A 47,083-nucleotide genomic window follows, 5' to 3' on the forward strand; every position below is an offset into this window, starting at 1 on the left:
GCCGAGGAAGACGAACTTGGCGTCCACCTCACGGCTGTTGCCGCTGTTGACGTCCTTGATGCTCACGGTCCAGCCGGCGCCGTTGCGCTTGAGGCCGGTCACGCGCTTGCTGTACTTGACCTGGGCGTCGGGCGAGCTGGTCAGGTGGTTGAGCAACTGGTTGGTCAAGGCGCCGAAGTTGACGTCGGTGCCGTTCATGACGCGGGTGGCCGCAATTTTTTCGTCGAGCGGGCGGCCCGGCATCATCAGCGGCATCCACTCGGCCATCTCGCTGCGGTCTTCGGTGTAATGCATGTCCGAGAACGCATGGTGCTGGCTGAGGGTTTCAAAGCGCTTCTTGAGGAACGACACGCCTTTTTCGCCCTGCACGAAGCTCAGGTGCGGCACCGGGCTGATGAAGGATTTGGACGAGCCAAAGGTGCCTTTTTGGGTCAGGTACGCCCAAAACTGCTTCGACACCTCGAACTGGGTGTTGATGTGCACGGCTTTCTTGATGTCGATGGAGCCATCACCCGCCTGCGGGGTGTAGTTCAGCTCACACAGCCCGGCGTGGCCGGTACCGGCGTTGTTCCACGGGTTGGAGCTCTCCGCGGCACCCGAATCCATCAGCTCAACAACTTCCAGCGTCAGGCCGGGGTCGAGCTCTTTGAGCAGTACGGCCAGGGTGGCACTCATGATGCCGGCCCCTACCAGTACTACGTCGACTGCTTCGTTATGCGCCATTTAACGCGTCTCCAAAATCTGCAGCACCAAATTGACGGCATGGCTGCCAGGAGTGACGGGGCGGTTCACGTGTTGCCCCAGATTACCCATGGCCAGGATCGCCATGTCCGATTCTTCGCAATTTTTTGCAACGTCAGCGCACGCTTCCTGCCGGGCCAATGTGCCTATGAACGCATTCATGGGCGCCTGTGGCAATTCGACTTATGGTCAAAGCGTGCAATTCGTGCAACCAAATCCGTAGCGGACAGGCTTCAAGCTCCGTTTTTTGAGGAGTACTCGGTCCTGTGTGGTTGGGCTGTTCCAGACGCTGATGGTGCTTGTACAAACGCAAAACTATTCATTTGCTCGCCACACTCTTGTGAAGTTGTGAAAACCCGTTTTTTCACGCTCTTTTGAAGACGTGAACCTCAAAAAAGGGCTGCCCCAGCCTGGCACCTGGCCCGCAAAACCTCACCGACACGCGGCAAAACGGGCAAACAACACAAGTGGCCGAGCGCAATGGCAGCTCTGGCAGATTCGGTAAAGAGGGAGGTTTGCAAAGAAAACAGCAAGCGCGCCAGCTTCACTCGATCTGTGTGGGCGGCTCTCTGTGGGCGATTCTTGAAGTTATTGCCGAGGCATTAACGATGCTGCGAGGCCCGATCAGGAGACGTCCTTATAATCGGGGGGAGATTGTAGCGAAGAACGCCAAGGAAATGGGCGTGTTTTATGACTTTTATTAGTGCTTCGGTCAGGAGGCCAACGCGTGCCGCGAATGCGCGTGTGAAACCTTGGGGCTGAGCCGGGCGCTGGCCGGTAGCGGGCGGTGCATCCAGCCCAGATTTACCTCGGCAACTTCCACCCAACCATCACCGACGGGCGGCAGGCTGCATCGCTTGAACGCCAAGCAATAGCCGCGGTTATCGAGCAGGGCGTAGTGGCGATGACGAGCATTTGTCATGAACAACGATTTGAGAAGGCGCATGGCTTTGTACCGGTTGCGTTACATGCTTGAAGATTGCCAGTGTGCCATGACACTGAAGTGACGAAATTATGTGAAATTGTAATTTGAGCCTGGCTTCAGCTGCGGTTCAGGATTACTGGTGAGAGGCGCGCATGCACCGTTATACTGGCCGCCTGTTTGCACCCAGTCCTGGAGAAATGAGTATGTTGCAACGCCTGTTGTTCGGTTTGATCACTGTGACCAGTTTGACCTTGGTTGGCTGCGCCAACAGCCCGCAACAACTCAGCCCGCAACCTAAAGTTACCGCGCAGCTGGCGCCGGTAGGTCATGGTCAGCCGGTGTCGGTGCGTGTGGTCGATGGTCGTCCATCGCCAACCCTGGGTTCGCGCGGTGGCCTCTACCCGGAGACCGCGCTGATTTCGGTAACGGGCCAGGACGTGCTGCCCAAGCTGCAAGCCCAGGCCGAGGCCGCCGTGCGCCTGCTGGGCTTCACCCCGGCCAACTCGCCGGGCGCACCTCAGTTGACCATCACTCTGGCTGAGCTTAAGTATCAGTCGCCTAAAAAAGGCCTGTACGTGACCGAAGCCTCGATCGGCGCGACGTTCAAGTCCGACGTGAGTGCCGGCACCCGTCGCTACAGCGGTCGCTACGCTGCCTCGCTGGACCAGCGCTTCGGCATGTCGCCGAACGAGGAAACCAACACCAAGCTGGTCAGCGATGTGTTGAGTGATGCCCTGACTCGCCTGTTCAAAGACCCAAGCATCGGCCAACTGCTCAGTTCGCAGTAACCTTCGCTCACAAAAAACCGGGCTCAGCGATGAGCCCGGTTTTTTTGTGCCTGGAGCGTTCACGCAGCCGTTTCGACATAAAAGTCCAGCACACTCACACCGGTGAGAAAGTCCATTTCCGGCAGGTCGGCATGCTGGTGCCCACCAAGGGCGCAATACACCAGCCAGTGACGATCCTGGACATTGAATGCCAGGGCACCGACCAGCGCCTCTTGCTCATCGTTTTGGGCGATCAGATACAACCGATCCTGGTTTTGTGCATGCAGCATGACAAGCTCCCGGGCGTTCGAAGGGCAACAGAGTGGCTTGTTAAGGTGACGTTCAGGTGACGCTGTAAATTACTGGATACATTAAGTGCACATGGGGGACGGAGCTTTTTCGGCGCAGGACGCGACTATTGTTCAGGTTTGTATCTGAATCGATACCAAGGCACTGATCGACCGAGGTTTGCGATGGCGCTGCCCGCACTGCTCATTAATGTTGTGGCTCTACTGGTGGCCTGCCCGGGTGCAGCGCTGCTGTTCATTACTCGCTTGCGCGAGCAACGCGCGATGGCCGACCTGACCGCACAAAGCGAAGATCGCGCGATCGACCAACCGATGTTGTTTCTGGATGTGCGCACCGAACGGGCGCATCGTTTTGCTTATCGCGTCGGGTTCGCCTGCCTGATGCTGGCACTGGCCGTCTCCTGGCTCAGCACCCATCTCTAAGAACAACCCAAAACAAATGTGGGAGCGGGCTCGCCCGCGATGAGGGAGTGTCAGCACCGGATTTGCCGACTGACACACCGCAATCGCGGGCAAGCCCGCTCCCACATTTTTTGCCTGTGTGTTACAGAGGAATCCCGGCCTTCACCCGGTATTGATTGCGCACGGGCGTCGCATACTGCACCACCAAAAACGGCCGATGCTCCGCCGGGCACTCATTCAATCGCCGCTCCCACTCTGCTTTGGCTTTGGCCAACTCATCCGCCGGAAACACTTCGGCTGCCGTCGGCACCTGCAATTGCGGGTCGGCGTCGCTCCACTGCGCATACGCCAGGTAATGCACCGGGAATAAGCGATAACCGCCGAGAATTTGCCGGTCCATCTCCACCGCCAGCAGTTTGGTGTCTTCGAAACGCTCGGTAATCGGCGGTGCAAAGTTCACGTGCACCCGGCCCTTGTAGCCGGTGATGCCCAGCGCAATGCTCACGTCATCTTCGCCTGGTGCCTTACTGTAGGTGCCGGTGGTGGCGCGGATGTAGAGCTCGCGCGCCTTGGCCGAATCGCATGGGTCGTACTCGTAGCTGATCGACACCGGTGTCAGGTTCAGCGACTGAATCACCTCGGCAAACGGCTCGTCCTTGCGGCTGACATGGAACATCTTGAGGATCGCCGACTCGGTACGGTCATCCCCATCCTTGGCCCGGCCTTCGGCCTGGGCGATCCAGATCGACTGGCAGTCGTTGCGGATCGAATGGTTGATGTAGGCCGACAGCAGGTTGAACGCCGCCATCTTTTCCTTTCGCCCGGTGATCGAGCGGTGCACGATAAAGCTCTTGTTCAAACGCATCAGGTCGCTGACGAACGGCTTTTGCAGCAGGTTGTCGCCGATGGCGATGCGCGGCGTCGGCAGGCCGGCGTGGTACACGGCATAGTTGACGAAGGCCGGGTCCATCACGATATCGCGGTGGTTGGCCAGAAACAGGTAAGCGGTGCCAGACTTGAGCTGCTCGACGCCGGTGTAGGTTACGCCGTCAGTCGCTCGGTCAATGGTGTGGTCGACGTAATACTCGACCTTGTCCTGTAGTGTGGCCACGGTGGTGACGCCGGCGAACTCACGGCGTAACTTGCGGGCGATCATCGGCTTGAGCAGCCAGCCGAATGCGCCGGCAAAGCGCGGGAAGCGGAAGTGGGTCAGGATGTCCAGAAAGGCCTTGTCACTGAACAGACGTGCCAGCACTGCCGGGACTTCGCTGTCGTTGTAAGGTCGGATGGTATCGAATTCGCCCATCATGCTCTCTTGTTAGAAACGGCTAGGGTAAGTAAAGGAAATAGCAGGGTGCGGCCGCAGTATTGGCGTTGCCGAGAATAGCCCTGTAAATAGACCGGCGATTATACGCACAAGTCACCTGGGAGACCGCGATGGAAGAGGAGTCATACGAATGCCCTTATTGTGGCGAGGTGGTCACGGCGTTGCTGGACCTGTCAGGGGGCGATCAGGAATATATCGAAGACTGCCCGGTGTGCTGCCGGCCGATCACTTTTGAGCTGCAGGTGCACGGCAGCGAATGGATGCTGAACGTTCGCAGCGAAAACGAATAACGGGGTCGCCCATGCAGCGAATCTACGAACCGGAAAACCTGATGGAAGGCGAGCTGCTGCAACACATGCTCGCCAGCGAGGGCATCGACGCGCATCTGGTGGGCCGGCATTTGCTCGGCGGCACCGGTGAACTGCCGATTTTCGGGTTGCTGGGGCTGGAAGTGGATAACGACCGGGCGGCCTACGCCCGCGAGCTGATTTTGGCCTACATCGGCGCGCAGCCGCTGCCCGGCGATGAACCCGACAGCTTGCCCGACGTGTTGGTCTGTTAGGCTGTCGGTCGGTTTACCCAAGAGTCGTGTTACCCCATGTGTGGACGTTATGCCCTGTTTCGCTGGAACCCTGCCTTTGCGGCCTTACCCGGCTTCCCGGCTGATCAGCAGGCCCAATGGAATATCTCCCCCAATGATTCCGTGCTGATCCAGCGCCTGAGCGAAGGCCAGCGCACCCTGGCCCGCGCCCGCTGGGGGCTGACACCGCCCTGGCTGACCGACCTTTCCCGCACCCCGGCCCACGCCCGCGCTGAAACCCTGGCCGAGCAGCCGATGTTTCGCGAAGCTTTCCGTCAGCGTCGTTGCCTGCTGCCCGCCAATGGGTTTTACGAATGGCGCGGCACCCAGCGCAAACGCCCTTATTGGCTGACGCCGGGGGAGGGCTCCACGCTGTTTTTTGCGGCGATCTGGGAAGCGTATCCGGTGCAAGAGCAGGTGTGGCTGAGCACTGCAGTGGTGACACAGGCCGCGCAAAGCCAGCGCCGGCCGTTGATTCTGGATGCGGCGGGGCAAGAGGCCTGGTTGAACCCTGAAACGCCATTGCATCAATTGCAGGCGCTGCTGGCCGGCGAGCCTGTGGCGTTGCGCGAGCGGGTGCTGGCCAATATGGTCAATGATCCCAAGCTTAATGGGCCTGAATGCCTGACCCCGGGTTGAGTCAGTGAGTGTGCGGTTGGAGTGACGGCCCCCATCGCAGGCAAGCCAGCTCCCACACTTGGAAATGTGAATTCAGTTTATGTGGGATGTATCTGAAACTAAGCGGTTACACGTCTGTTGTATCTGGCGCAGATACAAACGACCGCCTACGATACGCGCCATGTTTTCACGGCGTGTATTCAGGGAGAGCTTCATGAAGAAGTCATTGGCGGTAAGTGGCTTGGTTGCAGCGATGCTGCTGGCGGGCTGCCAGTCGGTTAACACCACCAGCGGCGGCGCCGTTGGGGTCGAGCGCAAGCAGTACATGTTCAGCATGCTGTCGAGCCAGGAAGTCGACCAGATGTATGCGCAGTCCTACCAGCAGACGCTGGGTGAGGCGAGCGGCAAAGGCATGCTGGACAAGAACAGCGCCAACGCCAAGCGTGTGCAGGCGATTGCCAACCGCCTGATCGCCCAGGCCCCGACTTTCCGCCCGGATGCGGCGCAGTGGAAGTGGGAAGTGAATCTGATCAAAAGCGATGAGATGAACGCCAACTGTGGGCCTGGCGGCAAAATCTTTGTTTACAGCGGGTTGATCGACAAGCTCAAGCTCACCGATGACGAGCTGGCGGCGGTGATGGGCCATGAAATCGCCCACGCCCTGCGCGAGCATGGCCGTGAAGCGATGTCCAAGGCTTACGGGATTGAAATGGCCAAGCAGGGCGCGGGTGCCATTTTCGGTCTGGGTCAGGACAGCCTGGCGCTGGCCGACACCGTGGCCAACTACGGCATGACCTTGCCCAACAGCCGCGCCAACGAAAACGAAGCGGACCTGATCGGCCTGGAGCTGTCGGCCCGCGCCGGTTACAACCCGAATGCCGCCATCACGTTGTGGAACAAGATGGCCAAAGCGTCGGAAGGCTCGCCGCCGGAGTTCATGAGTACGCACCCGGCCTCCGACAGCCGAATTGCTTCGTTGCAGGCGGCGATTCCCAAGGTAATGCCGCTGTACCAGCAAGCGAAAAAATCCTGATATTCCAGATTCGCTGATGCTCCAAATGTGGGAGCGGGCTTGTGTGGGAGCTGGCTTGCCTGCGATGCAGACACTTCGGTATCTCAGGCAGACCCGGTTGATGCTATCGCAGGCAAGCCAGCTCCCACATGGGTTTGGGTTTACAGGTTTAGATCCACCCGCTGCTCTGCATGGCCTTGTACACCGCCACCACCGCCAGCACAAAAAACGCCGTGGCCGCCAGTCGGCGAATCAGGGTCAGTGGCAGTTTGTCCGCCGCAAAATTCCCCGCCAATACCACCGGCACGTTGGCAATCAGCATGCCCAGCGTGGTGCCGATAATCACCAGCCACAATTCCGGGTATTGCGCCGCCAGCATCACCGTGGCGATCTGCGTCTTGTCACCGATTTCCGCGAGGAAGAACGCAATCAGCGTGGTCAGGAACGGCCCGAACTTGCGCGAGGTACTGGCTTCGTCATCGTCGAGTTTGTCTGGCACCAGGGTCCACAGCGCCGTGGCGCAGAAGCTCGCCGCGAGAATCCAGTGCAACACCGCATCCGAGAAGAAACTTCCGAACCAGGCCCCCACAGCACCGGCAGCCGCATGGTTGGCGAGGGTCGCGGCAACGATGCCGGCGATGATTGGCCAGGGTTTGCGAAAGCGTGCGGCAAGGATGAGCGCGAGCAGTTGCGTCTTGTCGCCGATTTCGGCCAAGGCAACGATTGCGGTAGGAACGAGTAATGAATCCAGCATCAGGTAGGTTTCCAGGGGCGGGTCGACACGGCTATGACACGTACAGCCTTCCCGCCCCGGGTAAGGTGTTCGTGTCATAGGTCTTGTCAAACCCCGGTCCGTCTGTGCGGACTCCTGGGTCGCATACGCCATGGTCTGTTGACCAAGTATGTTGACGTATGCCGGACGAGCGTGGCGCTCGTGGGAGACTACTCCCCTAGGACGGAGCGGATTCTGCCTAGGCAAAATCCATTCGGCAAGCCTTCTTTTTCAAACGCGCTTCAGCTGCGCTTGGCACGGTAAATGCGGAAACCATTGCCTTCAGCCTTGATTGCACACACGCCCAGATGCTCTTCGATCAACGGCTGATACTTAAGGAAGCTGTTGGCAACCAAACGAAGTTCTCCACCTTTTGCCAAGTGTTTCGCCGCTTTTCGCAACAAGTTCTCGGTAGCGAAGTAGTCGGTGTGCACCCCGACATGGAACGGCGGGTTGCTCAAAATCGCGTTCAAACCCATCGGCGCAGCATCAATACCATCACCGGTCAGCACCTCGGCTTCCAGGCCGTTGGCAGCCAGGGTCAGGCGACTGCTGGCGGCGGCAAACGCGTCCACATCGAGCATTGTCACCGTGTTGTGCGGGTAGCGACGTTTCACCGCCGCACCCAGCACGCCCGCGCCGCAACCGAAGTCCAGCAGATGGCCGCTGGGCAACTTGTCCAAATTCTCTAGCAATAACTCGGTACCGCGATCCAGGCGACCATGGCTGAACACGCCCGGCAAACTCACCACCTTCAGTGGCCCTTCTGCCAGCGGCACGTCGAAGACCTGCGCCAGGCTTTCCAGCTCAACCGCCTGCGGGGCGTTGGCCACGGTGATTTGCCACAGCTGGCAGTGGCGCGCGTTATCGAGCTTGCGCGGTTTGCCATAGGGCAGCATCTGTTTGGCAGCGCTTTCGATGCCGCCTTTTTTCTCGCCGACCAAAAACAGCTCGGCGCCTGGCAGGCGGGCGGCCACCGCGTTGAGCAGGTAATCGGTGAGGTCCTTGGACTTGGGCAGGAAGATCACCGCCGCATCGAACCCACGCTCCGGCACCTTTACGCCGAACTGGCTGCGCTCGGGGAAGCGCGCATCCAGCGCGGCCTGGTCGCCGGCATGCCAGCACCAGCCGTGAGCGTTGGGCAGGCGGCCAAGCAAATCATCGGCGGGCAGGCCGACCAACAGCACGTTGCCCTGAAAAAGTTCGGCCTGACGAAGCAGTACTTCACTGCGCGGATCCATGGTCTGCTCCTTGAAAAGGGGCGCAGTTTATCAACTGACGACGCGCAGCGGGGCGCCGCTGAAAAAGCCTCGGGCGTTTTCCGCCAGTTGGCCGACGATGCGCTGCCGCGCTTCGCGGCTGCCCCAGGCATTGTGGGGCGTGACGATCAGGCGCGGAATGTCGCCCGCCAGCAGTGGATTGCCATTCACCGGCGGTTCCACACTCAGCACGTCGGTCGCCGCGCCGCCCAAATGGCCGCTGCGCAAGGCATCCGCCAGGGCCTGTTCGTTGATCAAACCGCCGCGCGCCGTGTTGACGATGAACGCACCGGGCTTGAGCAGCGCCAGTTCGCGCGCGCCGATAAAGTCGCGGGTGTGTTCATTGAGCGGGCAGTGCAGGGTCAGTGCATCCACCTGCGCGAGCAATTCATCCAGCGGCACGCGGTCGGCGCGAGCAGGGCGCCCAGGAATCGCACCGAGCAACACGCGCATGCCGAAGGCTTCGGCCAGGCGCGCCACGGCGCTGCCCAGTTCGCCATGGCCGAGCAGGCCGAGGGTTTTGCCTTCCAGTTCGACAATCGGGTGGTCCAGCAGGCAAAACTGCTTGGCCTGTTGCCATTTGCCGGCGCTGACGTCCCTTTGATAGTCCTGCAAGCGCGTCGCCAGGTTGAGCAACAGCATGAGCGTGTGCTGCGCCACCGACGGCGTGCCGTAGCCCTGGCAGTTGCTCACGGTAATGCCGTGGGCGCGGGCGGCGGCGAGGTCGACGTTGTTGGTCCCGGTGGCCGACACCAGAATCAGTTTGAGTTCGGGGCACGCCGCGAGAGTGTCGGTGTTCAGCGCGATTTTGTTACTGATCGCCACCTGCGCACCTTGCAGGCGCTCGATCACATTCTGCTGAGTGGTGTGCTCAAACAGCTGCAGTTCGCTGAAGGTATTTCGCAGCTCGCTGAGGTCGAGGTCCCCCAGGTCCAGGGACGGGTGATCAAGGAAGACGGCGCGGCGGTTGTTCTTCATCAACTGTACCTTTTGCGACTGAGGGTGAAGGCGTAATCTGCGGAGCCTATCAGATGAAATAATCAGTTACTTAATGGAGTGAGCATGTACGCCGCCGAGTTTTTGACCGTAGCTTTGATTCACTTGTTGGCGGTGGCCAGCCCTGGCCCGGATTTCGCCGTGGTTGTGCGCGAAAGCGTCACCCACGGCCGACGCGCCGGGACCTGGACCGCGCTGGGCGTCGGCTCGGCGATTTTCCTGCACGTGGGTTATTCGTTGCTGGGCATTGGCTTGATCGTGTCCCAGTCCATCGTGCTGTTCAACGCATTGAAATGGGCGGCGGCGGCTTACCTGCTGTACATCGGCTTCAAGGCCCTGCGCGCGCAGCCGGCCAAGCCTGCCAGCGAAGAAGACCTGCACCGCGAAGTCGGCGAGCGCACGGCGCGCGGCGCCTTTACGTCGGGCTTCGTGACCAATGGTTTGAACCCCAAGGCCACGCTGTTTTTCCTGTCGCTGTTCACCGTGGTGATCAACCCGCACACGCCGCTGGCGATCCAGGCCGGTTACGGCGTGTACCTGGCGGTTGCGACGGCGTTGTGGTTCTGCCTGGTGGCGATGTTGTTCAGCCAGCAGCGAGTGCGCGCCGGTTTTGCGCGCATGGGGCACTGGTTTGATCGGACCATGGGCGCGGTGTTGATTGCGATTGGTGTGAAACTCGCCTTCACCAGCATGAAATAAGGCTGCTGAGGAAGCACCATTCATGGGTAGGCCCGATCTCTGTGGGAGCCGGGCTTGCCCGCGATGCAGGCACCTCGGTGTTTCCTTTGTACTGAGGCGATGCCATCGCAGGCAAGCCAGCTCCCACAGAGATATCCGCAGGCTTCCAATGCTGGCCCAAAGCTAGCATTCATTGGGCGCTGCAAATCATTCCTTTGGCTGATTTGACTGACACATAAGGTCTCTAAAGTGCAGGTCTTCAAGCCAAGACCGTGCAGTCAGATAAGGGATTCGTATGTTGCAGACCCGTATTATCCCGCCCGCCGAAGGCGCGTACCGATACCCGCTGTTGATCAAACGCCTGCTGATGTCCGGGGCCCGTTACGAGAAAACCCGGGAAATCGTCTACCGCGACAAACTGCGTTACACCTACCCGACCCTGATGGAACGCGTCGCGCGCCTGGCCAATGTGTTGACCGAAGCCGGGGTCAAGGCCGGTGACACGGTTGCCGTGATGGACTGGGACAGTCACCGTTACCTGGAATGCATGTTTGCCATTCCGATGATCGGCGCGGTCATCCACACCATCAACGTGCGGCTGTCGCCGGAACAAATCCTCTACACCATGAACCACGCCGAGGACCGCTTCGTGCTGGTCAACAGCGAGTTCGTGGGCCTTTATCAGGCCATCGCCGAGCACCTGACCACCGTCGACAAAACCCTGCTGCTGACCGACGGCGAGTCCAAAACTGCCGAGCTGCCGGATCTGGTCGGTGAGTACGAAACCTTGCTGGCAGCCGCGAGCCCTGCGTACGACTTCCAGGACTTCGACGAAAACTCTGTCGCCACCACGTTCTACACCACCGGCACCACCGGCAACCCCAAGGGCGTGTACTTCACCCATCGCCAACTGGTGCTGCACACCATCGGCGTGGCGACCATCATGGGCAGCGTCGACAGCGTGCGCCTGCTGGGCACCAACGACGTGTACATGCCGATCACGCCGATGTTCCACGTTCACGCCTGGGGCCTGCCGTATGTGGCGACCATGCTTGGCTTGAAACAGGTCTACCCCGGCCGTTACGACCCGGAATACCTGGTGGAGCTGTGGCGCAAAGAGAAGGTCACGTTCTCCCACTGCGTGCCGACCATCCTGCAAATGGTGCTCAACGCCAAGGCCGCTCAGGGCGTGGATTTTGCCGGCTGGAAAATCGTCATCGGCGGCAGCGCGCTCAACCGCACGCTGTATGAATCGTCCAAGGCGCGTGGGATTCAGCTGACCGCTGCGTACGGCATGTCCGAGACCGGGCCGTTGGTGTCCTGCGCCCACCTCAATGAAGAGTTGATGGCCGGCAGCGAAGACGAGCGCACCACTTACCGCATCAAGGCCGGTGTGCCCGGGCCGTTGGTGGAAGCGGCGATTGTGGACGGTGACGGCAACTTCCTGCCCGCCGACGGCGAGTCCCAGGGCGAACTGGTGCTGCGTGCGCCGTGGCTGACCGAGGGCTATTACAACGAACCCCAGAAGGGCGCCGAGCTGTGGGCTGGCGGCTGGATGCACACCGGCGACGTGGCGACCCTGGATGCCTTCGGCGTGATCGATATCCGCGACCGCATCAAGGACGTGATCAAGACCGGCGGCGAGTGGATCTCGTCCCTGGCGCTGGAAGATTTGGTCAGCCGTCACCCGGCGGTACGCGAAGTAGCGGTGGTGGGCATCGCCGACCCGCAGTGGGGCGAGCGCCCATTTGCGTTGCTGGTGGTCCATGATGGCCATGTGATAGGTGCCCGCGAGCTCAAGGAGCACCTTAAACCCTTCGTCGAATTGGGCCACTTGAGCAAGTGGGCCATTCCAAGCCAGATCGCCGTTGTTACTGAAATTCCCAAGACCAGTGTCGGCAAACTCGACAAAAAACGTATCCGCGTTGACATCATTGAATGGCAGGCCAACAACAGCACGTTCCTGTCCACCCTCTGAAACCTCAAAGCGTGCCCTCTGGGGCACGCAATGCTCTATCTCGTGCCTTCACTTGTGATTTCCGGATTTTCAGCCATCCTTTGCGCGTCGACTGTCGTCGACGTGGCGAAAGGACTGTGGCAGACGGGTTGGTGATGCAAATCACACTTTAGAGGGATCAAGCGGTACCCCCTGCTGGCTATAGTCCCACTCAGAGTTTTTCAAGGATGTACCGCTTCGGGCCATGGAGGCTCGGTTGCCAGGCGGCATTGGAATCGTTGTATTCCGGCCGTTACATGCATCCAGGAAGAAAGAACTCACTGCCATAACAATAATGCACATGGAGTAGCGTCGATGACCTCAGTAAACCAGTTCTGGCGCCGGGCGAAATTGCCTCTGGCCGTCAGTCTCGCTTCTACGCTCGCCGGGCCCGCATTCGGCGTCAGTTTCAACATCGGTGAAATCGAAGGCAGCTTCGACTCCTCCCTGTCGGTGGGGTCCAGTTGGTCGACTGCCGGTCGAAACAAAGACCTGATCGGTGCCAACAACGGAGGCAGGGGCCTGTCCCAAACCTCCGATGACGGCCACCTGAACTTCGACAAGGGCGATTCCTTCTCGAAGATCTTCAAGGGTATCCATGACCTTGAGTTGAAATACGGCGACACCGGCATCTTTGTGCGTGGCAAATACTGGTACGACTTCGCGCTGCAAAACGAAGACCTGGACTACAAGAACGTCAGCAACGACAACCGCAAAGAGGGCGCCAAGTCCTCCGGCGGGCAGATTCTCGATGCCTTCGTCTACCACAACTACACCGTCGCGGATCAGCCGGGTAACGTGCGGTTCGGTAAGCAGGTCGTGAGCTGGGGTGAAAGTACCTTCATTGGCGGCGGCATCAACTCGATCAACCCGATCGACGTGTCCGCGTTCCGTCGCCCAGGTGCCGAAATCAAGGAAGGCCTGATTCCGGTCAACATGTTCTACGTGTCCCAGACCCTGACCGATAACCTCTCCGCCGAGGCGTTCTACCAGTTGGAGTGGGACCAGACCGTTGTGGATAACTGCGGGACGTTCTTCTCTCAGCCCGACGTGATCGCCGACGGTTGCAACAATAACCTGCGGGTGTTGAACAAGCGTTCCACCATTCCAGGCGCGGCCTTGCCAACCCTTAACGCCCTGGGCGTGGATGTAAACAGCGAAGGTGTGCTGGTACGTCGCGGCGGCGACCGTGATGCGCGGGACAGCGGCCAGTTCGGCGTGGCCATGCACTACAACTTCGAACCGCTGGATACGGAATTCGGCGCCTACTTCATGAACTACCACAGCCGTGCGCCGATTTTCAGTGCGACCGGTGCGCCGACGTCGGCGTATACCCGTCCACTGGGGCCGTTGGCGGCATTGCGCCCATTGATCGTGGCGGGCAGCTCGCGGTACTTCGTCGAATACCCTGAAGATATCCGCCTGTACGGGTTGAGCTTCTCCACCACGTTGCCTACCGGCACCGCGTGGAGTGGTGAATTGAGCTACCGCCCGAATGCGCCGGTGCAACTGAGCACCACCGACATTCTGTTTGCGGGTGTTACGCCGATTCCGGGTTTTGGCAACGCATCGGTGCTCAAGGGCACGCCGGGCCAGGACTTGCATGGCTATAACCGTAAGGAAGTGACCCAGTTCCAGACCACCTTCACGCACTTCTTCGACCAGGTGATGGGCGCTACTCGCCTGACCACCGTGGGTGAAATCGGCGTGACCCATGTGGGCGGCCTGGAGAGCAAAAGCGAGGCGCGTTATGGCCGTGATCCGGTCTTCGGCCCCGGCACGCTGCCTGGCGGTTTCTGCAACGCACTCAACAACTCCACCGCTACCGGCGCGGGCTTGCCCAATGCCTCCGGCCTGAACACCAACTGCAACAACGACGGCTACACCACTGCAACGTCCTGGGGCTACCGCGCCCGGGCAATCTGGGAGTACCCGGATATGTTTGCCGGTGTGAACCTCAAGCCGAGCGTGGCCTGGTCCCACGACGTCAAAGGTTATTCGCCAGGCCCTGGCGCCAACTTTGAAGAAGGTCGCAAGGCCGTCAGCCTGGGTGTGGATGCCGAGTACCAGAACACCTACACCGTCGGCCTGAACTACACGAACTTCTTTGGTGGCAAGTTCAGCACCGTGGACGACCGTGATTTCATCGCCCTGAGCGCTGGCGTGAACTTCTAAGACTGTCTTTTTCAGATGCATGCAATTCAGGAAGAACCAGAATATGAAAATAACTAAAAGTCTGTTGCATGTGGGTGTGCTCGGGCTGTCGATCCTGGCGAGCAACGTCATGGCGGCAGTCACGGCGGATGAAGCCGCCAAACTGGGCACCACCCTGACCCCGATGGGCGCTGAAATGGCCGGTAACGCGGCCGGCACCATCCCGAAATGGTCGCCACTGCCCACCAACGCCGGCGCCGTGGATGCCCGTGGTTTCCTCGCCAACCCGTATGCCAGCGAGCAACCGCAGTTCACCATCACCGCGAAAAACGTTGAACAGTACAAAGACAAGCTGGCCCCGGGGCAGTACGCGATGTTCAAGCGTTACCCGGACACCTTCAAGATGCCGGTCTACCCGACCCATCGCGGCGCTACCGTGCCAGCGGATGTGTTTGCCTCCATCAAGAAAAACGCCACCACCACCAACCTGGTGTCTGGCGGCAACGGCCTGGAAAACTTCGAAACCGCCGTGCCGTTTCCGATCCCTAAAAGCGGTGTCGAGGTGATCTGGAACCACATCACCCGTTATCGCGGTGGCAGCGTGACCCGCCTGGTAACCCAGGCCACGCCGCAAACCAACGGCTCGTTCAGCCTGGTGTACTTCAAAGACCAGTTCGTGTTCCGCGACAAGATGAAAGACTTTGACCCGAAAAACCCGGGCAACGTGCTGTTCTACTTCAAGCAGCAAGTAACCGCGCCGGCCCGTCTGGCCGGTGGTGTGCTGCTGGTGCACGAAACCCTGGACCAGGTCAAAGAGCCGCGTTCGGCGTGGGTCTACAACGCCGGCCAGCGCCGCGTGCGCCGGGCGCCGCAAGTGTCCTATGACGGGCCGGGGACTGCCGCTGACGGCCTGCGCACCTCCGATAACCTCGACATGTACAACGGCGCGCCGGACCGTTATGACTGGAAGCTGGAGGGCAAAAAAGAAATCTACATCGCCTCCAACAGCTACAAAATCGACGATCCGAAGCTCAAGTACGCTGACATCATCAAGGCCGGCCACATCAACCAGGACCTGGCACGCTACGAGTTGCGCCGCGTCTGGCATGTTGTGGCGACCCTGAAAGAAGGCCAGCGCCACATCTACGCCAAGCGTGACTTCTTCATCGACGAAGACACCTGGCAAGCGGCCGTTATCGACCATTACGATGGCCGTGGCCAACTGTGGCGCGTCGCCGAAGCCCACGCCGAGAACTACTACGACAAGCAAGTGCCGTGGTACGCCATCGAAACCCTCTACGACCTGCAGTCCGGCCGCTACCTGGCACTGGGCATGAAGAACGAAGAGAAGCAGGCGTATGACTTCGGCTTCACCGCCAGCACCGCCGACTTCTCGCCTGCGGCCCTGCGTCAGGATGGTGTTCGCTAGGTTTTACGCGTAAACCCAATGTGGGAGGTGGTCAGTGTGGGAGCAGGCAAGCCAGCTCTCACACTGGCTTCCTCCCACATTTTTGTTTGGGGCGGGCATCGGGATATTTTTTGTCGCAGTTCTTTTTCAGGCAAATGTTGCAAAGATCTACAACCTCGCCGCTTTTACCGCTAGTCTGCGGACATCTGCAATGCCGACAACAGCCTTCTACAAGAGCCCGGCGATGACTGATCTGTCCCGAATCCAAGGGCCTGCCAGCGCGGTTATTCCATCATTGGAAGCACGCTTTTACAGGCCACCGCTGCCCGACGGCTACGTGCTGCGCCCGCGCCTGTGCGAGCGGCTGAGCGCTGGCCTGGAAGGGCGACTGCTGCTGGTCAGCGCACCGGCCGGGTTCGGCAAAAGTTCGTTGGCGGTGGAGTTCTGCCAAAGCCTGCCCGCCCATTGGCACAGCCTGTGGCTGGGCCTGAGCCCGCGGGACAACGACCCCGGCCGTTTTCTTGAGCGCCTGCTCGACGGTTTGCAACAGTATTTTCCTCAAATCGGAGCCCAGTCCCTGGGCTTGCTGAAAATGCGTCAGCGTCATCAGCCCTTTGCCTTTGAAGAGTGGCTCGACGGTTTGCTCGACGAGCTGGCTGAGCACCTGTCCACGCGCGCGCCCTTGCTGCTGGTGCTGGATGACTACCACCTCGCCCAAGGCCCGGTGCTGGATCGCTGCCTGCAATTTTTCCTCAATCATTTGCCCGATGGTCTGGTGGTGTTGGTCACCAGCCGCCAGCGCCCGGACTGGCACCTGGCGCGGCTGCGGCTCTCGCGGCACCTGCTGGAGCTGCACGAACAAGACCTGCGCCTGACCCACGATGAGTCGCTGGCCGTGCTGGACATTCACAGCAACTCACTGCGCGGCGAGGCATTGGAAAACCTCATCCGCCGCAGCGAAGGGTGGGTGGCGGGCCTGCGCTTCTGGCTATTGGCGATCTCCGAAGCGGGCACCGAAGGCGCGCTGCCACACAACCTGCACGGTGGCGAAGGGCTAATCCGCGATTATCTGCTCGAGGAAGTCATCGACTGCCTGCCTGCAGAAGTCCAGGCGTTCCTCTACGACACCGCCCCGCAGGAGCGTTTTTGCAGCGAACTGTGCGACGCGGTGCGCGATGCTCACGACAGCGCAGAAATCCTGCGTTACCTGAAGGCCCATCAGGTTTTTCTGGTGCCGCTGGACGAAAGCGGCCACTGGTTCCGCTACCACCACCTGTTCTCCGACTTGTTGCGCACGCGCCGGGCGAGCAGTGCAACCTTGCCGATCGCCAGCCTGCACTTGCGCGCCTGCCGTTGGTTCAACGCCCAGGGCTTGATCGATGAAGCGGTGGAGCAGGCATTGCGCGCGGGGCATCTGGATGTGGCAGCCAACCTGGTGCAAAACCTGTCGGAGGAGCAACTGCTCGCCGAGCAGAATGTTGGCATGTTGCTGCGCTGGAAGATGGACCTGCCCGACAGCCTGCTGATCAGCACGCCGCGCTTGATCGTGCTCTACAGCTGGGCTTTGGGCCTGGCCTGCCAGCTGGATGCGGCGGAAGAGCTCTCCGGTTATCTCAGCCGCTTTTTGCCGGCGCCGTCAGCCACCGCGCAAAAATCCATGCTGGCCCAATGGCTGGCGCTGAGCGGGATCATTGCCCGGGGCCGTGGGGATCGTGAATTGACCCAGCGCTATTGCAGCGAGGCGCTGGAAAGCCTGCCGCAAAAGCGCTACGGCCAGCGTCTGATGTGCCTGTCGACCCTGTCCAATCTGGCCATTGTGGATGCCGACCTGTGGCGTGCCCGTGGCTTGAACCGTGAATCCCTGGAACTGGCGCAGCGCGTCGGCAATCCGCTGTTTGAAGCGCTGGCCCATTACGACCGCGCACGCGTCCTGCAAGCCCGCGGCGAAATTCTGCGGGCCCTCGATGAAGTGCACCAGGGCCTGCAGCGTTTGCATGGCCTGGCGCCTCAGCGGCTGTACGCGGTCCGCGCGCGCTTATCTCTTTACGAAGGCTTTTTGCTGTTGGTGCGCTGTCAGCCAGAAGCCGGCCTTGCCCGCTTGCGCGCGGGGCTCACCGAAGCCAGGGCCTGCCGGGACATCAGCGTGCTGATCGGGCATTGCGTGATCGCCAACTTCGAAGGGCGGCGCAATGATTTCGCCAAGGCGTTCGCCGAACTCGCCGAAGCCGAGCGCCTGATGCACATCTGGGACGTGCCGCCGATTTACTACCTGGCGATGATCACCCTGATCAAATGCGAGCTGTGGCTGGCCCAAGGGCGCACCGACCTGGCCGATGCCTGGCTGATGCGGCTGGGGCAAACCTACAACGGCGAACATGCCGCCGCCGCACCGGAGTTTCATCCACACCTGCCGCAACACATCGGGCTGCAACAAGCTGCGCTGGACGCCACCCGTCATCAGCCCGGCGCAGCGCTGCAACGTCTTGAAGAACTGGCGCAGCAAGCGCAGAACAGTGGCCGCCAGATGATTGCCTTGATGGCCCTGACCCAGCAGGCGCATTTATTGTTGGCGTGTGGCCACGAAGCCAAGGCGCGGCCGATTCTGGCACAGGCACTTGAGGCCGGAGCGGGTGGGGCGCTGCAACCGTTCCAGCGCTTGCTGGAAAGTTACCCCGACTGGATGCGCGAGCACCTCGGCAAACACCCGCACGGCTTGCTCAACCAGAGCCTGTTGGCGCTGCTGCCGGCAGTTGCGGCCATCGAAACTCCGCCCACGCACGAAACCCTCAGCACCCGCGAGCTGGCGGTGCTGCAACTGATCGCTCAGGGTTGCTCAAACCAGGAGATCAGCAATCAGTTGTTTATTTCGCTGCACACGGTGAAAACCCACGCCAGCCACATCAACAGCAAGCTGGGCGTGGAGCGGCGCACCCAGGCAGTGGCGCGCGCTAAGTCGATGGGTTTACTGACCTGATTTCCTGTGGGAGTTGGCTTGCCTGCGACGGCATCCACTCTGTGTGCCTGATGTACCCAGCCCGCTCCCACCTGTTTACTGCGGCGCAGTCGGGCACGTTGTCAGCGACGTGTCGGCGGTTTTACTGACCAAGGCGGCGAAGCGCTTGAGGTTGTTCTGATGGGCAGCCACCACGTCATCAATCGTCGGGCCAGCCGGCGACTGCAAGGTGCTGCGGCACGTCAGCGGCGCGCGAGCACTATCACCCGTTTGCCGCAGCCGCCATTTCACGTCGAGCAGCGCGTACTGCCCGGGCACCGAGTCAAAGCGTTGTACATCAACGCGTAACGACACAGGTTGCCGGGCCTGACTGTTTGCCAACTGATCCACCAGCGCGCTTTTCAGCTCATCGGCCAGGGTTGCGGCCCACCACTGGGTTTCAAGAATCGCCACGCCACTATCACCTTGGCGAATCACGATCTGTGCGCGGTCGACCTGGGGCGGCACGCTGATGCTTTCAATGCGGATATCGCTGGCCTGTGCTTGAGTGCTGTTATTCCAGTGCACCGGGGTCAGGGTGTGGAACGCAATCGGTTCACTGCGACAGGCCGCAAGTAGCAGCACCGCACTGACCAGGGTGATCTTCAACGGAAATGTCATGGCTGCTCCAATGCTCATTTGCGGGGTGGCCCTTGCAGGTCAGAGGGCGCGGCGTTATCCGGGCGACCGCGAATCAGCGACTCCGGGTGACGGCCAAGGTAGTCCGACAGCTCGCGCAAGGAGCGCGACATGCGCGCCAGTTCATCCAGGGTTTGCGTCAGTTGTTCGCGTTGCGGCGAATCTTCGGCCAGGGTCGAGTTGGCCGATTGCAACGTCTTGCTCACCTCACCCAGGGTGCTTTGCACGCCGGGCAGGGTCTTGGCGTTGAATTGGCCGAGGCCTTTGCGCAACTCGACGAGGCTGCCGTCGAGGTTGCCGGCGATGCGCTCGATCGGCAGTTGGTTGAGCTTGTTGACGATGCCTTCCAGTTTCTCCTGCAACTGCTCCAGGTTACCGGGGATCGTGGGAATGGTGACCGGGCGCAGGCTCGGGTCAAACGCGACTTTTTCGGCTTTCGGGTAAAAATCCAATGCGATGTACAGCTGGCCGGTCAGCAGGTTGCCGCTGCGGGCCTGAGCGCGCAGGCCGTTTTCGATAAAGGTGCCGATCAAGCGCACGCCGCCCGCTTCATCGTTGGGGTCATGGTTGGTGGCCTTGAGCAGCTTGGTATTGGCCTCCCCGAGCAACTGTGGATAAATCACGATGCCGACGTTGATCGGAAAGCTGCGTTTCTTGGCATCGAAATCCAAGTTGATCGACACGACTTTGCCGAACTCGACACCGAGGAATTCTACCGGCGCGCCGACTTTCAGGCCGCGCAGTGCCTGATCAAAGCGCAAGCTCATGTACTGCCCTCGGCCGTTCGGCGGGGCGAGGGCGCTTTGCTGGTCGTCGAACAGCTCGTAGGCGTGATCTTCGGCGGCCGGCGTGTCATTGGGGCTGTAGGGCGGCGCCTGAAACGCAATGCCCCCGGCGAGCATCGACGACAACGACTCGGTTTTCAGCGCAAACCCATTGGCGCCGACACTGAGATCAATCCCGCTGGCATTCCAGAACCGCGTGTTTTCGGTGACATACACATCATTCGGCGCATGCACGAAGATTTCGATATTCACGCCTTTGCCATCGTCATCCAGCTCATAGGCCACGACCTGGCCGACCGGAATTTTGCGGTAATACACCGGCGAGCCGATATCCAGTGAACCCAGGCCCTGGGTATGCAAGGTGAAACGTTTGCCCGGCTCGCCATAGGTGATGGGCGGCGGATTTTCCAGGCCTTTGAACTGTTTGGCGCGAGTGTCGGATTGGCCGATGTCGGCACCGATGTAGTCGCCGGACAGCAAGGTATCGATGCCCGACACGCCGCCCGCGCCGATACGCGGCCGGACCACCCAGAACTTCGAATCTTCGCGGGTGAAGCTTTCGGCCTGCTTGGCCAGCTTGATGGTGGCGTTGACGCTTTTCTGGTCATCGCTCAAGGCCACGTCGGAGACTTGGCCGATCACCACGCTGCGGTATTTGACTTCGGTTTTGTTGGCGACCAGGCCGCTGCCGGTCTTGAAGTTGAGCACAATGGTCGGGCCCTGTTGCAGCACGCTGTGCACCACCAGCGAAATACCCACCAGCACCGCAACAATCGGCACGATCCACACCAGCGAAACGCTGAAGCGCCGCGTCTTGATCGCGGGGGTTCCAGGGCGGGTTTCAGTGTTGGGCGACGTCATCCGAGAGCTCCTTGTTGTGTGGGTTTTCCCAGATCAGCCGTGGGTCGAAACTCATGGCCGCCAGCATCGTAAACACGACCACCAAACCAAAAAACAGAATACCCAGGCGCGGCTCGATGGTGCCCAGCGCCTGGAACTTTACCAGTGCGGCCACCAGCGCCACCACGATCACATCGAGCATCGACCAGTAACCAATGAGTTCGACAAACCGGAACAGCTTCGAGCGCTGCTTTCGCGCCCAAAGGCTGTTGCGCTGCACGGTGACCAGCAGCAGCGTGAGCGACACGAACTTGATGCCCGGCACCGCAATGCTCGCGATGAAAATGATCAGCGCGATGTCCCAGGCGCCATGCTGCCAGAACTCCAGCACGCCGCTCATGATGGTGCTGTCAGCGCCTGAGCCGAGCATCGTAGTGTTCATCACCGGCAACAAATTCGCCGGGACATAAAAGGCCAGTGCCGTGAGCATGTAGGCCCAGGTGCGGGTCAGTGACTGCACCTTGCGCCGGTGCAGCGGTGCACCGCAGCGGTCGCACTCGGTAGGTTCGGCGGTCATGTCGCAGGGTTGGCCGCACGCGTGGCACAGGCACAGGTTCAGCTCGCGGGCGGTCGGCGGCGCGTTCATACGGTGTCCCATAAATCGCGCACATCGCGCCCGGCGATGCGGATCAACAACAGGCTCAGAACCGCCAATGCGAACAGGCCGATACCGGGCACTACATCAAGCATGCCGGCCAGCTTGAACACGGCGACCATTGCGCCGAGCAGGCAGACCTCCAGCATGCTCCAAGGCCTGAGTGCTTCCAGCCAGCGCATGCACACTTTGAACGCCGGTGAGCGCCGGCCAGTCAGGGCAAAGCTCAACACCCAGGCCAGCAACAGCAGTTGGAACACCGGCGCGATGATGATGGAAATGGCCGCTACCAACGCGATAAACGTAATCGGCCCCAGACTCAACGCAACCACCGAGTCCCACAACGTAGCGCTGTTTCTCAGGCCTTGCAGGCTGATGCTCATCACCGGGAAAAAATTGGCAAAGGTCCACAGCACCGCAGCGGTGACCGTCAGGGCGAGACGCTGCTGCACCGACAGACCGTTGTAGCGCTGAATGACGCCCTCGCACCGTACGCACAGGGCTTTTTGATGTTTGGCGAGCGTGACTTTGTCGTACACGCAGTCGCAGTGTTCGCAGATGACCCGTTGATTCGCCATATGTCTTGCTCCAGGCGCGACGCGCTGCGGACTTGGATTGCTGTGGGTTCAATGGCGCCTGAGTAGCTTAGCAGCTGTTTTGATCCCTTCCGAAGCGGGGGCAACCTCAACCATACTGCGTCAGGAATGTGCCATAGAGCTTGCAGGAACGCCCATGATTCTTGAAAAAACCGCGCTGATTCGCGAAACCTTTCCCGTCGGCCCGTTGCAGTGCAACTGCACCATCATCGGTGACCCCGTTACTAAAAAGGCCATCGTGGTCGACCCCGGCGGCAACCACGAGCTGATCCTGGCCCGTCTCGATGCGCTGGGGCTCAAGGTGGTGAGCATCATCCATACCCACGCCCATCTGGATCACTTCCTGGCCTCAGGCCAGCTAAAGGAGAAGACAGGCGCCACGTTGCATCTGCACAAGGAGGACCAATTCCTTTGGGACAACCTGGAGATGCAATGCCAGATGTTTCGAGTGCCCTACACGCCGGTACCTTCGCCTGACCGTTGGCTGGAAGATGAAGAAGAACTCGCATGCGGTTGCGGCGTGGCCTTGCATACGCCGGGTCACACGCCGGGGTCGATGAGTTTCTGGTTCGCCGATGCCAAGCTGCTGATCGCTGGCGATACCTTGTTTCGGCGCGGTGTAGGGCGCACGGATTTGTGGGGTGGGGACCAGGCAACGATCGTGCGCTCGATCAAGCAGCGCTTGTACACGCTGGACGAGGGCGCAACGGTGGTGACCGGGCACGGGCCGGACACGCGCTTGGGCGATGAAATGCGCGAGAACCCGTTTGTGCGGGCGTAGCAACGCGGGAAGGGAATAATTGCAGGGGCAGGGCTGTTCTACAGGGAGAATCGGTGAAGCAAAAACTCAGGTCGCGTTCAGCCTGCGTCTGCTACGGTCTGTGTAGCAGTGATACTGGCCGATGTTTTGGTACAGGCGGGAAGTGGCCACGGAATTTTTACCGTTTGTCGCGTTCCAAACTCGGCACAGGCCCATTGCCAATGTCCTTTGCACCACAGAATGCAAAAGTAGGAGCTCCCTTCATGTTCACTCCGCGTCGTCTTCTTGTTGTTGCAACCGCCGTAGCCTTGTTGTCGGGCTGCGCTTCACCTAATCCTTATGACGGCAGCCAGGGGCAGGCGAACAACGGTTCCCAAGGCGGCATCAGCAAAACCGCTAAATACGGCGGGCTGGGTGCTCTGGCCGGTGCGTTGGCCGGTGCAGCCATCGACCATAACAACCGTGGCAAGGGCGCACTGATCGGTGGTGCTATCGCAGGCATCGGCGCCGCCGGTTATGGCTACTACGCCGACCAGCAGGAAAAGAAACTGCGCGAGAGCATGGCCAACACCGGGGTTGAAGTGCAGCGTCAGGGCGACCAGATCAAACTGATCATGCCGGGCAACATCACCTTCGCCACCAACTCTGATGCTATCGCGAGCAGCTTCTACACGCCGCTGAACAACTTGGCGGGCTCGCTCAAGCAGTTCAACCAGAACACCATCCAGATCGTGGGTTACACCGACAGCACCGGCAGCCGTCAACTGAACATGGACCTGTCCCAGCGCCGTGCGCAGAGCGTGGCCAACTACCTGACTTCCCAAGGCGTCAGCCCGACCAACCTGAGCGCACGCGGTGCAGGCCCGGATAACCCAATTGCCAGCAACGCCGACGTAAACGGTCGCGCCCAGAACCGCCGCGTAGAGGTCAACCTCGGCCCTATCCCTGGCCAGCAATATGGCCAACCCGCTGGCCAACAGCAGCAACAGCAAGCGCCACAGCAGAACAACCAGTACCAGGGCAACCCGTACCAGCAGTATCAATAAACGCTGGCCACTAAAAAGGGCGCCGTGCAGTCAATGCACGGCGCCCTTTTTTATGGCTGCGGTTTACATCAGTCGATGTATTCGAACAGCTTCACAATTTTTTGTACCCCGGACACGCCCTGTACCAGGTTGGATGCGCGGGTGGCTTCCGCCTGGGTCAAAAGGCCCATCATGTAGACGATGCCGTTATCGGTGACGATTTTGATCCGTGAGCCTGGAACAGCGCTGTCGGTGAGCATCTGCGCCTTGATCTTGGTGGTCAGCAATGCATCGTTGCTGATAGCCAGCAGCGTGATCGGGTCCATGACCTGCAATTCGTTGTTGACCTTTTTCACCCGTTGCACGCTCGAGGCCGCTTGTTCAGCCTGGGCCTTGAGGTCGGCACGCGGGGTTTGGCCGGCGAGCAATACCACGCCGTTGAAGCTGGTCACCACAATGCGTGACGCACCATTACCCAAATCGGTAGCGGCCTTGGCGACGTTGACCTTGACCTTGGTTTCGATCAGCGAGTCATCGATGGTGCTGCCGAAGGTGCGTGTGCCCTTGTCGTCCTGGATGGGGGTGTCACGTGTGGCGGTGATTGCCGTGCTGCAGCCGCTGATGGCGACGCACAGCGTAATGGCCAAAAGGCTGAGGCGGTTAACGGTCATTCTTCACTCCCGAACAGTTGGCTGTCGATCAGATCGCACAGGCAGTGGATCGCCAGCAGGTGGACTTCCTGGATACGTGCGGTGACGTTGGCCGGGACGCGAATTTCCACGTCCTCAGGCAGCAACAGCGAGGCCATGCCGCCGCCGTCGCGTCCGGTCAATGCTACGACAATCATTTCGCGATCATGTGCGGCCTGGATCGCTTGAATAATATTGGCCGAGTTGCCACTGGTGGAAATCGCCAGCAGCACATCGCCGGGTTGACCCAGGGCGCGAATCTGCTTGGAGAAGATTTCGTTGTAGCTGTAGTCGTTGGCGATCGAGGTGATCGTCGACGAGTCAGTGGTCAAGGCAATGGCCGGCAGGCTCGGGCGCTCGCGCTCGAAACGGTTGAGCAGCTCGGAGGAGAAGTGCTGGGCATCACCGGCCGAACCGCCGTTGCCGCACGAAAGCATTTTGCCCTCGTTGAGCAAGGCATTGACCATGACCTGACTGGCTTGCTCGATGTGCGGTGCAAGTACGTCCATCGCCTGTTGCTTGGTGTCGATGCTGGCCTGGAAAAGCTGGCGAATTCGGGATTGCATGTCCATCTGTGTGACCTTAAGTAGCGCGGCTGTTTGGCACAGGAATGTGCAGCCCGCAAAGCAAAGAGCAAAAGTGTGTGGTGAAGTTGTCCGGTGAATCAGCTGTCGAAGGCATTTTTGAGCCAGTTCAGATCAGCTGTGCCAGACGGTGTGCTTTCTATGGCAACCACATCGAAACGGCAGGGTGAGTCAGCCCAGCGATGCTCTTTTAGCAGGAAATACTGCGCGGCGAATATCAGCTTCTGACGCTTGCGCCCGTCGATACTGGCGAGCGCGCCACCCCATTGTGCGTGTTTTCTGTAGCGCACTTCGACGAATACTACTGTATCGCCGTCAAGCATGACCAGATCAAGCTCACCGCGTTTACACAACCAGTTCTGCGCCAGAAGGCGCAGACCCTGGCTTTGCAGATACGCGAGCGCTTGAAGTTCGGCGTCCTTGCCGGTTTGCGCGCGGGACCGCTCGGGCATTAGCGCGGAGTGTCCGGCAGGCGCTGGATATCGCCTCCGACGAACTTGGCCCATGGCAACTGGCGGTCAACGCGCTGGTTGGCGTTGATGCCCAGGCTGCCAGAGAGGCCGTCAATGCGCGTATCCGGCAGCGCCTTCAGTTGACCCAGGCGCGGAGCCAGGCGGTAGGCGTCAACGCCCATCGCGTACAGACGGCCGAGGCTGCCATTGGCCTGCGGCCATTGTGCGGCGACCTGGTTGCGCAGTGGGTCAGTGGTGTTAAGCAGCCAAGGGGTTTCGCAGAACATGACGTTGGTCATGTCCAGGTACTGGTTCTTGTCGCCGCTGGCGCTGAATACGTGGGAGGTGGCGTACACAGGCACATCACCGGCGTACTGGAAGTTCAGGGTCGGCTTGATCTGCTGGGCCAGTTGCGGCGGCACGGCCATGAAGATGAATTCGATGTCCTGGCGACGTGACGGTTGCGCGGCTACGTCAGTACCGACGGCACTTTGCAGGCTCTTGGCACGGCCTTCGCTTTTACGCAGTTGGAACAGGTCGGCAATCTGCTGGGCGAGGGCCACCGGCTGGTCAACATATTCAACGCCAACAACGGTGCCACCATTTGCTTCCCAATCCTGACGGAAAGCCTTGTAGACGCGCTCGCCCCACTCACCACGCGGCACCATGGCAGCGGCGCGGTGCAGGCCGTCGGCGCGGGCGCGGCGCGACACTTCACGGGCTTCGTCTTCAGCCGCCAGGCCGAACTGGAACAATTGCGGCGGGTTTTGTTCGGCTTCGCTGTAGTTCAGCGCCAGGGTCGTAATGGGCAGTTGTGGGCGTGCGCTCAGTTGTTTGACCAGCGGTTTCTCCAGCGGACCGACGACCAGTTGCACACCGGCGGCCTGGGCCTTGGCGTAGAAATCATCAAGGGACGTCAGGCGCGAGCTGTCAAAGAACTCAATAACTGGCGGTTTCTGCCCGGCTTGTTCGGCCTGGAAGTGCGCGGCCATGAAGCCTTCGCGCAACGCCTTGCCGACCGATGCCAGCGGGCCATCTTGCGGCAGCAGCACGGCGATCTTGTTCAGGGGCTGGCTGGCCAGCTCCTTGAGTTTGGTCAGCGGGGAGGGCAGGTTCACTGCCGCCGGATGCCCTGGGTTCTGCGCGCGCCAGGTATCAATGGCGGCTTGCTGTTGCTCCAGGGTGCCGGCGCCCTTGATCGCTTGGGCCAGGCTGATCCAGCCATCGAGAATCTGATTGCCGCTGGCTTGCAGCTGTTCGGCCGGCAGTGCGGCAATCAGTGTCCAGATGGCTTCGTGGTTGTTCGCGGCAGCCTCGCCAGTGAGCAGTGGCGCCAGGGCAACACGCTCGCGAGCGGCGGCCAGGGTCTGACCATCGGCTTCATAAGCGCGAGCATGCACTGTGCCAGTGCGGATCTGCTGGTCAGTCGGCAGTTCCTTCAGACTTTGCAGGCTTGGGTGGTTCAAGGCCGCCAGCGCGGCCTTGGGCTGGTTGCGCGCCATGGCCAATTCGGCGGCCAGGGTGCTGGCGAAGATTTGCGCGGCCGGCTTCAGGGTTGCCAAGGGAACCTGCGCAAGAATCTGCGACGAACGGCCAGGGTTGTTCTGGTGGAACGCCAGGTCAGCCGCACTCAGGCGCAGTAACGCAGCCTTTTCCGGGGTGCTGGCGGAGGCAGCCTGTTCAAGCAGTTGCTCGATACTGGCATCCGGGGTCCGTGGAAGGTCGCCAAGGCTCGACGAGGGCGAGCTGGCACACGCGGCCAGTAAGGCAGCGAGGCAGAGGGCGGAGAGCAGCCGCAGGCAAGCGATCATGTAAGCGTTCCTGATACCGAACAAATTAGCGTGGAAGTGTACCCAAGCACTGGCCCAGGCGCGATGTTAGTGGCGTGAAACCGTTGATTTAGATCGTGCAATTGTTACGAGCGTGCATCCACGGTTGATCTCGAGGGCATAGTATCGAGGCGCCTACGCGCTACAATGCGATTTTTCTCAACCATCGAGGTGTGCGTTTTGACTGCTCCAGGTCCTTTGAATTCCACTGCAGGCTCGCTTTTTGTCGTGGCGACGCCCATTGGCAACCTGGACGACATCAGTGCTCGGGCGTTGAAAGTGTTACGCGACGTTAAATTGGTCGCGGCGGAAGACACTCGGCATTCCCAGCGGTTGATGCAGCATTTTGGTATCAGCACGCCATTAGCCGCGTGCCACGAGCATAACGAGCGCGAAGAAGGCAGCCGTTTTATCACCCGCCTGTTGGCTGGCGACGACGTGGCGCTGATCTCCGATGCCGGTACACCGCTGATTTCCGATCCGGGTTACCACTTGGTCCGCCAGGCGCGGGCCGCAGGTATCAATGTAGTGCCTGTTCCGGGGGCGTGCGCGCTGATTGCAGCATTATCCGCTGCCGGCTTGCCGTCCGACCGCTTCATTTTTGAAGGTTTCCTGCCGGCCAAGGCCGTGGGGCGCCGCGCGCGCCTTCAGGCCCTCAAGGAAGAACCGCGTACCCTGATTTTCTACGAAGCGCCGCATCGCATCCTTGAATGCCTGCAGGACATGGAACTGGTGTTCGGTGGCGAGCGCCTGGCGCTGCTGGCGCGTGAGTTGACCAAGACCTTTGAAACCCTCAAGGGCTTGCCGCTGGAGGCGCTGCGGGCCTTCGTCGAAGGTGATAGCAATCAGCAGCGTGGCGAGTGTGTGGTGCTGGTGGCGGGCTGGACCGCACCTGAAAATGAAGATGCCGTTGGCAGCGAAGCCCTGCGCATCCTGGATTTGCTGCTTAAGGAAATGCCGCTCAAGCGTGCCGCTGCCCTTGCCGCTGAGATTACTGGCCTGCGCAAGAACGTGTTGTATCAAGTGGCGCTGGATAAACAGAAAGGCGAATAGTTCCGGGGCTAGAGCGGCATTCCGTCTGAACGTGATGGCATTAGTACTTGTCCTGAGGCCGCCGTGCCGTTAACCTGCGCGGCGGAGAGTCGATTGGACAGTCGCTGCCCTCTATGAAAATTAGGGGGGGGAGGAAAGTCCGGGCTCCATAGGGCGAAGTGCCAGGTAATGCCTGGGAGGCGTGAGCCTACGGAAAGTGCCACAGAAAATAACCGCCTAAGCACTTCGGTGCCGGTAAGGGTGAAAAGGTGCGGTAAGAGCGCACCGCACGACTGGCAACAGTTCGTGGCTAGGTAAACCCCACTTGGAGCAAGACCAAATAGGGTCCCAAGGCGTGGCCCGCGCTGGGACCGGGTAGGTTGCTAAAGATGTCCAGTGATGGCCATCGTAGACGAATGACTGTTCAAGACAGAACCCGGCTTACAGATCGACTCTCCACCTTTTTCCTTCTGTCCGAATCTCGTGCAGAAAACCGGTAGTAACGCAAGAATCCCTCCCTGCCAAATCATTGGCAGATGCATCTTCGTAATACCAAAAAAATCTTACTCTTAATAAATTACTTTAACTTCAAGCTATAGCTCACTGAGCTAGCTGCGGTTACTGAGTCAAAAACATCGTCAAACTCTCGTTTCTCCTCCTTTTACGCTCCTAAATCTCCGTTCTGTAAGGCTTTTCCTTGAATCCGCGCCTTGACGGTGTGGTGGGCGCATTCCTATAGTGTGCGCAAGTGGCGGAAAGTGGCACAAAGTGGGTTTTTTGAACTTAAAATGCTAAAAATTGGAGAAACGCATCTGTGTTTCGCGGAGCTAACGCTATCAGTCTCGATGCAAAAGGCCGTCTCGCCATGCCGAGCCGGTATCGTGACGAGCTCGTTTCGCGAAGTTCGGGCCAGTTAATCATCACGATTGACGCCGTTGATCCTTGTTTGTGTGTTTACCCACTCGACGAGTGGGAGTTGATTGAAACCAAATTGCGCGCGCTGCCTTCATTGCGTGAAGAAAACCGCCGCCTCCAGCGTTTGCTGATCGGTAATGCCGTCGACCTCGAACTCGATGGCAGTGGTCGTTTCCTGGTGCCGCCGCGTCTGCGCGAGTACGCCAAGCTGGATAAGCGCGCAATGCTGGTGGGCCAACTGAACAAGTTCCAATTGTGGGACGAAGATGCCTGGGATGCTGTGTCTGCAGCTGACCTGGCTGCTATTCAACAACCGGGCGCCATGCCTGATGAACTGCGTGATTTGATCCTGTGACTATTGATAGCGGCTTTAACCACATCACCGTACTGCTTGACGAAGCCGTTGAGGCTCTCGCCGTACGCGCGGATGGCTGCTATTTGGATGGCACCTTTGGCAGGGGCGGGCATAGCCGGTTGATACTCAGCCAGCTCGGGCCCGACGGTAAGCTCCTCGGGTTTGACAAAGACCCTCAAGCGATTACCACCGGGCAAGCGCTAGCGGCCGAAGACGGCCGCTTTGTCGTTGTGCAGCGCAGCTTTGCCGAGCTGGGCGCCGAAGTCGCCGAGCGCGGCATGGCAGGCAAGGTGGCCGGGGTTTTGCTCGACCTGGGCGTGTCTTCGCCGCAGCTCGATGACCCGGAGCGCGGCTTCAGTTTCATGAATGACGGCCCGCTCGACATGCGCATGGACCCAACCCGCGGCGTCAGTGCAGCCCAGTTCATCGCCACCGCGCCCCATGAAGAAATCACCCGCGTGTTCAAGGAGTACGGTGAAGAACGCTTCGCCGGCCGCATGGCCCGTGCCGTGGTCGAGCGTCGCGAAATACAGCCGTTTGAACGCACCGCCGACCTGGCCGAAGTGCTGAAAGTCGCCAACCCGGCGTGGGAGAAGGGCAAGAACCCGGCGACCCGCGCGTTTCAGGGGCTGCGCATTCACGTGAACAACGAATTGGGCGATCTGGAAGCCGGCCTCGAGGCCGCTCTGGAAGCCCTGGAAGTGGGCGGTCGCCTGGTGGTGATCAGCTTCCACTCCCTGGAAGACCGCATCGTCAAACTGTTCATGCGTAGGCTGGTCAAGGGCGAGTCCGATAACCTGCCGCGCAACCTGCCGGTGCGTTTCGAAGCTTTTGTGCCGAAAATCAAAATCCATGGCAAGGCGCAGTTCGCTTCCGAAGCCGAACTCAAAGCCAACCCTCGTTCCCGTAGCGCCGTTATGCGCGTCGCGGAGAAGTTGCGGTGAGCAAGCTTTTCGCCAAGCCCCTGCCGGGCGGCAGCTTCTTTATGTTGCTGTTGTTCATCGGCGTACTGGTCTCCGCGATTGCGGTGTCGTACAGCGCGCACTACAACCGCCAACTGCTCAATTCCCTCTATGGGGAACTGAGTGTGCGTGACAAAGCGCAGGCGGAATGGGGCCGGTTGATCCTTGAGCAAAGTACCTGGACGGCGCACAGCCGTATCGAGACGCTGGCCACAGAACAACTGAAAATGCACATCCCTGGCGCGGCCGACGTTCGCATGGTGGCGCCATGATGAAACTTGAGGGTGCACTCTACCCATGGCGCTTCCGCCTGATGATCGGCCTGCTGGCCTTGATGGTCGGCGCGATTGTCTGGCGCATTATCGACCTGCAAGTGGTTGACCGTGACTTCCTGATCGGCCAGGGCGATGCCCGTAGCCTGCGTCATATTCCGATTCCTGCGCACCGCGGCCTGATCACTGACCGTAACGGCGAGCCTCTGGCTGTCAGTACGCCGGTGACCACCCTGTGGGCCAACGCCAAAGAACTGCAAACTGCCAAGGAAAAATGGCCTGAACTGGCGGCTGCGCTGGGCCAGGATCCGAAAGCCCTGGCTGAGCGTCTCGAAGCCCAGGCCAATAAAGAATTCATCTACCTTGTTCGTGGCCTGACGCCTGAGCAGGGTCAGCAAGTGCTCGACCTTAAAGTCCCCGGTGTCTACGGCATCGAGGAATTTCGTCGTTTCTACCCGGCCGGTGAAACCACCGCGCACATGGTCGGCTTTACCGACATCGATGACCACGGTCGCGAAGGCGTGGAGCTGGCCTACGATGAATGGCTCGCCGGGGTTCCGGGCAAGCGCCAGGTCATCAAGGATCGGCGCGGCAGACTGATCAAGGATGTCCAGGTCACCAAAAACGCCAAGGCCGGTAAGCCCTTGGCGTTGTCGATTGACCTGCGTCTGCAGTACCTGGCCAACCGCGAGTTGCGTAACGCGATCATCGAGAACGGCGCCAAGGCCGGCAGCCTGGTGATCATGGACGTGAAGACCGGCGAGATTCTGGCCATGGTCAACCAGCCGACCTACAACCCGAACAACCGTCGCAACCTGCAACCGGCGATGATGCGTAACCGCGCGATGATCGACGTGTTCGAACCGGGTTCGACCATGAAAGCCATCTCCATGAGTGCCGCGCTCGAAACCGGGCGCTGGAAACCCAGCGACAAGGTCGAGGTTTACCCGGGCACCCTGCAATTGGGCAAATACACCATTCGTGACGTGTCCCGCAGCGAAGGCCCAGTGCTGGATTTGACAGGCATCCTGATCAACTCCAGTAACGTGGGCATGAGTAAGGTCGCCTTTGATATCGGCGGCGAAACCATTTATCACCTGGCGCAAAAAATCGGCTTGGGCCAACCCACTGGTCTGGACTTCCCGGGCGAGCGCGTGGGCAACCTGCCGAACTACCGCGACTGGAAAAAAGCCGAGACCGCCACGCTTTCCTATGGCTACGGCCTGTCGGTGACCGCGATCCAGCTGGCCCACGCCTTCTCTGTATTGGCCAATAACGGGCGCATGGTTCCGCTGAGCCTGATTCATATCGACGAAGCGCCGAAAGCCACTCAGGTTATTCCGGAAAGCGTCGCCAAAACCATGCAAGGCATGCTGCAACAAGTGATCGAAGCACCGCGCGGTGTATTCCGTGCCCAGGTGCCGGCGTATCACGTGGCAGGCAAGTCGGGTACCGCACGTAAAACGTCGGTAGGCACCAAGGGCTACGCCGAAAACTCGTACCGCTCGCTGTTTGCCGGTTTCGGCCCGATGAGCGACCCGCGCTACGCCATCGTCGTCGTGATCGACGAGCCAAGTAAGGCCGGCTACTTCGGTGGCCTGGTATCGGCGCCGGTGTTCAGCAAAGTGATGTCCGGCACCCTGCGCCTGATGAACATCACGCCGGACAACCTGCCGCCGACTCAACAAGCGAACGCCGGACCACCGGCCGCTGCGGTAAAAGCCAATGGAGGGCGCGGCTGATGTCTCTTAGCCTGAACAAGATTTTTGCCCACGCCGGTCGCGATCTGTTGATCCGCGAGCTGAGCCTGGACAGCCGTAATGTACGTGCCGGTGACCTGTTCCTGGCAGTGCCTGGCGGCAAATACGATGGCCGTGCGCACATCGCCGATGCCCTGCAACGCGGCGCTGCGGCCGTGGCGTATGAAGTGGAAGGCGCCACCGTGCTGCCGATCACAGACGTGCCGTTGATTCCGGTCAAGGGCTTGGCGGCGCAACTGTCGGATATCGCCGGGCGCTTTTATGGTGACCCGAGCCGTCATCTGAATGTGGTTGGCGTGACCGGCACCAACGGCAAAACCAGTGTGACCCAACTGGTCGCCCAGGCCCTTGACCTGCTGGGTCAGCATTGCGGCATTGTCGGCACCCTGGGTACCGGCTTTTATGGCGCGCTGCAAAGCGGCCTGCACACCACGCCAAACCCGATTGCCGTGCAAGCTACCCTGGCCGACCTGAAAAAGGCCGGTGCCAAGGCGGTTGCCATGGAAGTCTCGTCTCACGGCCTGGATCAGGGCCGCGTCACTGCCCTGGCATTTGACGTGGCGGTGATGACCAACCTGTCCCGCGACCACCTGGACTACCACGGCACCATGGAAGCGTACGCCGCTGCCAAGGCCAAGCTGTTCGCCTGGAATGACTTGAAGTGCCGGGTGGTCAACCTCGATGACGCGTTCGGTCGCCAATTGGCCGCCGAAGACAGCGAAGCGCGCCTGATCACCTACAGCCTGGAAGATTCCAGCGCGTACCTGTATTGCCGCGAAGCCCAGTTTAATGATGAAGGCGTACTCGCCACCTTGGTTACGCCTCAGGGCCAGCACCACTTGCGCAGCGCTTTGCTCGGTCGTTTCAACCTGAGCAACGTCCTGGCCGCCATTGGCGCATTGCTCGGCCTGGATTACGCCCTGGACGAAATCCTGCGCGTGTTGCCAAAACTGGAAGGCCCAGCCGGTCGCATGCAGCGCCTTGGCGGCGGCAATCAGCCGTTGGTGGTGGTCGATTACGCCCACACCCCGGACGCCCTGGAAAAAGTATTGCTAGCCCTGCGCCCACACGCCAAGGGCAAGTTGCTGTGCCTGTTCGGCTGCGGCGGTGATCGTGATCGCGGCAAGCGCCCACTGATGGCTGAAATCGTTGAGCGCTTGGCCGATGGCGTGCTCGTCACCGACGACAACCCGCGCAGCGAAGCGCCGAGTCAGATCTTTGACGACATCCGTGCCGGCTTCAAGGACGCGTCCACCGTGACCTTCGTCGCCGGTCGCGGCGCCGCCATCGCGCAATTGATCGCCAGTGCCAGCGCTGACGACGTGGTGGTGCTGGCCGGTAAAGGTCACGAGGACTACCAGGAAATCAACGGCGAGCGCCATGCCTTTTCCGACCTGGTTGAGGCGGAAAGTGCCTTGACCGCCTGGGAGATCGCCCATGCTTAAAACGATGACGTTCAGCGAACTGACCCAGGCCCTTTCGGCCCGCGTGCTGTCGAGCGATTGCAGCTTCGACGGCGTCAGTATCGACAGTCGCAACATCACACCGGGCCAGTTGTTTGTCGCACTGGCAGGCCCGCGCTTTGATGGTCACGACTACCTGAACGATGTCGCCGCCAAGGGTGCCGTTGGCGCGTTGGTACAGCGGGAAGTAACGGACTCCACGTTGCCGCAGTTGCTGGTCGCCGACACCCGCCTGGCACTTGGCCAATTGGGTGCACTCAACCGCGCCGCTTTTGACAAGCCCGTTGCAGCCATCACCGGCTCCAGCGGCAAAACCACGGTCAAGGAACTGCTCGCCGGTGTACTGCGCACGCGCGGGCCGGTACTCGCGACCCGTGGCAACCTGAACAATGATTTCGGCGCTCCGCTGACCCTGCTCGAACTGGCCCCGGAACACACGGCGGCGGTCATTGAGTTGGGTGCTTCGCGCGTCGGCGAAATCGCCTACACCGTGGCGCTGACCAAGCCCCACGTTGCGATCATCAACAATGCCGGTACCGCCCATGTTGGCGAGTTCGGCGGCCCGGAAAAAATCGTCGAAGCCAAGGGCGAAATCCTTGAAGGCCTCGATGCTTCGGGCACCGCTGTGTTAAATCTTGACGACAAGGCCTTCGAAACCTGGCGTGTACGCGCCGCCGGTCGCAAGGTCCTGACGTTTGCTGTGCTGAACGCGGCCGCAGACTTTCATGCTTCCAACATCACCGTCGATGCCCGTGGCTGCCCGTCGTTCACCTTGCACACCCCGCAGGGCAGTGAGCACGTGCAGTTGAATTTGCTGGGCAACCATAACGTCGCCAATGCCTTGGCGGCCGCCGCTGCTGCATACGCCCTGGGCGTGTCGCTGTTCGGTATCGCCACCGGTTTGGGCGCGGTGCAGCCGGTCAAAGGCCGCACCGTGGCGCAACTGTCGACCAACGGCATGCGCGTGATCGATGACACCTACAACGCCAACCCGTCCTCCATCAATGCCGCGGTTGACCTGCTCAAAGGCTTTGCCGGGCGCAAGGTGCTGGTGCTGGGCGATATCGGCGAGCTGGGCGACTGGGCCGAACAAGGCCATCGCGAAGTCGGCGCTTATGCCGCCGGCAAAGTCGACGCGCTGTATGCCGTCGGCCCGAACATGGCGCACGCCGTCGACGCCTTCGGTCTCGGTGCGCGGCATTTCGCGACGCAGGCCGAGTTGATCCAGGCACTGACGGCGGCTGAACAAAACAAAAACACATCCATTTTGATCAAGGGATCGCGCAGCGCGGTGATGGAAAACGTCGTCGCGGCCTTGTGTGGCTCAAGTACGGAGAAACATTAATGCTGCTGCTGCTGGCTGAGTATCTGCAACAGTTCCACAAAGGCTTCGCGGTCTTTCAGTACCTGACCCTGCGCGGGATTCTGGGTGTGCTGACCGCGCTGACTCTGTCGCTGTTCCTGGGGCCGTGGATGATCCGCACCCTGCAGAACCTGCAAATTGGGCAATCGGTTCGTAATGACGGCCCGCAGTCGCACTTGTCCAAATCCGGCACTCCGACCATGGGCGGCGCGCTGATCCTGTCGTCCATCGGCATCAGCACCTTGCTGTGGGCGGACCTGCACAACCGTTATGTCTGGACGGTGCTGCTGGTAACCCTGTTGTTCGGCGCCATCGGCTGGGTCGATGACTACCGCAAAGTGATCGAGAAAAACTCCAAGGGGCTGCCAAGCCGCTGGAAATATTTCTGGCAGTCGGTGTTTGGTCTCGGCGCCGCGATCTTCCTTTACACCACCGCGCCAAGCGCCGTGGAAACCACCTTGATCATCCCGATGCTCAAGGACGCCAGCATTCCACTGGGCATCGGCTTCGTGGTGTTGACCTACTTCGTGATCGTCGGCTCCAGCAACGCGGTCAACCTGACTGATGGCCTCGACGGCCTGGCGATCATGCCGACGGTGATGGTGGGCGGCGCGCTCGGCATCTTCTGCTACCTGTCGGGTAACGTGAAATTCGCTGAATACCTGCTGATCCCCTATGTGCCGGGCGCGGGTGAACTGATCGTGTTCTGCGGCGCGCTGATCGGTGCCGGCCTTGGGTTCCTGTGGTTCAACACCTACCCCGCACAAGTTTTCATGGGCGACGTCGGCGCATTGGCGCTGGGCGCAGCCTTGGGCACCATCGCGGTCATCGTCCGCCAGGAAATCGTGTTGTTCATCATGGGCGGTGTGTTCGTGATGGAAACCCTGTCGGTGGTCATCCAGGTGGCTTCCTTCAAATTGACCGGGCGCCGTGTGTTTCGCATGGCGCCGATTCACCACCACTTTGAACTCAAGGGCTGGCCCGAGCCACGCGTGATCGTCCGCTTCTGGATCATCACCGTGATTCTGGTGCTGTTCGGCCTTGCCACCCTGAAACTGAGGTAGAAACGAGTGTCCCTGATCGCTTCAGACCACTTCCGCATCGTTGTCGGCCTCGGCAAGAGCGGCATGTCCCTGGTTCGCTTCCTGGCGAACCGGGGCACGTCGTTTGCTGTGGCCGATACGCGGGAAAATCCACCGGAGCTGGTCACGCTGCGCCGTGACTACCCGCACGTGGAAGTGCGTTGTGGCGAGTTGGATGTCGAGTTTCTGTGCCGTGCCGATGAGCTCTACGTGAGCCCCGGCCTCGCCTTGGCCACACCGGCCCTGCAGGCAGCAGCGGCGCGTGGCGTGAAGCTGTCGGGCGATATCGACCTGTTCGCGCGCAACGCGAAAGCGCCGATTGTCGCCATCAGCGGTTCCAATGCAAAAAGCACCGTGACCACCCTTGTGGGTGAGATGGCGGTTGCGGCGGGCAAGCGCGTGGCGGTGGGCGGCAACCTCGGCACGCCAGCCCTGGATTTGCTGAGCGACGACATCGAGCTGTACGTGATGGAGCTGTCGAGCTTCCAGCTGGAAACCACCCACGACCTCGGTGCCGAAGTGGCCACCGTATTGAACGTGAGTGAAGATCACATGGACCGCTACAGCGGCCTGCCGGCGTACCACTTGGCCAAGCACCGGATCTTCCGTGGTGCCCGGCAAGTGGTGGTCAATCGCCAGGATGCTCTGAGCCGTCCGCTGATGGGTGAAGGCCTGCCGTGCTGGACCTTCGGCCTGGGCAAACCTGACTTCAAAGCCTTCGGCATTCGCGAAGAGAACGGCGAGAAATACCTGGCCTTCGAATTCCAGAACCTGATGCCGGTGCGTGACCTGAAAATCCGTGGCGCGCACAACCAGTCCAATGCCTTGGCAGCCTTGGCGCTGGGTCACGCCGTCGGCCTGCCGTTTGACGCGATGCTGGCCAGCCTGCGCACGTTTGCTGGCCTTGAGCACCGTTGCCAGTGGGTGCGCGACCTCAATGGCGTCAGCTATTACAACGACTCCAAGGCCACCAATGTCGGTGCCGCCCTGGCCGCCATCGAAGGCCTCGGCGCCGATATCGAAGGCAAGCTGGTGCTGATCGCCGGTGGCGACGGCAAGGGCGCCGACTTCAAGGACCTTAAAGGTCCGGTGGCCGAACATTGCCGCGCCGTGGTGCTGATGGGCCGCGACGCTGACTTGATCGCCGCCGCCCTTGGCGATGGCGTGCCGCACGTGCGCGCAACCTCGCTGGACGACGCCATCGCTCAATGCAAAGCCCTGGCTCAGCCAGGCGATGCCGTGCTGCTGTCGCCGGCATGCGCCAGTTTTGACATGTTCAAGAACTACGAAGAGCGCGGCCAGCTGTTCGCCCGCGGCGTGGAGGCCTTGGCATGAGCATTAACTTCAGAAACATCATCAAGCCGTACCCGTCGCCGATTATCACCGGGCGCGGTATCGACCTCGATTTCCCGATGCTCGCCGGCTGCCTCGCGCTGCTCGGTCTGGGCCTGGTGATGATCACATCGGCTTCCTCCGAAGTGGCCGCCGTGCAGTCGGGCAACACCCTGTACATGATGATCCGTCACTTGGTTTACCTGGTGATCGGCCTCGGCGCCTGCATCGTCACCATGATGATCCCCATCGCCACCTGGCAGCGCCTGGGTTGGATGATGCTGATCGGTGCGTTTGGCTTGCTGATCATGGTGATCCTCCCCGGCATTGGCCGTGAGGTGAACGGTTCGATGCGCTGGATCGGCTTCGGCGCGTTCAACGTTCAACCCTCTGAAATCGCCAAAGTGTTTGTGGTGATCTACCTCGCCGGTTACCTGGTACGCCGTCAGAAAGAAGTGCGCGAAAGCTGGATGGGCTTCTTCAAGCCGTTCATCGTGCTGCTGCCGATGGCCGGCCTGTTGCTGATGGAACCCGACTTCGGTGCCACCGTCGTGATGATGGGCGCTGCGGCGGCGATGCTGTTCCTGGGGGGGGTTGGCCTGTTCCGCTTCACCCTGATGGTGGTGCTGGCCGTGGCTGCGGTGACGGTGCTGGTGCAGGCCCAACCCTATCGGATGGCGCGACTGATCACCTTTACCGACCCGTGGTCCGACCAGTTCGGTTCCGGTTATCAGCTCACCCAGGCGTTGATTGCCTTCGGTCGCGGCGAGTGGCTGGGCGTGGGCCTGGGCAACAGCGTGCAGAAGCAGTTCTACCTGCCGGAAGCGCACACCGACTTCGTGTTCTCGGTACTCGCCGAAGAGCTGGGCGTGGTCGGTTCGCTGTGCACCGTCGGCCTGTTCGTGTTCGTGTGTATTCGCGGCATGTACATCGGCTTGTGGGCCGAAAGGGCCAAACAGTATTTCGCCGCTTATGTGGCATACGGCTTGTCGTTCCTGTGGATCGGCCAGTTCCTGATCAACATCGGTGTGAACGTCGGCCTGCTGCCGACCAAGGGCCTGACCCTGCCGTTCCTCAGTTACGGCGGCAGTTCGTTGGTGATTTGCTGCGCGTGCCTGGGCTTGTTGCTGCGCATCGAGTGGGAGAGTCGAACCCATTTGGGCAGCGAAGAGATGGAATTCAGCGAAAGCGATTTTGCCGAGGAGCCGAACCATGGGCGCTAACGTGCTGATCATGGCGGGCGGCACCGGGGGCCATGTGTTCCCGGCCCTGGCGTGCGCAAGGGAATTCCAGAACCGTGGCTACACCGTGCACTGGCTCGGTACGCCACGCGGCATCGAAAACGAATTGGTCCCGAATGCCGGTTTGCCGCTGCATTTGATCAACGTCACCGGGCTGCGTGGCAAGGGCAAATTGTCCCTGCTCAAGGCGCCGTTTGTGTTGCTCAAGGCGGTATGGCAAGCCCGCAAGGTGATTCGCGAATTGAAGCCTGTGTGTGTGCTGGGCTTTGGCGGTTATGTGACCGGCCCTGGTGGTGTCGCCGCCAAGCTGGCCGGCGTGCCGGTGGTCGTGCACGAGCAGAACGCCGTCGCCGGCACTGCCAACCGCTTGCTGGTGCCGTTGGCCGCGCGGGTGTGTGAAGCCTTTCCGAAGACGTTCGGTGCCTCGGACAAACTGCGTACCACCGGCAACCCGGTGCGTACCGAGCTGTTCATGGACATTGCCCGCCAGGCATTGGCCGGCCGCAAGCCGCACCTGCTGATCCTGGGTGGCAGCCTGGGCGCCGAGCCCTTGAACAAGTTGCTGCCTGAAGCCATCGCGCAACTGCCCGTTGAGTTGCGCCCTGAAGTGTTTCACCAGGCAGGCAAGAACCACGATGAAGTCACCGCCCAGCGTTATCGCGAAGCCGGTGTGGAGGCGAACGTACAGCCTTTCATCAAAGACATGGCCCATGCCTATGGCTGGGCCGACCTGGTGGTCTGCCGCTCCGGCGCGCTGACCGTCAGTGAACTGGCGGCCGCCGGTCTGCCGTCCTTGCTGGTGCCTTTGCCCCACGCCATCGACGATCACCAGACCCGCAACGCCGAATATTTGGCTGGGGAGGGCGCTGCCTTCCTGCTGCCGCAAAGAACGACTGGCGCCGCCGATTTGGCCGCACGCCTGACCGAGGTTTTGATGCAACCGGAACGACTCAACAGCATGGCGAGCACCGCACGCCGCCTGGCCAAACCTGACGCAACCCGCACCGTGGTCGATATCTGCCTGGAGGTGGCCCATGGTTGAGAATCAGAAAGCCATGCCACAACCGGAAATGCGCCGCATCCGTCGCATCCACTTCGTCGGTATCGGCGGCGTGGGCATGTGCGGCATTGCCGAAGTGTTGCTGAACCTGGGCTACCAAGTGTCCGGCTCGGACTTGAAAGAGTCGCCGGTCACCGATCGCCTGAAAACCTTCGGCGCGCAGATCTTTATCGGCCACCGCGCCGAGAACGCTGCCGAAGCCGACGTGCTGGTAGTGTCCAGCGCCGTGAACACTTCCAACCCGGAAGTGGCGACGGCCCTTGAGCGCCGCATTCCCGTGGTGCCCCGCGCCGAGATGCTCGCCGAGCTGATGCGCTACCGCCACGGCATCGCCGTCGCCGGCACCCACGGCAAAACCACCACCACCAGCCTGATCGCTTCGGTGTTCGCCGCCGGTGGCCTGGACCCGACGTTTGTTATCGGCGGCCGCCTGAATGCAGCCGGCACCAATGCCCAGCTCGGCACCAGCCGCTACCTGATCGCCGAAGCCGATGAAAGTGACGCGAGCTTCCTGCACCTGCAACCGCTGGTCGCTGTGGTCACCAACATTGACGAAGACCACATGGCCACCTACGACGGTGACTTCAACAAGCTGAAGAAAACCTTCGTCGAGTTCCTGCATAACCTGCCGTTCTACGGCCTGGCCGTGGTGTGCCTGGACGACCCGGTAGTGCGCGAAATTCTGCCACTGGTCAAACGCCCGACCGTGACCTACGGCTTCAGCGAAGACGCTGACGTGCGTGCGATCAATGTGCGCCAGGAAGGCATGCAGACCTACTTCACCGTGCTGCGCCCAGACCGCGAGCCGCTGGATGTGTCGGTGAACATGCCGGGCAACCACAACGTTCTGAATTCTCTGGCGACCATCTGCATCGCCTCCGATGAGGGCGTCAGCGATGAAGCCATCGTTGAAGGGCTGTCGCGTTTCGCCGGTGTGGGCCGTCGCTTCCAGGTATACGGCCAACTGCCGGTAGAAGGCGGTGACGTGATGCTGGTCGACGATTACGGTCACCACCCAACCGAAGTTGCCGCCGTGATCAAAGCCGTACGCGGTGGCTGGCCGGAGCGCCGTCTGGTGATGGTCTACCAGCCGCACCGTTACAGCCGCACCCGCGACCTGTACGACGACTTCGTCAATGTATTGGCCGATGCCAACGTGCTGTTGCTGATGGAAGTTTACCCGGCCGGTGAAGAGCCGATTCCGGGTGCCGACAGCCGCAAGCTGTGCAACAGCATCCGTCAGCGCGGCCAGTTGGACCCTATCTACATCGAGCGCGGTGTGGACCTGGCGCCGCTCGTCAAACCGTTGCTGCGCGCCGGTGACATCCTGCTGTGTCAGGGCGCCGGTGACATCGGTGGCCTGGCGCCCAAATTACTCGCGAGCCCACTGTTTGCCGCGCAAAAGGGGACGTCGAAATGATCACTGACTACGACTCCCTGTTTTCCACAATCGCACCTGCCGACTTCGGTCGCGTAGCGGTATTGTTCGGCGGCAAGAGCGCTGAGCGCGAAGTGTCGCTCAAGTCCGGCAACGCTGTGCTTGAAGCCCTGCAAAGCGCCGGCGTAGATGCCTTCGGCATCGACGTGGGGGATGATTTCCTGGCTCGCTTGCTGGCCGAAAAAATCGACCGCGCCTTCATCATTCTTCACGGCCGCGGCGGTGAAGACGGCAGTATGCAAGGCCTGTTGGAGTGCGCAGGCATTCCCTACACCGGCAGCGGCATCCTCGCGTCGGCACTGGCCATGGACAAGCTGCGCACCAAGCAGGTGTGGCACAGCCTGGGCATTCCAACACCGCGTCACAGCGTTCTGTGCAGCGAAGACGATTGTATTTCTGCAGCCGAGGAACTGGGCCTGCCTTTGATCGTCAAACCAGCCCATGAAGGCTCCAGTATCGGCATGGCCAAAGTGAACTCGGCCGCCGAATTGATCGACGCATGGAAAGCGGCAAGTACCTACGATTCGCAAGTGTTGGTGGAACAGTGGATTTCCGGTCCCGAGTACACCATCGCCACCCTGCGTGGCCAGGTATTGCCGCCTATCGCATTGGGCACGCCCCACACCTTTTACGACTACGACGCCAAGTACGTGGCTTCCGATACTCAGTACCGGATCCCGTGTGGCCTCGATGCAACCAAGGAACATGAATTGATGGACCTCACGGCAAAAGCCTGTGAGGCGCTGGGTATCGCCGGTTGGGCGCGGGCAGACGTGATGCAGGATGACCAAGGGAATTTCTGGTTCCTTGAAGTCAACACCGCACCCGGCATGACCGACCACAGCCTGGTACCTATGGCCGCGCGTGCCGCCGGTCTGGATTTCCAGCAGTTGGTGCTGGCGATTCTGGCGGCCAGTATTGAGCCTCGAGGCTAAGCACATGAACGGCGCATCGCTTCGTCATCAGCCCCCACAAGCACCCGGCCGCAAGCCGGTGCCACGGGGTGCCAGCCGGATGGTGGCTAAAGAGCCGATGTCGGCGCGCCTGCCCAAAGCCAACTTTGGTTTTATCAAGGCGCTGTTCTGGCCGGTACTGCTGGTGGTGTTGGGCTTCGGCACTTACGAGGGCGCACAGCGTCTGTTGCCGTATGCCGACCGGCCGATCACCAAGATCAGCGTGCAGGGCGACTTGAGCTACATCAGCCAGCAAGCCGTGCAGCAGCGCATCGGCCCGTACCTGGCGGCGAGTTTCTTCACTATCGACCTCGCCGGAATGCGCGCTGAGCTGGAGCAAATGCCGTGGATCGCCCACGCCGAAGTCCGCCGTGTTTGGCCGGACCAGGTGACGATCCGCCTGGAAGAACAACTGCCCGTGGCCCGTTGGGGCGATGGCGCGCTGTTGAACAACCAGGGCCAGGCGTTCACTCCGCGTGAACTGGCCAACTACGAGCACTTGCCGCAGTTGTTCGGGCCGCAGCGGGCGCAACAGCAAGTGATGCAGCAGTACCAGGCGTTGAGCCAGATGCTGCGGCCGTTGGGTTTCTCGATTGCGCGACTGGAATTGCGTGAACGGGGCAGTTGGTTTTTGACGACCGGGGCAGGCAGTTCCGGCCCGGGCATCGAGTTGTTGCTGGGACGCGGCAACCTGGTGGAAAAGATGCGCCGCTTTATTGCCATCTATGAAAAGACCTTGAAAGAACAGATTACGAACATTGCGAGCGTCGACCTGCGTTACGCCAACGGCCTTGCCGTCGGCTGGCGTGAACCGGCTGCGCCGACGACAGCCAAACCCGCTGTCGCGAAGAATTAAGAAGAGGCAGGACCCATGGCAAACGTGCAAAGCGGCAAAATGATCGTCGGTCTCGATATCGGCACCTCCAAGGTGGTGGCGCTGGTCGGTGAGGTCGGGGAAGACGGTGTGATCGAAATCGTCGGTATCGGCACGCATCCGTCCCGGGGCCTGAAGAAAGGCGTGGTGGTGAACATCGAGTCCACCGTGCAATCGATCCAGCGCGCGATTGAAGAAGCGCAGCTGATGGCCGGTTGCCGGATTCACTCGGCATTCGTCGGCGTGGCGGGCAACCATATTCGCAGCCTGAACTCCCACGGCATCGTGGCGATTCGCGACCGTGAAGTCAGCGCCGCCGACCTTGAGCGCGTCCTCGACGCCGCTCAGGCTGTGGCGATCCCGGCTGATCAGCGCGTGCTGCACACCCTGCCGCAGGACTACGTGATCGATAACCAGGAAGGCGTTCGCGAGCCGCTGGGCATGTCGGGCGTACGTCTGGAAGCCAAGGTTCACGTGGTGACCTGCGCCGTCAACGCCGCACAGAACATTGAAAAATGCGTGCGCCGCTGCGGCCTGGAAATCGACGACATCATTCTTGAGCAGTTGGCCTCGGCCTACTCGGTACTCACCGACGACGAAAAAGAACTGGGCGTGTGCCTGGTCGACATCGGCGGCGGCACCACCGACATCGCGATCTTCACCGAAGGCGCGATCCGTCACACCGCCGTGATCCCGATTGCGGGCGATCAGGTCACCAACGACATCGCCATGGCGCTGCGTACACCGACCCAGTACGCCGAAGAAATCAAGATCCGCTACGCCTGCGCCCTGGCCAAACTGGCCGGTGCCGGTGAAACCATCAAGGTGCCAAGCGTTGGCGACCGTCCACCGCGCGAGCTGTCGCGTCAGGCCCTGGCCGAAGTGGTCGAGCCGCGTTACGACGAGCTGTTCACCCTGATCCAGGCTGAACTGCGCCGCAGTGGCTACGAAGATTTGATCCCGGCCGGCATCGTGCTGACCGGTGGCACTTCGAAGATGGAAGGCGCGGTCGAACTGGCCGAGGAAATCTTCCACATGCCGGTTCGCCTGGGCGTGCCCCATGGCGTCAAAGGCCTGGGCGACGTAGTGCGCAACCCGATTTATTCCACCGGTGTGGGCTTGCTGTTGTACGGGCTGCAAAAGCAGACCGACGGCATTTCCCTGTCGGGCCCAAGCATCCGTGACAGCTACCGCAACAACGACGACGAAGCGAAAACGCCGTTGTTCGAGCGGCTGCAGGCTTGGGTAAAAGGCAATTTCTAAAGATTTACCGCAACACCGCAGCAAGCAGTAGGCGAAAAAACTAGAGATAACGAAAGGAGAGGGAACATGTTCGAACTCGTAGACAACATCCCCGCAAGCCCGGTCATCAAAGTGATCGGTGTCGGCGGTGGCGGCGGCAACGCTGTCAACCATATGGTCAAGAGCAACATTGAAGGCGTTGAATTCATCTGCGCCAACACTGATGCCCAAGCGCTGAAAAGCATCGGCGCGCGGACCATCCTGCAATTGGGCACAGCCGTGACCAAGGGCCTCGGCGCTGGCGCCAATCCGGAAGTCGGCCGTCAAGCCGCGCTGGAAGATCGCGAGCGTATTGCTGAAGTGCTGCAAGGCACCAACATGGTGTTCATCACCACCGGCATGGGCGGCGGTACCGGTACCGGTGCAGCCCCGATCATTGCCGAAGTGGCCAAGGAAATGGGGATTCTGACAGTTGCTGTCGTGACCCGTCCGTTCCCGTTCGAAGGCCGCAAGCGCATGCAGATCGCCGACGAAGGCATCCGTCTGCTGTCTGAAAGCGTCGACTCGTTGATCACCATTCCCAACGAGAAGCTGCTGACCATCCTGGGCAAGGACGCAAGCTTGCTGTCCGCATTCGCCAAGGCTGACGATGTACTGGCCGGTGCCGTTCGCGGTATCTCCGACATCATCAAGCGCCCAGGCATGATCAACGTCGACTTTGCCGACGTACGTACTGTCATGAGCGAAATGGGCATGGCGATGATGGGCACTGGCTGCGCCAGCGGTCCAAACCGTGCACGTGAAGCCACTGAAGCGGCCATCCGCAACCCGTTGCTGGAAGACGTGAACCTGCAAGGCGCACGCGGCATCCTGGTGAACATCACCGCCGGTCCTGACCTGTCCCTGGGTGAGTACTCCGACGTGGGTAGCATCATCGAAGCCTTCGCTTCCGAGCACGCCATGGTCAAAGTCGGTACCGTTATCGATCCGGACATGCGTGATGAACTGCACGTGACCGTGGTTGCTACCGGCCTGGGCGCGAAAATCGAGAAGCCTGTGAAGGTGATCGACAACACCCTGCATAACAGCCAGGCCAGCCACGCCAGCCAAGCGGCTGCAGCCCCAGCGCCTTCGCGCCAGGAACTGCCGTCGGTGAACTACCGTGATCTGGACCGTCCGACCGTGATGCGCAACCAGGCTCAGGCCGGTGCTGCAGCGTCCCGTAGCTTGAATCCGCAAGATGATCTGGACTACCTGGACATCCCGGCATTCCTGCGTCGTCAGGCCGATTAATGGAATGTATCAGGGCTATGAAGGTGATTGGTGTTCAGCAAAGGTCTGGTCTGTTATTATCGCCAGCCTTTGTTGATACCAGTTCGCAATTTGCGCTGAAGCGGTCCAAGCCATGATTAAACAACGCACCCTGAAGAATATTATCCGTGCCACAGGTGTAGGTCTGCACTCCGGGGAGAAGGTATACCTGACCCTCAAGCCTGCACCTGTCGACACCGGCATCGTGTTTGTTCGTGCCGACCTGGACCCTGTGGTGCAGATTCCTGCTCGCGCGGAAAATGTTGGCGAAACCACGATGTCGACCACGTTGGTCAACGGTGACGTGAAAGTGGACACGGTGGAGCACCTGCTCTCGGCCATGGCCGGTTTGGGCATCGATAACGCCTACGTCGAGCTCTCCGCGTCCGAAGTCCCTATCATGGATGGCAGCGCTGGACCCTTCGTATTCTTGATTCAATCTGCCGGCCTGGAAGAGCAGGACGCAGCCAAGAAGTTCATTCGCATTCTGCGGGAAGTGACAGTAGAAGACGGCGACAAGCGCGCCACCTTCGTCCCGTTCGAAGGCTTTAAAGTGAGCTTTGAGATCGATTTCGATCACCCGGTATTCCGTGACCGCACCCAAAGTGCAAGCGTGGATTTTTCCAGCACTTCGTTCTA

At 60.5% G+C, this 47,083-nt stretch carries 45 protein-coding genes, 1 other RNA gene and 1 riboswitch (1 of these 47 only partly in view); of the genes, 31 read left to right on the top strand and 15 right to left on the bottom strand.

Going from position 1 to position 47,083, the window contains the following annotated elements:
- Positions 1–723, bottom strand: the start of a protein-coding gene (mqo, locus tag ACP7A2_RS09225) for a malate dehydrogenase (quinone) (RefSeq protein ID WP_426133961.1). The gene continues 786 nt to the left of window position 1, outside the view; 723 of the gene's 1,509 nt are visible here — the first part of the coding sequence; its start codon is at positions 721–723; its stop codon lies beyond the left edge, outside the window.
- 730 nt (positions 724–1,453) lie between these two features.
- Entirely contained in the window at positions 1,454–1,687 is a 234-nt protein-coding gene (locus ACP7A2_RS09230) for a hypothetical protein (protein ID WP_375066369.1), read from the bottom strand.
- Between the two features lie 182 nt (positions 1,688–1,869).
- Between ACP7A2_RS09230 and ACP7A2_RS09235 the strand changes: the two genes are divergently transcribed.
- Positions 1,870–2,454 (top strand): YajG family lipoprotein, encoded by a 585-nt coding sequence (locus ACP7A2_RS09235; protein WP_375066371.1) that lies wholly within the window; start codon positions 1,870–1,872, stop codon positions 2,452–2,454.
- 59 nt (positions 2,455–2,513) lie between these two features.
- On the opposite strand, the gene ACP7A2_RS09240 is transcribed toward ACP7A2_RS09235, so the two are convergent.
- Positions 2,514–2,723, bottom strand: a complete 210-nt coding sequence (locus ACP7A2_RS09240; protein WP_348062123.1) for a hypothetical protein — start codon at positions 2,721–2,723, stop codon at positions 2,514–2,516.
- 183 nt (positions 2,724–2,906) lie between these two features.
- Here ACP7A2_RS09240 and ACP7A2_RS09245 point away from each other — a divergent pair, with 183 nt between their 5' ends.
- Entirely contained in the window at positions 2,907–3,164 is a 258-nt protein-coding gene (locus ACP7A2_RS09245; protein ID WP_426133962.1) for a hypothetical protein, read from the top strand.
- A 121-nt stretch (positions 3,165–3,285) separates the two neighbouring features.
- Here the strand turns inward: ACP7A2_RS09245 and ACP7A2_RS09250 are convergent, their stop codons facing one another.
- Complete coding sequence (locus ACP7A2_RS09250; RefSeq protein WP_426133963.1) at positions 3,286–4,449, bottom strand: 1-acyl-sn-glycerol-3-phosphate acyltransferase; 1,164 nt, start codon at positions 4,447–4,449, stop codon at positions 3,286–3,288.
- Between the two features lie 131 nt (positions 4,450–4,580).
- Here ACP7A2_RS09250 and ACP7A2_RS09255 point away from each other — a divergent pair, with 131 nt between their 5' ends.
- The 4 genes from ACP7A2_RS09255 (at position 4,581) to ACP7A2_RS09270 (ending at position 6,701) form a co-directional block, all read left to right on the top strand.
- Positions 4,581–4,760 (top strand): CPXCG motif-containing cysteine-rich protein, encoded by a 180-nt coding sequence (locus tag ACP7A2_RS09255; protein WP_426133964.1) that lies wholly within the window; start codon positions 4,581–4,583, stop codon positions 4,758–4,760.
- An 11-nt stretch (positions 4,761–4,771) separates the two neighbouring features.
- Entirely contained in the window at positions 4,772–5,032 is a 261-nt protein-coding gene (locus tag ACP7A2_RS09260) for a putative signal transducing protein (RefSeq protein WP_078740772.1), read from the top strand.
- A 36-nt stretch (positions 5,033–5,068) separates the two neighbouring features.
- Positions 5,069–5,689, top strand: coding sequence for an SOS response-associated peptidase (locus ACP7A2_RS09265; RefSeq protein WP_348062118.1), 621 nt, complete (start codon positions 5,069–5,071; stop codon positions 5,687–5,689).
- A gap of 193 nt (positions 5,690–5,882) precedes the next feature.
- Positions 5,883–6,701: a M48 family metalloprotease gene (locus ACP7A2_RS09270; protein WP_426133965.1), complete on the top strand. Its 819-nt coding sequence runs from the start codon at positions 5,883–5,885 to the stop codon at positions 6,699–6,701.
- A 148-nt stretch (positions 6,702–6,849) separates the two neighbouring features.
- Here ACP7A2_RS09270 and ACP7A2_RS09275 read toward each other — a convergent pair whose 3' ends face one another.
- The 3 genes from ACP7A2_RS09275 to ACP7A2_RS09285 all read right to left on the bottom strand — a co-directional run bounded on the left by ACP7A2_RS09275 (position 6,850) and on the right by ACP7A2_RS09285 (position 9,689).
- Positions 6,850–7,434, bottom strand: a complete 585-nt coding sequence (locus ACP7A2_RS09275) for a TMEM165/GDT1 family protein (RefSeq protein WP_375066383.1) — start codon at positions 7,432–7,434, stop codon at positions 6,850–6,852.
- 88 nt (positions 7,435–7,522) lie between these two features.
- Positions 7,523–7,644, bottom strand: a riboswitch (yybP-ykoY riboswitch).
- A 50-nt stretch (positions 7,645–7,694) separates the two neighbouring features.
- On the bottom strand, positions 7,695–8,693 hold the full coding sequence (locus ACP7A2_RS09280) for a methyltransferase (RefSeq protein WP_426133966.1): 999 nt from the start codon (positions 8,691–8,693) through the stop codon (positions 7,695–7,697).
- Positions 8,694–8,723: 30 nt separating this feature from the next.
- A complete protein-coding gene (locus ACP7A2_RS09285; protein WP_426133967.1) occupies positions 8,724–9,689 on the bottom strand; it encodes a 2-hydroxyacid dehydrogenase in 966 nt (321 codons plus the stop codon).
- Positions 9,690–9,773: 84 nt separating this feature from the next.
- On the opposite strand from ACP7A2_RS09285, the gene ACP7A2_RS09290 reads away from it, so the two are divergent.
- The 5 genes from ACP7A2_RS09290 (at position 9,774) to ACP7A2_RS09310 (ending at position 18,917) form a co-directional block, all read left to right on the top strand.
- A complete protein-coding gene (locus ACP7A2_RS09290) occupies positions 9,774–10,406 on the top strand; it encodes a LysE family translocator (protein WP_078740777.1) in 633 nt (210 codons plus the stop codon).
- 274 nt (positions 10,407–10,680) lie between these two features.
- The gene (locus ACP7A2_RS09295) at positions 10,681–12,363 is read left to right on the top strand and encodes a fatty acid--CoA ligase (protein WP_426133968.1); all 1,683 of its coding nucleotides are present in this window, start codon (positions 10,681–10,683) and stop codon (positions 12,361–12,363) included.
- 333 nt (positions 12,364–12,696) lie between these two features.
- Positions 12,697–14,556 carry a DUF1302 domain-containing protein gene (locus tag ACP7A2_RS09300; protein ID WP_426133969.1) on the top strand — a complete coding sequence of 620 codons (1,860 nt, stop codon included), beginning with the start codon at positions 12,697–12,699 and terminating at the stop codon, positions 14,554–14,556.
- Between the two features lie 43 nt (positions 14,557–14,599).
- Positions 14,600–15,964, top strand: a complete 1,365-nt coding sequence (locus ACP7A2_RS09305) for a DUF1329 domain-containing protein (RefSeq protein WP_426133970.1) — start codon at positions 14,600–14,602, stop codon at positions 15,962–15,964.
- Positions 15,965–16,187: 223 nt separating this feature from the next.
- On the top strand, positions 16,188–18,917 hold the full coding sequence (locus ACP7A2_RS09310; protein WP_426133971.1) for a LuxR C-terminal-related transcriptional regulator: 2,730 nt from the start codon (positions 16,188–16,190) through the stop codon (positions 18,915–18,917).
- A 75-nt stretch (positions 18,918–18,992) separates the two neighbouring features.
- On the opposite strand, the gene ACP7A2_RS09315 is transcribed toward ACP7A2_RS09310, so the two are convergent.
- From ACP7A2_RS09315 to ACP7A2_RS09330, 4 genes are read right to left on the bottom strand one after another with little or no spacing between them, the layout of a single operon-like run.
- On the bottom strand, positions 18,993–19,556 hold the full coding sequence (locus ACP7A2_RS09315) for a PqiC family protein (RefSeq protein WP_426133972.1): 564 nt from the start codon (positions 19,554–19,556) through the stop codon (positions 18,993–18,995).
- 14 nt (positions 19,557–19,570) lie between these two features.
- Complete coding sequence (locus ACP7A2_RS09320) at positions 19,571–21,220, bottom strand: intermembrane transport protein PqiB (protein WP_426133973.1); 1,650 nt, start codon at positions 21,218–21,220, stop codon at positions 19,571–19,573.
- Positions 21,201–21,845 (bottom strand): paraquat-inducible protein A, encoded by a 645-nt coding sequence (locus ACP7A2_RS09325; RefSeq protein ID WP_426133974.1) that lies wholly within the window; start codon positions 21,843–21,845, stop codon positions 21,201–21,203. The genes ACP7A2_RS09320 and ACP7A2_RS09325 overlap by 20 nt, the downstream gene beginning before the upstream one ends.
- A complete protein-coding gene (locus ACP7A2_RS09330; protein WP_426133975.1) occupies positions 21,842–22,432 on the bottom strand; it encodes a paraquat-inducible protein A in 591 nt (196 codons plus the stop codon). Before ACP7A2_RS09330 ends, ACP7A2_RS09325 begins: the two co-directional genes overlap by 4 nt.
- Before the next feature lie 154 nt (positions 22,433–22,586).
- Between ACP7A2_RS09330 and ACP7A2_RS09335 the strand changes: the two genes are divergently transcribed.
- Positions 22,587–23,231, top strand: a complete 645-nt coding sequence (locus ACP7A2_RS09335; RefSeq protein ID WP_426133976.1) for an MBL fold metallo-hydrolase — start codon at positions 22,587–22,589, stop codon at positions 23,229–23,231.
- A gap of 242 nt (positions 23,232–23,473) precedes the next feature.
- Positions 23,474–24,256, top strand: a complete 783-nt coding sequence (locus ACP7A2_RS09340) for an OmpA family protein (RefSeq protein ID WP_348061904.1) — start codon at positions 23,474–23,476, stop codon at positions 24,254–24,256.
- A 68-nt stretch (positions 24,257–24,324) separates the two neighbouring features.
- Here the strand turns inward: ACP7A2_RS09340 and ACP7A2_RS09345 are convergent, their stop codons facing one another.
- The 4 genes from ACP7A2_RS09345 to ACP7A2_RS09360 all read right to left on the bottom strand — a co-directional run bounded on the left by ACP7A2_RS09345 (position 24,325) and on the right by ACP7A2_RS09360 (position 27,771).
- Complete coding sequence (locus ACP7A2_RS09345) at positions 24,325–24,906, bottom strand: BON domain-containing protein (RefSeq protein ID WP_348061903.1); 582 nt, start codon at positions 24,904–24,906, stop codon at positions 24,325–24,327.
- Entirely contained in the window at positions 24,903–25,496 is a 594-nt protein-coding gene (locus ACP7A2_RS09350) for a phosphoheptose isomerase (protein ID WP_007904374.1), read from the bottom strand. The genes ACP7A2_RS09345 and ACP7A2_RS09350 overlap by 4 nt, the downstream gene beginning before the upstream one ends.
- Before the next feature lie 92 nt (positions 25,497–25,588).
- Complete coding sequence (locus tag ACP7A2_RS09355; RefSeq protein ID WP_375066410.1) at positions 25,589–25,960, bottom strand: YraN family protein; 372 nt, start codon at positions 25,958–25,960, stop codon at positions 25,589–25,591.
- Positions 25,960–27,771, bottom strand: coding sequence for a penicillin-binding protein activator (locus ACP7A2_RS09360; RefSeq protein ID WP_426133977.1), 1,812 nt, complete (start codon positions 27,769–27,771; stop codon positions 25,960–25,962). The genes ACP7A2_RS09355 and ACP7A2_RS09360 overlap by 1 nt, the downstream gene beginning before the upstream one ends.
- Positions 27,772–27,936: 165 nt before the next feature.
- On the opposite strand from ACP7A2_RS09360, the gene rsmI reads away from it, so the two are divergent.
- From rsmI to lpxC, 18 genes are all read left to right on the top strand, one after another.
- Positions 27,937–28,842: a 16S rRNA (cytidine(1402)-2'-O)-methyltransferase gene (rsmI, locus tag ACP7A2_RS09365; RefSeq protein ID WP_348061365.1), complete on the top strand. Its 906-nt coding sequence runs from the start codon at positions 27,937–27,939 to the stop codon at positions 28,840–28,842.
- An 85-nt stretch (positions 28,843–28,927) separates the two neighbouring features.
- Positions 28,928–29,281: RNase P RNA component class A (gene rnpB / locus ACP7A2_RS09370), an RNA gene on the top strand.
- 354 nt (positions 29,282–29,635) lie between these two features.
- The gene (mraZ, locus tag ACP7A2_RS09375) at positions 29,636–30,091 is read left to right on the top strand and encodes a division/cell wall cluster transcriptional repressor MraZ (protein WP_064450756.1); all 456 of its coding nucleotides are present in this window, start codon (positions 29,636–29,638) and stop codon (positions 30,089–30,091) included.
- Positions 30,088–31,035: a 16S rRNA (cytosine(1402)-N(4))-methyltransferase RsmH gene (gene rsmH / locus ACP7A2_RS09380; RefSeq protein WP_426133978.1), complete on the top strand. Its 948-nt coding sequence runs from the start codon at positions 30,088–30,090 to the stop codon at positions 31,033–31,035. Before mraZ ends, rsmH begins: the two co-directional genes overlap by 4 nt.
- Complete coding sequence (gene ftsL, locus ACP7A2_RS09385) at positions 31,032–31,325, top strand: cell division protein FtsL (RefSeq protein WP_348061363.1); 294 nt, start codon at positions 31,032–31,034, stop codon at positions 31,323–31,325. The genes rsmH and ftsL overlap by 4 nt, the downstream gene beginning before the upstream one ends.
- Positions 31,325–33,067: a peptidoglycan D,D-transpeptidase FtsI family protein gene (locus ACP7A2_RS09390; protein WP_426134022.1), complete on the top strand. Its 1,743-nt coding sequence runs from the start codon at positions 31,325–31,327 to the stop codon at positions 33,065–33,067. Before ftsL ends, ACP7A2_RS09390 begins: the two co-directional genes overlap by 1 nt.
- Positions 33,067–34,530, top strand: coding sequence for a UDP-N-acetylmuramoyl-L-alanyl-D-glutamate--2,6-diaminopimelate ligase (locus tag ACP7A2_RS09395; protein ID WP_426133979.1), 1,464 nt, complete (start codon positions 33,067–33,069; stop codon positions 34,528–34,530). The genes ACP7A2_RS09390 and ACP7A2_RS09395 overlap by 1 nt, the downstream gene beginning before the upstream one ends.
- Complete coding sequence (locus ACP7A2_RS09400) at positions 34,523–35,893, top strand: UDP-N-acetylmuramoyl-tripeptide--D-alanyl-D-alanine ligase (protein WP_426133980.1); 1,371 nt, start codon at positions 34,523–34,525, stop codon at positions 35,891–35,893. Before ACP7A2_RS09395 ends, ACP7A2_RS09400 begins: the two co-directional genes overlap by 8 nt.
- Entirely contained in the window at positions 35,893–36,975 is a 1,083-nt protein-coding gene (gene mraY, locus ACP7A2_RS09405) for a phospho-N-acetylmuramoyl-pentapeptide-transferase (RefSeq protein WP_375066421.1), read from the top strand. Before ACP7A2_RS09400 ends, mraY begins: the two co-directional genes overlap by 1 nt.
- Before the next feature lie 6 nt (positions 36,976–36,981).
- The gene (murD, locus tag ACP7A2_RS09410; protein WP_426133981.1) at positions 36,982–38,328 is read left to right on the top strand and encodes a UDP-N-acetylmuramoyl-L-alanine--D-glutamate ligase; all 1,347 of its coding nucleotides are present in this window, start codon (positions 36,982–36,984) and stop codon (positions 38,326–38,328) included.
- Positions 38,325–39,548 (top strand): putative lipid II flippase FtsW, encoded by a 1,224-nt coding sequence (ftsW, locus tag ACP7A2_RS09415; protein ID WP_348060770.1) that lies wholly within the window; start codon positions 38,325–38,327, stop codon positions 39,546–39,548. The genes murD and ftsW overlap by 4 nt, the downstream gene beginning before the upstream one ends.
- The gene (gene murG / locus ACP7A2_RS09420; protein ID WP_348060768.1) at positions 39,538–40,608 is read left to right on the top strand and encodes an undecaprenyldiphospho-muramoylpentapeptide beta-N-acetylglucosaminyltransferase; all 1,071 of its coding nucleotides are present in this window, start codon (positions 39,538–39,540) and stop codon (positions 40,606–40,608) included. The genes ftsW and murG overlap by 11 nt, the downstream gene beginning before the upstream one ends.
- A complete protein-coding gene (gene murC, locus ACP7A2_RS09425; RefSeq protein WP_426133982.1) occupies positions 40,601–42,046 on the top strand; it encodes a UDP-N-acetylmuramate--L-alanine ligase in 1,446 nt (481 codons plus the stop codon). The genes murG and murC overlap by 8 nt, the downstream gene beginning before the upstream one ends.
- Positions 42,043–42,999 carry a D-alanine--D-alanine ligase gene (locus tag ACP7A2_RS09430; protein WP_426133983.1) on the top strand — a complete coding sequence of 319 codons (957 nt, stop codon included), beginning with the start codon at positions 42,043–42,045 and terminating at the stop codon, positions 42,997–42,999. The genes murC and ACP7A2_RS09430 overlap by 4 nt, the downstream gene beginning before the upstream one ends.
- A 4-nt stretch (positions 43,000–43,003) precedes the next feature.
- Positions 43,004–43,873 carry a cell division protein FtsQ/DivIB gene (locus tag ACP7A2_RS09435; protein WP_078740802.1) on the top strand — a complete coding sequence of 290 codons (870 nt, stop codon included), beginning with the start codon at positions 43,004–43,006 and terminating at the stop codon, positions 43,871–43,873.
- Positions 43,874–43,888: 15 nt separating this feature from the next.
- Entirely contained in the window at positions 43,889–45,154 is a 1,266-nt protein-coding gene (gene ftsA / locus ACP7A2_RS09440) for a cell division protein FtsA (RefSeq protein WP_426133984.1), read from the top strand.
- Positions 45,155–45,220: 66 nt separating this feature from the next.
- Entirely contained in the window at positions 45,221–46,426 is a 1,206-nt protein-coding gene (gene ftsZ, locus ACP7A2_RS09445; RefSeq protein ID WP_426133985.1) for a cell division protein FtsZ, read from the top strand.
- 112 nt (positions 46,427–46,538) lie between these two features.
- Positions 46,539–47,083: UDP-3-O-acyl-N-acetylglucosamine deacetylase (gene lpxC / locus ACP7A2_RS09450; protein ID WP_426133986.1), on the top strand; the 545-nt coding region annotated here is incomplete at its 3' end.

This window comes from Pseudomonas sp. PWP3-1b2 (assembly GCF_049896045.1).
GTDB lineage: Bacteria > Pseudomonadota > Gammaproteobacteria > Pseudomonadales > Pseudomonadaceae > Aquipseudomonas > Aquipseudomonas antarctica_B.

Excerpts from the sequence above, each read along its gene's own strand:
- ACP7A2_RS09230 (WP_375066369.1), bottom strand. The coding sequence starts at position 1,687 with ATGCGCCTTCTCAAATCGTTGTTCATGACAAATGCTCGTCATCGCCAC.
- ACP7A2_RS09235 (WP_375066371.1), top strand. The coding sequence starts at position 1,870 with ATGTTGCAACGCCTGTTGTTCGGTTTGATCACTGTGACCAGTTTGACC.
- ACP7A2_RS09240 (WP_348062123.1), bottom strand. The coding sequence starts at position 2,723 with ATGCTGCATGCACAAAACCAGGATCGGTTGTATCTGATCGCCCAAAAC.
- ACP7A2_RS09245 (WP_426133962.1), top strand. The coding sequence starts at position 2,907 with ATGGCGCTGCCCGCACTGCTCATTAATGTTGTGGCTCTACTGGTGGCC.
- ACP7A2_RS09250 (WP_426133963.1), bottom strand. The coding sequence starts at position 4,449 with ATGGGCGAATTCGATACCATCCGACCTTACAACGACAGCGAAGTCCCG.
- ACP7A2_RS09255 (WP_426133964.1), top strand. The coding sequence starts at position 4,581 with ATGGAAGAGGAGTCATACGAATGCCCTTATTGTGGCGAGGTGGTCACG.
- ACP7A2_RS09260 (WP_078740772.1), top strand. The coding sequence starts at position 4,772 with ATGCAGCGAATCTACGAACCGGAAAACCTGATGGAAGGCGAGCTGCTG.
- ACP7A2_RS09265 (WP_348062118.1), top strand. The coding sequence starts at position 5,069 with ATGTGTGGACGTTATGCCCTGTTTCGCTGGAACCCTGCCTTTGCGGCC.
- ACP7A2_RS09270 (WP_426133965.1), top strand. The coding sequence starts at position 5,883 with ATGAAGAAGTCATTGGCGGTAAGTGGCTTGGTTGCAGCGATGCTGCTG.
- ACP7A2_RS09275 (WP_375066383.1), bottom strand. The coding sequence starts at position 7,434 with ATGCTGGATTCATTACTCGTTCCTACCGCAATCGTTGCCTTGGCCGAA.
- ACP7A2_RS09280 (WP_426133966.1), bottom strand. The coding sequence starts at position 8,693 with ATGGATCCGCGCAGTGAAGTACTGCTTCGTCAGGCCGAACTTTTTCAG.
- ACP7A2_RS09285 (WP_426133967.1), bottom strand. The coding sequence starts at position 9,689 with ATGAAGAACAACCGCCGCGCCGTCTTCCTTGATCACCCGTCCCTGGAC.
- ACP7A2_RS09290 (WP_078740777.1), top strand. The coding sequence starts at position 9,774 with ATGTACGCCGCCGAGTTTTTGACCGTAGCTTTGATTCACTTGTTGGCG.
- ACP7A2_RS09295 (WP_426133968.1), top strand. The coding sequence starts at position 10,681 with ATGTTGCAGACCCGTATTATCCCGCCCGCCGAAGGCGCGTACCGATAC.
- ACP7A2_RS09300 (WP_426133969.1), top strand. The coding sequence starts at position 12,697 with ATGACCTCAGTAAACCAGTTCTGGCGCCGGGCGAAATTGCCTCTGGCC.
- ACP7A2_RS09305 (WP_426133970.1), top strand. The coding sequence starts at position 14,600 with ATGAAAATAACTAAAAGTCTGTTGCATGTGGGTGTGCTCGGGCTGTCG.
- ACP7A2_RS09310 (WP_426133971.1), top strand. The coding sequence starts at position 16,188 with ATGACTGATCTGTCCCGAATCCAAGGGCCTGCCAGCGCGGTTATTCCA.
- ACP7A2_RS09315 (WP_426133972.1), bottom strand. The coding sequence starts at position 19,556 with ATGACATTTCCGTTGAAGATCACCCTGGTCAGTGCGGTGCTGCTACTT.
- ACP7A2_RS09320 (WP_426133973.1), bottom strand. The coding sequence starts at position 21,220 with ATGACGTCGCCCAACACTGAAACCCGCCCTGGAACCCCCGCGATCAAG.
- ACP7A2_RS09325 (WP_426133974.1), bottom strand. The coding sequence starts at position 21,845 with ATGAACGCGCCGCCGACCGCCCGCGAGCTGAACCTGTGCCTGTGCCAC.
- ACP7A2_RS09330 (WP_426133975.1), bottom strand. The coding sequence starts at position 22,432 with ATGGCGAATCAACGGGTCATCTGCGAACACTGCGACTGCGTGTACGAC.
- ACP7A2_RS09335 (WP_426133976.1), top strand. The coding sequence starts at position 22,587 with ATGATTCTTGAAAAAACCGCGCTGATTCGCGAAACCTTTCCCGTCGGC.
- ACP7A2_RS09340 (WP_348061904.1), top strand. The coding sequence starts at position 23,474 with ATGTTCACTCCGCGTCGTCTTCTTGTTGTTGCAACCGCCGTAGCCTTG.
- ACP7A2_RS09345 (WP_348061903.1), bottom strand. The coding sequence starts at position 24,906 with ATGACCGTTAACCGCCTCAGCCTTTTGGCCATTACGCTGTGCGTCGCC.
- ACP7A2_RS09350 (WP_007904374.1), bottom strand. The coding sequence starts at position 25,496 with ATGGACATGCAATCCCGAATTCGCCAGCTTTTCCAGGCCAGCATCGAC.
- ACP7A2_RS09355 (WP_375066410.1), bottom strand. The coding sequence starts at position 25,960 with ATGCCCGAGCGGTCCCGCGCGCAAACCGGCAAGGACGCCGAACTTCAA.
- ACP7A2_RS09360 (WP_426133977.1), bottom strand. The coding sequence starts at position 27,771 with ATGATCGCTTGCCTGCGGCTGCTCTCCGCCCTCTGCCTCGCTGCCTTA.
- rsmI (WP_348061365.1), top strand. The coding sequence starts at position 27,937 with ATGCGATTTTTCTCAACCATCGAGGTGTGCGTTTTGACTGCTCCAGGT.
- ACP7A2_RS09390 (WP_426134022.1), top strand. The coding sequence starts at position 31,325 with ATGAAACTTGAGGGTGCACTCTACCCATGGCGCTTCCGCCTGATGATC.
- ACP7A2_RS09395 (WP_426133979.1), top strand. The coding sequence starts at position 33,067 with ATGTCTCTTAGCCTGAACAAGATTTTTGCCCACGCCGGTCGCGATCTG.
- ACP7A2_RS09400 (WP_426133980.1), top strand. The coding sequence starts at position 34,523 with ATGCTTAAAACGATGACGTTCAGCGAACTGACCCAGGCCCTTTCGGCC.
- mraY (WP_375066421.1), top strand. The coding sequence starts at position 35,893 with ATGCTGCTGCTGCTGGCTGAGTATCTGCAACAGTTCCACAAAGGCTTC.
- ftsW (WP_348060770.1), top strand. The coding sequence starts at position 38,325 with ATGAGCATTAACTTCAGAAACATCATCAAGCCGTACCCGTCGCCGATT.
- murG (WP_348060768.1), top strand. The coding sequence starts at position 39,538 with ATGGGCGCTAACGTGCTGATCATGGCGGGCGGCACCGGGGGCCATGTG.
- murC (WP_426133982.1), top strand. The coding sequence starts at position 40,601 with ATGGTTGAGAATCAGAAAGCCATGCCACAACCGGAAATGCGCCGCATC.
- ACP7A2_RS09430 (WP_426133983.1), top strand. The coding sequence starts at position 42,043 with ATGATCACTGACTACGACTCCCTGTTTTCCACAATCGCACCTGCCGAC.
- ACP7A2_RS09435 (WP_078740802.1), top strand. The coding sequence starts at position 43,004 with ATGAACGGCGCATCGCTTCGTCATCAGCCCCCACAAGCACCCGGCCGC.
- ftsA (WP_426133984.1), top strand. The coding sequence starts at position 43,889 with ATGGCAAACGTGCAAAGCGGCAAAATGATCGTCGGTCTCGATATCGGC.
- ftsZ (WP_426133985.1), top strand. The coding sequence starts at position 45,221 with ATGTTCGAACTCGTAGACAACATCCCCGCAAGCCCGGTCATCAAAGTG.